General features: G+C 67.2%; 58 protein-coding genes and 1 tRNA gene (2 of these 59 cut by a window edge). 30 read left to right on the top strand and 29 right to left on the bottom strand.

What is annotated here, in order from left to right:
- On the top strand, positions 1-127 hold the 3' end of the coding sequence (locus NO360_RS01120) for a CBS domain-containing protein (RefSeq protein WP_256305540.1). It extends 1,019 nt beyond the left edge of the window; the window shows 127 of its 1,146 coding nt (coding positions 1,020-1,146); the start codon falls outside the window, past its left edge; it ends in the stop codon at positions 125-127.
- Positions 128-157: 30 nt separating this feature from the next.
- On the opposite strand, the gene radB is transcribed toward NO360_RS01120, so the two are convergent.
- Positions 158-853, bottom strand: coding sequence for a DNA repair and recombination protein RadB (gene radB / locus NO360_RS01115; RefSeq protein WP_256305539.1), 696 nt, complete (start codon positions 851-853; stop codon positions 158-160).
- Between the two features lie 135 nt (positions 854-988).
- Between radB and NO360_RS01110 the strand changes: the two genes are divergently transcribed.
- Together NO360_RS01110 and NO360_RS01105 are read left to right on the top strand one after the other, a co-directional pair.
- Positions 989-1,795 (top strand): hypothetical protein, encoded by an 807-nt coding sequence (locus tag NO360_RS01110; RefSeq protein ID WP_256305538.1) that lies wholly within the window; start codon positions 989-991, stop codon positions 1,793-1,795.
- Positions 1,796-1,930: 135 nt separating this feature from the next.
- Complete coding sequence (locus tag NO360_RS01105) at positions 1,931-2,089, top strand: hypothetical protein (protein WP_256305537.1); 159 nt, start codon at positions 1,931-1,933, stop codon at positions 2,087-2,089.
- A gap of 23 nt (positions 2,090-2,112) precedes the next feature.
- Here NO360_RS01105 and larC read toward each other — a convergent pair whose 3' ends face one another.
- Positions 2,113-3,522, bottom strand: coding sequence for a nickel pincer cofactor biosynthesis protein LarC (gene larC / locus NO360_RS01100; RefSeq protein ID WP_256305536.1), 1,410 nt, complete (start codon positions 3,520-3,522; stop codon positions 2,113-2,115).
- 191 nt (positions 3,523-3,713) lie between these two features.
- Here larC and NO360_RS01095 point away from each other — a divergent pair, with 191 nt between their 5' ends.
- Together NO360_RS01095 and NO360_RS01090 are read left to right on the top strand one after the other, a co-directional pair.
- Positions 3,714-5,939, top strand: a complete 2,226-nt coding sequence (locus NO360_RS01095) for a CDC48 family AAA ATPase (protein ID WP_256305535.1) — start codon at positions 3,714-3,716, stop codon at positions 5,937-5,939.
- 151 nt (positions 5,940-6,090) lie between these two features.
- Positions 6,091-6,747, top strand: a complete 657-nt coding sequence (locus NO360_RS01090; RefSeq protein ID WP_256305534.1) for a lactate utilization protein — start codon at positions 6,091-6,093, stop codon at positions 6,745-6,747.
- Between the two features lie 27 nt (positions 6,748-6,774).
- Here NO360_RS01090 and NO360_RS01085 read toward each other — a convergent pair whose 3' ends face one another.
- Both NO360_RS01085 and NO360_RS01080 read right to left on the bottom strand, forming a co-directional pair.
- On the bottom strand, positions 6,775-7,197 hold the full coding sequence (locus tag NO360_RS01085) for a universal stress protein (RefSeq protein ID WP_256305533.1): 423 nt from the start codon (positions 7,195-7,197) through the stop codon (positions 6,775-6,777).
- Positions 7,198-7,360: 163 nt separating this feature from the next.
- On the bottom strand, positions 7,361-9,346 hold the full coding sequence (locus NO360_RS01080) for an ATP-binding protein (protein ID WP_256305532.1): 1,986 nt from the start codon (positions 9,344-9,346) through the stop codon (positions 7,361-7,363).
- Positions 9,347-9,464: 118 nt separating this feature from the next.
- Between NO360_RS01080 and NO360_RS01075 the strand changes: the two genes are divergently transcribed.
- Complete coding sequence (locus tag NO360_RS01075) at positions 9,465-9,812, top strand: DUF7113 family protein (RefSeq protein ID WP_256305531.1); 348 nt, start codon at positions 9,465-9,467, stop codon at positions 9,810-9,812.
- Positions 9,813-9,843: 31 nt separating this feature from the next.
- Here NO360_RS01075 and NO360_RS01070 read toward each other — a convergent pair whose 3' ends face one another.
- Positions 9,844-11,133, bottom strand: coding sequence for a DNA double-strand break repair nuclease NurA (locus NO360_RS01070; RefSeq protein WP_256305530.1), 1,290 nt, complete (start codon positions 11,131-11,133; stop codon positions 9,844-9,846).
- A gap of 59 nt (positions 11,134-11,192) precedes the next feature.
- On the opposite strand from NO360_RS01070, the gene NO360_RS01065 reads away from it, so the two are divergent.
- On the top strand, positions 11,193-11,852 hold the full coding sequence (locus NO360_RS01065; protein WP_256305529.1) for an HAD family hydrolase: 660 nt from the start codon (positions 11,193-11,195) through the stop codon (positions 11,850-11,852).
- Positions 11,853-11,890: 38 nt separating this feature from the next.
- Here the strand turns inward: NO360_RS01065 and NO360_RS01060 are convergent, their stop codons facing one another.
- From NO360_RS01060 to NO360_RS01035, 6 genes are all read right to left on the bottom strand, one after another.
- Positions 11,891-12,271, bottom strand: coding sequence for a DUF7993 family protein (locus tag NO360_RS01060; protein ID WP_256305528.1), 381 nt, complete (start codon positions 12,269-12,271; stop codon positions 11,891-11,893).
- 44 nt (positions 12,272-12,315) lie between these two features.
- Positions 12,316-12,768 carry a DUF2240 family protein gene (locus tag NO360_RS01055; RefSeq protein ID WP_256305527.1) on the bottom strand — a complete coding sequence of 151 codons (453 nt, stop codon included), beginning with the start codon at positions 12,766-12,768 and terminating at the stop codon, positions 12,316-12,318.
- A 79-nt stretch (positions 12,769-12,847) separates the two neighbouring features.
- A complete protein-coding gene (locus NO360_RS01050) occupies positions 12,848-13,030 on the bottom strand; it encodes a DUF8015 family protein (protein WP_256305526.1) in 183 nt (60 codons plus the stop codon).
- Between the two features lie 75 nt (positions 13,031-13,105).
- Positions 13,106-13,312 (bottom strand): hypothetical protein, encoded by a 207-nt coding sequence (locus tag NO360_RS01045; RefSeq protein WP_256305525.1) that lies wholly within the window; start codon positions 13,310-13,312, stop codon positions 13,106-13,108.
- 149 nt (positions 13,313-13,461) lie between these two features.
- Positions 13,462-14,187, bottom strand: a complete 726-nt coding sequence (locus tag NO360_RS01040; protein WP_256305524.1) for an AMP-binding protein — start codon at positions 14,185-14,187, stop codon at positions 13,462-13,464.
- 53 nt (positions 14,188-14,240) lie between these two features.
- A complete protein-coding gene (locus NO360_RS01035) occupies positions 14,241-14,558 on the bottom strand; it encodes a cupin domain-containing protein (protein ID WP_256305523.1) in 318 nt (105 codons plus the stop codon).
- 121 nt (positions 14,559-14,679) lie between these two features.
- On the opposite strand from NO360_RS01035, the gene NO360_RS01030 reads away from it, so the two are divergent.
- Positions 14,680-15,087, top strand: a complete 408-nt coding sequence (locus NO360_RS01030; RefSeq protein ID WP_256305522.1) for a cupin domain-containing protein — start codon at positions 14,680-14,682, stop codon at positions 15,085-15,087.
- A 154-nt stretch (positions 15,088-15,241) separates the two neighbouring features.
- On the opposite strand, the gene NO360_RS01025 is transcribed toward NO360_RS01030, so the two are convergent.
- Positions 15,242-16,372, bottom strand: coding sequence for a hypothetical protein (locus NO360_RS01025; RefSeq protein WP_256305521.1), 1,131 nt, complete (start codon positions 16,370-16,372; stop codon positions 15,242-15,244).
- Between the two features lie 297 nt (positions 16,373-16,669).
- A complete protein-coding gene (dnaJ, locus tag NO360_RS01020) occupies positions 16,670-17,839 on the bottom strand; it encodes a molecular chaperone DnaJ (protein ID WP_256305520.1) in 1,170 nt (389 codons plus the stop codon).
- A 177-nt stretch (positions 17,840-18,016) separates the two neighbouring features.
- Here dnaJ and NO360_RS01015 point away from each other — a divergent pair, with 177 nt between their 5' ends.
- The 3 genes from NO360_RS01015 to NO360_RS01005 all read left to right on the top strand — a co-directional run bounded on the left by NO360_RS01015 (position 18,017) and on the right by NO360_RS01005 (position 19,828).
- The gene (locus NO360_RS01015; RefSeq protein WP_256305519.1) at positions 18,017-19,075 is read left to right on the top strand and encodes a zinc-binding dehydrogenase; all 1,059 of its coding nucleotides are present in this window, start codon (positions 18,017-18,019) and stop codon (positions 19,073-19,075) included.
- Positions 19,065-19,364, top strand: a complete 300-nt coding sequence (locus tag NO360_RS01010) for a DUF7977 family protein (RefSeq protein WP_256305518.1) — start codon at positions 19,065-19,067, stop codon at positions 19,362-19,364. The genes NO360_RS01015 and NO360_RS01010 overlap by 11 nt, the downstream gene beginning before the upstream one ends.
- Positions 19,365-19,477: 113 nt before the next feature.
- Positions 19,478-19,828: a DUF5802 family protein gene (locus NO360_RS01005; RefSeq protein WP_256305517.1), complete on the top strand. Its 351-nt coding sequence runs from the start codon at positions 19,478-19,480 to the stop codon at positions 19,826-19,828.
- A 27-nt stretch (positions 19,829-19,855) separates the two neighbouring features.
- On the opposite strand, the gene ahbB is transcribed toward NO360_RS01005, so the two are convergent.
- Complete coding sequence (gene ahbB, locus NO360_RS01000; RefSeq protein WP_256305516.1) at positions 19,856-20,926, bottom strand: siroheme decarboxylase subunit beta; 1,071 nt, start codon at positions 20,924-20,926, stop codon at positions 19,856-19,858.
- Between the two features lie 153 nt (positions 20,927-21,079).
- Between ahbB and NO360_RS00995 the strand changes: the two genes are divergently transcribed.
- From NO360_RS00995 to NO360_RS00975, 5 genes are all read left to right on the top strand, one after another.
- Complete coding sequence (locus NO360_RS00995) at positions 21,080-22,153, top strand: anthranilate phosphoribosyltransferase (RefSeq protein WP_256305515.1); 1,074 nt, start codon at positions 21,080-21,082, stop codon at positions 22,151-22,153.
- A 114-nt stretch (positions 22,154-22,267) separates the two neighbouring features.
- Positions 22,268-22,675 (top strand): nuclear transport factor 2 family protein, encoded by a 408-nt coding sequence (locus NO360_RS00990; RefSeq protein WP_256305514.1) that lies wholly within the window; start codon positions 22,268-22,270, stop codon positions 22,673-22,675.
- Positions 22,676-22,741: 66 nt separating this feature from the next.
- A complete protein-coding gene (locus NO360_RS00985) occupies positions 22,742-23,284 on the top strand; it encodes a peptidylprolyl isomerase (protein WP_256305513.1) in 543 nt (180 codons plus the stop codon).
- A 112-nt stretch (positions 23,285-23,396) separates the two neighbouring features.
- Complete coding sequence (locus NO360_RS00980) at positions 23,397-25,808, top strand: DNA topoisomerase VI subunit B (RefSeq protein WP_256305512.1); 2,412 nt, start codon at positions 23,397-23,399, stop codon at positions 25,806-25,808.
- A gap of 4 nt (positions 25,809-25,812) precedes the next feature.
- The gene (locus tag NO360_RS00975) at positions 25,813-26,907 is read left to right on the top strand and encodes a DNA topoisomerase IV subunit A (RefSeq protein ID WP_256305511.1); all 1,095 of its coding nucleotides are present in this window, start codon (positions 25,813-25,815) and stop codon (positions 26,905-26,907) included.
- Between the two features lie 49 nt (positions 26,908-26,956).
- On the opposite strand, the gene ligA is transcribed toward NO360_RS00975, so the two are convergent.
- Entirely contained in the window at positions 26,957-28,732 is a 1,776-nt protein-coding gene (ligA, locus tag NO360_RS00970) for an ATP-dependent DNA ligase LigA (protein ID WP_256305510.1), read from the bottom strand.
- 275 nt (positions 28,733-29,007) lie between these two features.
- On the opposite strand from ligA, the gene NO360_RS00965 reads away from it, so the two are divergent.
- The gene (locus NO360_RS00965; RefSeq protein WP_256305509.1) at positions 29,008-30,540 is read left to right on the top strand and encodes a glutamate-cysteine ligase family protein; all 1,533 of its coding nucleotides are present in this window, start codon (positions 29,008-29,010) and stop codon (positions 30,538-30,540) included.
- A gap of 81 nt (positions 30,541-30,621) precedes the next feature.
- Here NO360_RS00965 and psmB read toward each other — a convergent pair whose 3' ends face one another.
- A complete protein-coding gene (gene psmB / locus NO360_RS00960) occupies positions 30,622-31,353 on the bottom strand; it encodes an archaeal proteasome endopeptidase complex subunit beta (RefSeq protein ID WP_256305508.1) in 732 nt (243 codons plus the stop codon).
- A 167-nt stretch (positions 31,354-31,520) separates the two neighbouring features.
- Positions 31,521-31,706: a hypothetical protein gene (locus NO360_RS00955; protein ID WP_256305507.1), complete on the bottom strand. Its 186-nt coding sequence runs from the start codon at positions 31,704-31,706 to the stop codon at positions 31,521-31,523.
- 297 nt (positions 31,707-32,003) lie between these two features.
- On the opposite strand from NO360_RS00955, the gene NO360_RS00950 reads away from it, so the two are divergent.
- Both NO360_RS00950 and NO360_RS00945 read left to right on the top strand, forming a co-directional pair.
- Complete coding sequence (locus NO360_RS00950; RefSeq protein WP_256305506.1) at positions 32,004-32,381, top strand: DUF555 domain-containing protein; 378 nt, start codon at positions 32,004-32,006, stop codon at positions 32,379-32,381.
- 62 nt (positions 32,382-32,443) lie between these two features.
- Positions 32,444-32,986, top strand: coding sequence for a CBS domain-containing protein (locus tag NO360_RS00945; protein ID WP_256305505.1), 543 nt, complete (start codon positions 32,444-32,446; stop codon positions 32,984-32,986).
- Positions 32,987-33,009: 23 nt separating this feature from the next.
- On the opposite strand, the gene NO360_RS00940 is transcribed toward NO360_RS00945, so the two are convergent.
- Both NO360_RS00940 and purM read right to left on the bottom strand, forming a co-directional pair.
- A complete protein-coding gene (locus NO360_RS00940) occupies positions 33,010-34,359 on the bottom strand; it encodes a cytochrome P450 (RefSeq protein ID WP_256305504.1) in 1,350 nt (449 codons plus the stop codon).
- Positions 34,360-34,368: 9 nt separating this feature from the next.
- Positions 34,369-35,382 carry a phosphoribosylformylglycinamidine cyclo-ligase gene (gene purM / locus NO360_RS00935; RefSeq protein ID WP_256305503.1) on the bottom strand — a complete coding sequence of 338 codons (1,014 nt, stop codon included), beginning with the start codon at positions 35,380-35,382 and terminating at the stop codon, positions 34,369-34,371.
- 213 nt (positions 35,383-35,595) lie between these two features.
- Here purM and NO360_RS19160 point away from each other — a divergent pair, with 213 nt between their 5' ends.
- Entirely contained in the window at positions 35,596-35,901 is a 306-nt protein-coding gene (locus NO360_RS19160) for a DUF8028 family protein (protein WP_465260949.1), read from the top strand.
- A gap of 48 nt (positions 35,902-35,949) precedes the next feature.
- Here the strand turns inward: NO360_RS19160 and NO360_RS00925 are convergent, their stop codons facing one another.
- Together NO360_RS00925 and NO360_RS00920 are read right to left on the bottom strand one after the other, a co-directional pair.
- On the bottom strand, positions 35,950-36,585 hold the full coding sequence (locus tag NO360_RS00925; RefSeq protein WP_256305501.1) for a zinc metalloprotease: 636 nt from the start codon (positions 36,583-36,585) through the stop codon (positions 35,950-35,952).
- On the bottom strand, positions 36,582-38,246 hold the full coding sequence (locus tag NO360_RS00920) for a TraB/GumN family protein (RefSeq protein WP_256305500.1): 1,665 nt from the start codon (positions 38,244-38,246) through the stop codon (positions 36,582-36,584). The genes NO360_RS00925 and NO360_RS00920 overlap by 4 nt, the downstream gene beginning before the upstream one ends.
- A 152-nt stretch (positions 38,247-38,398) precedes the next feature.
- Between NO360_RS00920 and NO360_RS00915 the strand changes: the two genes are divergently transcribed.
- Positions 38,399-39,214, top strand: coding sequence for a hypothetical protein (locus NO360_RS00915; protein WP_256305499.1), 816 nt, complete (start codon positions 38,399-38,401; stop codon positions 39,212-39,214).
- Positions 39,215-39,438: 224 nt separating this feature from the next.
- Here NO360_RS00915 and NO360_RS00910 read toward each other — a convergent pair.
- Together NO360_RS00910 and NO360_RS00905 are read right to left on the bottom strand one after the other, a co-directional pair.
- Positions 39,439-39,523, bottom strand: a tRNA-Leu gene (locus NO360_RS00910).
- 57 nt (positions 39,524-39,580) lie between these two features.
- Positions 39,581-39,931, bottom strand: a complete 351-nt coding sequence (locus NO360_RS00905) for a ferredoxin (protein ID WP_256305498.1) — start codon at positions 39,929-39,931, stop codon at positions 39,581-39,583.
- Positions 39,932-40,137: 206 nt separating this feature from the next.
- On the opposite strand from NO360_RS00905, the gene gyrB reads away from it, so the two are divergent.
- Both gyrB and gyrA read left to right on the top strand, forming a co-directional pair.
- Positions 40,138-42,108, top strand: coding sequence for a DNA topoisomerase (ATP-hydrolyzing) subunit B (gene gyrB, locus NO360_RS00900; RefSeq protein WP_256305497.1), 1,971 nt, complete (start codon positions 40,138-40,140; stop codon positions 42,106-42,108).
- Positions 42,109-44,703, top strand: a complete 2,595-nt coding sequence (gene gyrA / locus NO360_RS00895; protein WP_256305496.1) for a DNA gyrase subunit A — start codon at positions 42,109-42,111, stop codon at positions 44,701-44,703.
- 123 nt (positions 44,704-44,826) lie between these two features.
- On the opposite strand, the gene rocF is transcribed toward gyrA, so the two are convergent.
- Positions 44,827-45,738, bottom strand: coding sequence for an arginase (rocF, locus tag NO360_RS00890; RefSeq protein ID WP_256305495.1), 912 nt, complete (start codon positions 45,736-45,738; stop codon positions 44,827-44,829).
- A gap of 3 nt (positions 45,739-45,741) precedes the next feature.
- Positions 45,742-46,659, bottom strand: coding sequence for an NAD-dependent epimerase/dehydratase family protein (locus NO360_RS00885; protein WP_256305494.1), 918 nt, complete (start codon positions 46,657-46,659; stop codon positions 45,742-45,744).
- 373 nt (positions 46,660-47,032) lie between these two features.
- Between NO360_RS00885 and NO360_RS00880 the strand changes: the two genes are divergently transcribed.
- On the top strand, positions 47,033-47,566 hold the full coding sequence (locus NO360_RS00880) for an Rrf2 family transcriptional regulator (protein WP_256305493.1): 534 nt from the start codon (positions 47,033-47,035) through the stop codon (positions 47,564-47,566).
- Positions 47,567-47,715: 149 nt separating this feature from the next.
- Here NO360_RS00880 and NO360_RS00875 read toward each other — a convergent pair whose 3' ends face one another.
- The 3 genes from NO360_RS00875 to cdd form a co-directional block, all read right to left on the bottom strand.
- Entirely contained in the window at positions 47,716-48,900 is a 1,185-nt protein-coding gene (locus NO360_RS00875) for an NAD(P)/FAD-dependent oxidoreductase (RefSeq protein WP_256305492.1), read from the bottom strand.
- 97 nt (positions 48,901-48,997) lie between these two features.
- On the bottom strand, positions 48,998-49,816 hold the full coding sequence (locus NO360_RS00870) for a nucleoside phosphorylase (RefSeq protein ID WP_256305491.1): 819 nt from the start codon (positions 49,814-49,816) through the stop codon (positions 48,998-49,000).
- A 57-nt stretch (positions 49,817-49,873) separates the two neighbouring features.
- The gene (gene cdd, locus NO360_RS00865; RefSeq protein ID WP_256305490.1) at positions 49,874-50,374 is read right to left on the bottom strand and encodes a cytidine deaminase; all 501 of its coding nucleotides are present in this window, start codon (positions 50,372-50,374) and stop codon (positions 49,874-49,876) included.
- A 119-nt stretch (positions 50,375-50,493) separates the two neighbouring features.
- Between cdd and NO360_RS00860 the strand changes: the two genes are divergently transcribed.
- Complete coding sequence (locus NO360_RS00860; RefSeq protein ID WP_256305489.1) at positions 50,494-50,790, top strand: DUF7520 family protein; 297 nt, start codon at positions 50,494-50,496, stop codon at positions 50,788-50,790.
- An 83-nt stretch (positions 50,791-50,873) separates the two neighbouring features.
- A complete protein-coding gene (locus NO360_RS00855) occupies positions 50,874-51,155 on the top strand; it encodes a DUF8142 family protein (RefSeq protein ID WP_256305488.1) in 282 nt (93 codons plus the stop codon).
- 61 nt (positions 51,156-51,216) lie between these two features.
- Here the strand turns inward: NO360_RS00855 and NO360_RS00850 are convergent, their stop codons facing one another.
- A complete protein-coding gene (locus tag NO360_RS00850) occupies positions 51,217-51,804 on the bottom strand; it encodes a GNAT family N-acetyltransferase (RefSeq protein ID WP_256305487.1) in 588 nt (195 codons plus the stop codon).
- Positions 51,805-51,981: 177 nt separating this feature from the next.
- Here NO360_RS00850 and NO360_RS00845 point away from each other — a divergent pair, with 177 nt between their 5' ends.
- The 4 genes from NO360_RS00845 to ileS form a co-directional block, all read left to right on the top strand.
- A complete protein-coding gene (locus tag NO360_RS00845) occupies positions 51,982-52,602 on the top strand; it encodes an ArsR/SmtB family transcription factor (RefSeq protein ID WP_256305486.1) in 621 nt (206 codons plus the stop codon).
- Between the two features lie 232 nt (positions 52,603-52,834).
- Entirely contained in the window at positions 52,835-53,350 is a 516-nt protein-coding gene (locus NO360_RS00840) for a bifunctional nuclease family protein (RefSeq protein ID WP_256305485.1), read from the top strand.
- A gap of 69 nt (positions 53,351-53,419) precedes the next feature.
- Complete coding sequence (locus NO360_RS00835; RefSeq protein ID WP_256305484.1) at positions 53,420-53,878, top strand: DUF7992 family protein; 459 nt, start codon at positions 53,420-53,422, stop codon at positions 53,876-53,878.
- Between the two features lie 291 nt (positions 53,879-54,169).
- On the top strand, positions 54,170-55,528 hold the 5' portion of the coding sequence (ileS, locus tag NO360_RS00830; RefSeq protein ID WP_256305483.1) for an isoleucine--tRNA ligase. Its footprint extends 1,773 nt past the window's final position; only the first 1,359 of its 3,132 coding nucleotides appear in the window; its start codon is at positions 54,170-54,172; its stop codon lies off the right edge, out of view.

The following is a 55,528-nucleotide window of genomic DNA, read 5'->3' as shown; positions in this document are numbered from 1 at the left end:
ATACGGCGCGGAACACGCCTTCCACGTCGCGCTCGACAAGCTCGAACGCAACGTCCTCGAACTGAAGGGTCTCAACGCCGACGAGAAGTACCGCGGGCAGCTGATTCGGAAGCTCGGCGAACTCTAAACCCGGTCGGTTTCTCCCGCTTTTTGCGGTTCAGCGCTCGACGCCCGAGAGCCCCCCGGCCGTGATTTCGAACGCCGACGACTCCCCCGCGGGTTTCGCCCGGTGTTTCTCCAGCGTCGCGCGACGGTTGCCGCCGCGGAACCGTTCGAGCCTGAGCACCGCGCCCGTCCAGTGTTCGAGCGTGTGGCCGCCGAGCGCTCGCGTTCGATCGCTGTCGGGATCGGTGAACACCTGGTTCGTGATGACCACCGCGAGGTCGTGCTTCCGCGCCAGGGAGAGCAGGTGCGTCACCTGGCTGGCCACGCGACGGAGCGAGTCGCCGGCGTCGGCGTCGCCGGTTCGTTCGAGCCGGTAGAAGCCGGTCGCGCTGTCGAGGACGATCAGCTCCGCGCGCTCGGCGAACTCGGCGGCGTCGCGGACGGCCTCCTCCTGCTCCTCGAAGTCGTGCGCCTCGGAGACGATGAGCCGCGAGGTGACGTCCTCGACGGACTGCCCCTCGCCCGTGGCGGCCTCCGCCAGCTGGCGGAACCGGTCGATCGAGAGCCCCTCGGTGTCGATGTAGACGGCCGTTTCGCCCGCGGCGGCGACCTGGACGGCCGACGAGAGCGCGACGTTCGTCTTCCCGGCCGCGGGCGGGCCGTAGAGCTGCGTGACGGTGCCGCGCTCGAAGCCACCGCCGAGCAGGTCGTCGAGGGCCCGACACCCCGTGGTGAGTGCGTCTGACACGCGGGTGTCTCGGTCGGCTTCGGCGAAAAACCCCCCGGTCCGAGCCCTCGAACGCGACGGGGCTGTCGAAGTCGAGGGACGAACGCGGCCGACTCGCACGACACCTTATATACTGAGCCGCCGAAGGACCGGAGCGTGATCGTCGTCGCGACCGACGACTTCGAGCTGTACCACGACGTCGTCGACGAACTGCGGGATCGCGGGGTGGCGTTCACCACCCAACAGCCCGGCGCGGAACTGCCCGACGGGACGCGGGTAGTGATCCGCTCGCCCGAGGACGGAGCGGTCGCTGACCGTGGACCGTCGGCAGCGACCGGCGGAGACACGTCGGGAGCCGCCGAGATCGACGTGGTCGTCGCGACGGCCGCGGAGGCCCGCCGCGCGGTCGAAGAGGCGGTCTCGATCCTCCGGGGCGGCGGCGGGCGGACGGTCGTCGGCGTCGACCCTGGCACGCGACCCGGGATCGCCGTCCTCACCGGCGACACCGTCGTCGCCGCGTTCCAGGTCCCGCTGGCTGACGCCGTCGAGACGATCCGGCGGGAGACCGCCGACGCCCCGAACCCGCTGGTCCGCATCGGCGACGGCTCGCGGCTCCAGGGCTCCCAACTGGTCAACGACCTCGACGACGTCACGGTCGAACTCGTCGACGAGACGGGGACGACGCCGTACCTCGGGACGGGGGCGCGCGGGATGGGCGACGTCCTCGCAGCGGTCAACATCGCGCGGCTCTCCGGCGAGGCGACGGACTCGCGGGAGATCGACCCGACCGCCGGCGAACTCCAACGCATCAAGGACCGCTCGCGGCAGGAATCGAGTGACGGCCGCACGATCGACGAGGGGCTCGCCCGGCGGGTCGCGGCCGGCGAACTGACGGTCGAGGAGGCCCTCGAAACGCACCGGGCCCGCGACGGCACGGACGACGCGGATCCCGCGGTCGACTGACGTGAGAGGCGACCACGGTGGGGAACACGAGTAGCAAGCGGAGGCCGAGTAGCAAGTGGCGGTCGAGTAGCAAGCGGGGTTGAGGCGGGATACCGGCCGTACCTTTAGGTCCGTGGGCGGCGTACCCAGACGCGTATGAGCGACAAAACCTCCGAAGCCGTAGAACGTGTCCGACAGGCGTTCGAAGACGCGGCGGACGACGCCGAAGAGATGAGCGAGAAGGCGCGACAGGAGGTCCAAGACGCGATTGACGACCTCGAAGCGCGCATCGATACGCTTCGAGACCGCGAGTAGCGATCCTCCACCGTCCGTCCCGCTCACTCCCCGTCGCGAACGGCCGATTCGGCCCGCCGCATCACTTCGCGAGCGGGTAGCCCGGTCGTTTCGGCGATCGCCGCCGCGGCGTCGTACTCGGCGCTGTAGTCGTAGACGGTTCCGTCGGCGTCGCTGGCGACTTTGACCGGGACCTCATAGCGCTCGCCGTCGATTTCGAGTACGGCGGTCCGGAACTCCCGCTCGGCCACCCAGCGATGCCCAGCGCCGTGCTCGCGGATCCCGAGCGTCCCGGTTTCGAACGCGAGCCGACGAGCCACGCGTTCGGCGTCCTCGGGCTTGACGACGACCTTCACGAGGTGGCCCGGCCGCGACTTCTTCATCGTGGCCGGGAGAACGCTCACGTCGAGCGCGCCGACGGCTTGGAGGGTCGACTGGAGGTTCCCGAGCACCTCGGGCGTCGCGTCGTCGAGGTTCGTCTCCAGGACGGTGATCGCCTCGCGGTCCAGGCGGTCTCCGCCGTCGCCGACGATGGCTCGCAGGACGTTCGGTCGGTCCGGGAAGTCGTAACCGCCCGCGCCGTAGCCCGCGGCGTCGACCGTCAGCGCGGGCAGCGCGTCGACGCCCTCGGCGACGTGCGCGAGGATCGCCGCGCCCGTGGGCGTGAGCAGTTCCGCGTCGACCGGGCCGCCCCGCAGCGACCACTCGGCGTCGGTCGCGATCTCGACGACCGCCGGGGCCGGGATCGGGTAGTCGCCGTGGGCCATTCCCTGCGTGCCGCCGCCCGTCGCGAGCGGCGTCGTGACGACCCGCTCGACGCCGAGGTCATCGAGGAGAAGCGCAACGCCGACGACGTCCGCGATAGCGTCGTCCGCGCCGACCTCGTGGAAGTGCGTCGCGTCGAGATCGGTGTCGTGAACCGTCGATTCGGCCTCGCCGAGGCGGCGGAAGATGGCCGTCGCGTCCGACTCGACCCGGTCGGGGAGTCCCATCGACTCGACGATTTCGACGACCTCGGCGTACGTCCGGTGCGGCCCGTGGCCCTCTGCGGGCGTCGCGCCCGAGTCGTGGTCGCCGTGAGAGTGATCGGGATCGGCGTGGGTGTGGCTGTGAGCGTGATCAGCGTGGGTATGGTTGTGAGACTGATCGTGGTCGTGGCTATGCCCGAGGTGGTATTTGTGCCCGGGTTCAGCGTCCGACTCGTCTCCTCGATCGTCGCTGTCGGGGTCCGCGTCGTCGGTCGCAGAGCGCCGCGATCCGTCCGCGTCGTCGATCAGCACCCGGACGCTCGTGGCCGCAATTCCGTTCTTGTCGACGGTCTCCACGTCGTATCGGACGTCGAGCGCGTCCTCCACGGGGGAGAGCGCGTCGCGGTCCGCGCCGGCCGAGAGGAGCGCGCCCAACAGCATATCGCCGCTGGCACCCATCCGGCCGTCGAAGGCGAGTGTGCGCATACGCGAGTACTCGCGGCGACGGGGCAAAGGTCCACGCATCGATGCCGGTGTCGGTAAGGATTTGTATCCCCGCGGACAACATTGGTATAGCGTGTCACAGTAGGGGGCAGGGATCCGCGTCGGGGACGGCGCAGGAAAGGACTTAACCCCGGTCGTGACCGACTGGCGGGACGTATCCCCGCGACCCAATCATGAACGAAGTTCAACTCGAAGTGGCGAAGGCGTACCCGAACGACTCGGGCCGCGGTATCGCCCGTCTCGACCCGGACACGTTGCTCCATCTGAAGCTCTCGCCGGGCGACATCATCGAAATCGAGGGCGCCGAGACCACCGCGGCGAAGGTGTGGCGCGCGGACCGGCAGGACTGGAACACCGACACGGTCCGCATCGACGGCTTCACGCGACAGAACGCCGACGTCAGCATCGGCGAGCGCGTGACGATCCGAAAAGCCGAGGAAACGAAGGCGGAGAAACTCGTTCTCGCGCCGCCGGAGGAGGCGAGCGTGCAGTTCGGCTCCGACGCCGCCGGGATGGTCAAACGGCAGATCCTCAAGCGGCCGGTCGTCGAGCGCGACATCGTCCCGGTGATGTCGTCGACGAACCACCCGTTTATGCGGTCGCCCGGGCAGGCGATTCCGCTCATCGCGGTCGAGACCGAACCCGACGGCGTCTGTCTCGTCACCGAGGACACCGAGGTCGAACTCCGCGAGGAGCCTATCTCGGGCTTCGAGAAGACCGGCGGCGGGATCACCTACGAGGACATCGGCGGCCTCCAGAACGAGATCCAGCGCGTCCGCGAGATGGTCGAACTCCCGATGAAGCACCCGCAGATCTTCAAGAAACTCGGGATCGAGCCGCCGCAGGGCGTGCTGCTCCACGGGCCGCCCGGGACCGGGAAGACGCTGCTCGCGAAGGCCGTCGCCAACGAGACCTCCGCGAGTTTCTTCTCGATCGCCGGCCCGGAGATCATCTCGAAGTACTACGGCGAGTCCGAACAGCAGTTGCGCGAGATCTTCGAGGACGCCACCGAGGAGTCGCCGTCGATCATCTTCATCGACGAACTCGACTCGATCGCGCCGAAGCGCGACGACGTGACCGGCGAGGTCGAGCGCCGCGTCGTCGCCCAACTGCTGACGATGATGGATGGCTTAGAGACGCGCGGGGAGGTCATCGTCATCGCGGCGACGAACCGCGTCGACAGCGTCGATCCGGCGCTGCGCCGGCCCGGCCGCTTCGACCGCGAGATCGAGATCGGCGTCCCCGACGAGGTGGGTCGCAAGGAGATCCTCCAGATCCACACCCGCGGGATGCCGCTGTCGGACGACGTCTCGCTCGATCACCTCGCCGACGAGACCCACGGCTTCGTCGGCGCTGACATCGAGTCGCTGACGAAGGAGGCGGCGATGAAGGCGCTCCGCCGATACCTCCCGGAGATCGACCTCGACGAGGAGGACATCCCGCCGAGCCTCATCGACCGGATGATCGTCAAGCGCCAGGACTTCCAGGGCGCGCTCGCGGACGTCGAACCCTCGGCGATGCGGGAGGTGCTCGTCGAACTCCCGAAGGTGTCGTGGGACGACGTCGGCGGCCTCGAAGACCCCAAACAGACGGTCAAAGAGAGCGTCGAGTGGCCGTTGACCTCCCAGGACCGGTTCGACCGGATGGGTATCGACCCGCCGAAGGGCGTGCTGCTCTACGGGCCCCCAGGGACAGGAAAGACCCTCATCGCGAAGGCCGTCGCCAACGAGACGAACGCGAACTTCATCTCGGTCCGGGGGCCGCAACTGCTCTCGAAGTGGGTCGGCGAGTCCGAGAAGGCGATTCGCCAGACGTTCCGGAAGGCCCGACAGGTCAGCCCGACGATCATCTTCTTCGACGAGCTCGACAGCCTCGCGCCGAGTCGGGGCGGCGAGACCGGCAACAACGTCTCCGAGCGTGTCGTCAACCAACTCCTGACGGAACTGGACGGGTTGGAGGAGAACGGCGACGTGATGGTGATCGCCGCGACCAACCGACCGGACATGATCGACCCCGCCCTGATCCGCTCGGGGCGGTTCGATCGGCTGGTGCTCATCGGTCAACCCGAGGAGGAGGGCCGCGAGCAGATCCTGAAGATACACACCCGCAACTCGCCGCTCGCGCCCGACGTGAGCCTGCGCGAAATCGCGGAGATCACCGACGGCTACGTCGGCTCGGACCTCCAGACCATCGCTCGCGAGGCCGCTATCGAGGCGCTTCGCGAGGACGACGACGCCGAGGAGATCGAGATGCGGCACTTCCGGCAGGCGATGGAGTCCGTGCGGCCGACGATCACGGACGACCTGCTCGACTACTACGAGCAGATGCAGGACCAGTTCAAGGGTGGCACCCGCGAGGGCATCGGCGAGCGCCGCGACGGCCGGATCGGGTTCCAGTAACGGTTTCGGGCTCGTCCCGATCGAATCTGAGGATTTTTCGACTATCTGATATTACGATAACGTCGGCGTAACCACCTGATACCGGTGTCCGCGAGAGATTAAGTGATTCACGAGCGTAGCGTTCGGTGTCGAAACCGACACACTCTCGCAGATGTCTCAACAGAAATCCGACTACGTAGACGACACCGAAATCGACGCAACGCTCGACGAACTCGCCGACGACGAGACCGTCGAAGAGACCGTGGCGAATCTCGAAGCCAACGGGTTCGAGGTCGTCGTCGTCGACTCGGCCGACGACGCGCTCGAAGCGGTGAAATCCCAGATTCCCGCGGGCGCGTCCGTGATGAACGGCCACTCGACGACCCTCGAAGAGATCGGGTTCGACGACTATCTCTCGGAGGGCGACCACGAGTGGGAGAGCCTCCCGGACCAGATCTGGAGCATCGACGACGACGCCGAACGGCAGGCCGCCCGTCGCGAGTCCCAGACCGCGGACTACTTCCTCGGCGGCATCAACGCCATCTCGGAGACCGGCGAACTCGTCGCTGCGGACCTCTCGGGCAGCCGAATCGGCGCGTACCCCTTCGCCGCGAGCAACGTGGTCATCGTCAGCGGGGTGAACAAGATCGTGCCGACGCTCGACGACGCCCTGGATCGACTCGAATCCGTGGCGTACCCGCTCGAAAACGAGCGCGCCCAGGAAGCCTACGGCGTCGAGTCCGCGATCGCGAAACAGCTCATCTTCCGACAGGAAGTCGAGGAGGGCCGCACGACGATCGTGCTCGTCCGCGACCAACTGGGCTACTGATCGACGCCGCTTCCCCCCGCCGACGGTTCACCTGACGATCGTCACCGGGATCGGCGACCGCCGAGCAACGTGTTCGGCGACGCTCCCGAGCACCAGCCGCGAGACGCCGCGGCGGCCGTGGCTCCCGACGACGACGTGGTCGACGCCGCGTTCGCGCGCCTCCTCGACGATGGTCGCCGCCGGCCGCCCGACCTCGATCGCCGTTTCGACGTCGCCGTCGACCTCTAACTGGGCTCGGGCTTCGTCGAGTATCTCCTCGGCCTCGGATTTCGCCTCCCGGAACCACTCCTCGGACCCGCTCGGGAGGACGCCGGCCCGGTAGCCCGCCTGCACCGGATTGATGACGTGAAGCAGGGTCACGTCGACGTCGTCCCACTCGGCGGAGACGAATCCGATCGCCTGCAGCGACTGCGGGGAGCCGTCGACGGGGACGAGCACGTGCCTCGGCATAGGTTCGGATACAGCGGCGGGGTACAAAAAACGGGCCCCGACGGGAACGCTCGGTCCCTGTGGACGCCACCGCGGTCTCGCTGCAGATCCCGATGTGACTCTCTACGGAGCGACGCTCCGCGGAACCCAATACGTTTCGCTGCGGACCGCCTCGCGCTCCCGCTCACTCCCCGTGGCGGGTGAGACAGACCGGGAGCCCCACGAGTTCGACCGGTTCGGAGTTGTCGGGTGAGTAGACGACGAGTTGGCCCTTCTCCATATACGGGACCTTGTCCTCCAGTTCGGGCGGGATGTTGACGCTCTTGATGGCGTCCTCGTCGCCGAGGTTGAGCACCAGCCGGGTGTTGATCTGCTTGAAGACCGACTCGGCGACGTCCTGGGGGTCCTGCGTGACCAGAAAGAGCCCCAGCCGCTCCTTGCGACCCTGCTTGGCCGCCTCGGTGAACTTCGAGATGACCTTCCGCGCCTGGACGTTGTCCGCGTCCGCGAGGAAGTTGTGCGCTTCGTCCATCCCCAGGAGCAGCGGCGTCTCCTTGATCCGCTCGGAGTCGGGCGCGTTCGAGAGCTTGTCGTCGATCAGCAGACTGGAGACCGCGAGGACGAACAGCTCCTTCGCGCGGCTCGTCGAGAGGTGGTACGTCGGGATCACCGTCAGCCCGCCGGGGCGGACGAGCTCGTGATCCAGTTCCGTGATCGGCCGCGCCGACTGGTCGAAGACACCCTCCGGGACGCCGTGGACGCGGCGCTTGACCGCATCGAACGTCGCCTCGTGGACGCGTCCCGACTCGTCGAGTTCCTCTCGCAGCGCGGGGTCGTCGAGGAAGGTCAGGAACTCCGCGTACGTCCCGCCGTTCCCGTACTCGCGGAAGAATCGGTTCAACAGGTGGGTCAGCGCGGGATACTGGTTCTCGTTGAGGCTGCTGCCCGCGACGAGCCACGGTCGGTCCCGCGCCATCGAGAACGGGATCGTGAACTCCAACTGCTCGGCACGGTGGCCGTCGCCGCCGTACGGGACGCCGTCCTCTTTGGGCACCAGCGCGATGGTGTCGTCGTGGCCGCCGTGGACGATCCCCTCGCGCTCGTAGCGCCGCGCGGTCGACTCGTCCATCGAGGGGTTGTCGTCGTGCATCTGGGCGTACTCGTCCTGCGGGTCGAACTGGACGACCGCGAGGCGCGCCGAGCGGCCGTCGTCCATCTCGTACGTTCGATCCTCCGCTAAGAGTTGTCGCAGGACGTTCTTCGTCGCGTGCGTCTTCCCCGACCCCGTGCCGCCGGCGACGAGAGTGTGCCGGAACACGAGCGGGTCGCCGTCGTCGTAGTCGTCTCTGAGTCGGTAGTCGATCGTCGGCGGCCGGGCCGCCGTACGGACCTTCTCGCCGCCGACCGAGAGGTGGCCCAGGAAGATGCCCTCGGCGGGAATCGCCAGCCCGGTCTTGATCTGCGCGGGATCGGTCGCCTCGGCGACCACCGCGCCGGGCTTTGGGACGCGGTCGACCATCCGACGTTTCAGTTCCTCGTCGGGGTCAGTAGTGTCCGTTCCGACGGCAGTACCGCCGTCCCCGACGTCGTCGGCGGCGGCCGCGTTCCGGTCCTCGAATAGTACCGCAAGCGGCGCGAGCGACGCCACGAACTTGTAGTCGCGCTCCTCGAAGTCGTCGCGGCGCATCGCGCGCCGGGCGTGGATCTCGGTCGCGTCGTCGGTCTGGAACTCCTGGGCATACTCCAGGGCGGTGATCCGCGAGAACAGCAGTTCGTCGTCCGGATAGGGAACGAGCAGGTACTTTCCGAGGCGGACGCTCTCGCGGTTGTCAGTGGTGACGTACGCCCTGAGCGTGGTGTCGTCGCCGTCCTCGGCGACCCGGAGGCCCTGTGAGACGGCGATCGCACCCAGTCCCCGATCCTCGCCCGCCGGCGAGACGTCGTAGCTCTCGAACGCGTCGCCGCCCTGGGTTTTCCCGTCGACGTCACCGCCGCCGTCGCCAGCGGTCGTCCGTCCGCCGCTGTCGTTGCCGACGGTCTCTCCGTCGTCGCTCCCCCGGCTCGTTCCGTCTGTCGCGGGCGAGGCGTCGCCTGCGGTCCGTCGGTCGTCGTCGTCGGCCCGCCCCGACGAGCGGTCCTCGCCGCCGGGCTCGAAGTCCCCGAGATCCATCTCGTCTCGGAACAGCGGCGGCAGCGACTAAAACGCCTCGCCCAGCGGCGCGGGTCGGTCGCCCCGTCAGCCGCCCGTCTGCCGCGTCGCTTTTACCGGCCGGGATCCAACCGTACGTATGCTTCTTATCCGCGGTCACGCAGGGGGGACCACGCTCACTGGAACGATCTTCGAGCGTGGGGAGCGCGCGCCCTCGTACAAGGGAGCGCCCGACGAAGACGCCCCCTACGTCTGGGTCTGCGACGAGTTCTACGAGGTCGAGAGCGGCGGCTCGGAGACGACTATCGACGGCGAGACGGTCAACGTCGCCTTCGAGTCGCCGATGCCCCGCGGCTTCGAGACGCGCGAGCGAGCGATCGAGGCGGCCAAAGCACACGTCCGAACGCAGTTCGCCCGCGTCGGCGTCCCCGAGTCGGCGGTCCGGATCGAGGTGATCAAAGAGGAACCGGGCGCGGAGCACTCCTGATCGGGGCGGACTTTCTCGGGCGAACACGCCGCTACCCGTCCACGTCGCCCCACCGAACGTCGTCGTATCGCTTGACCTCGTCGGTGTCGAGCGTCTCGGCGAACTTCTCCCGGAGCGAGGACTTCTCCCGGGCGCTGATCCTCGCCAGTTCGTCCGCCTTCGCGACGGCCTCGGGCGGCCCGCGGTTGGCCGCGACGTCGCCGAGCAACTGGCGGGTGATGGCCTCTCGAACGCCCTCGTCGCGCGCGAACGCGTAGGGTGTCTCCACGCGGTAGAGGACGTCCGTCTGCGGTTCGTACACGGCGAAGAAGCACTTCTCGTACAGCGTCGGATCCAGTTCCCGCTCGATGCCGTAGGCGTCGCCGTCGGCGGCGACAGTGGCGTCGACGCCGCCGCGAGAGACGAACCAGTTCGTGAACGTCAGTTCGTCCGTCCGCCGGCCCTCGACGCCCCGCGTCGGTCCGCCCTCGGTCGCCGTCCCGCGTCGCTCTCGCCGTTCGAGCAGACTGGCGAGGAACGCGGCGTCGTCGGTCCAGGGCACGTCGAACTCGGCCTCGCCCTCCCGGATCGTGCCCACGATCCGCTTCGAGGCGGGGTTCTTGACGAATCCGCAGAGGGGAACCTCGCGCTCGACGAACGACTCGACGAGGCGGATGTAGTTCTCGACGATCGAACGGGGTTTCAACTCCTCGGTGAGCGCTCTGAGTTCGGCGTCCCGTTCGCGCCAGTTGAGCAGTTCGACGGGGTACAGCGGCCCGTCGAGCACGAGCAGGTCCGAGACCTCGTCGGCGTGTTCGAGCGCGTGCGAGCTCTCGGCGAGGTAGAGCGCGAGCGCGTGGACGATCCCCTCGGCGTAGCGGTTGACTCGCGGGATCTGTAGCACGCGCCACCGACAGTACCCCTCGTCGACCTTCCGCCAGGGTTCGTCGATCGGGACCGTCTCGTCGGTGACGTGGGTCGCGGCCACGATGCTCCTGTGTCGGTGCAGGTCGAGGTCCGAGGGAACGGCCGCCATCGCGGCCTGCGCGAGGTCGAGGACCAGGCCGTTCTTGAACGTCGTGGGGTTGATCGTCCCCGAGTCGAGGCCGTGGACCGTCTCGAACGGCGGCGACGCCAGCGCGACGTCCTCGGCGTCGACCGCGCGCAATCGCTGCTCGTCGACCGGTTCCAAGACGGCCCGCCCGTCGGGCCCGTACAGCGGGTCCAGGAACTCCTCCCAGATCCGCGAGGCGACGTCGACGTGGTCGGTGTCGTCCACGTGTCTCGCGAGGTACGCCGCGAGGTCCGCGATGCTGTCGACGTGGACGGGATCCAGTGTCACGTTCCCCACCTCACGACGAGACGAGAAAAGTCATACGTCCTGGGGCCCTGCTCTCGGACGTGACTATAACCGCGGTGGGGTTCGACCTCGACGAGACGCTCGCCGTCCCGACGCGGGAGCGCACGGCGATCCTCGCCGACGCCACCGCCGACGCGGACGCGCCGCCGCTGTCGCGGGAGGCGTACCTCGACGTGCACAGTCGACACCTCACGAGCGACAGTCGGACCCCGATCTTCGAGGAACTGCTGTCGGAGTACGACACCGAGGCCGATCCGGAATCGCTCGCGAACGCCTATCGTCGGGAGATCGCCGACGCGCTCGTTCCGGTCCCGGGTGCCGAGCCGTTTCTCCAGGGGTTGCGGACGAAGTACCGGGTCGGGCTCCTCACCAACGGACCGCGGACCGCCCAGCGCGACAAACTGACCACCCTGGGCTGGACGGACGCCTTCGATGTGGCGCTCGTCACAGGCGACCTCGACGCCGGCAAGCCCGACCCGGTCGCGTTCGCGTCGCTGCTCGACGAACTCGGCAGCGCCCCGGGGGAGACCGCCTACGTCGGCGACGACGTCGACGCCGACATCGCGGGGGCCGACAACGCCGGCCTCGTGCCGATCCAGGTGCTCTACGAAGGCGGGCCGGAGCCCTCGCCGCGCGCCGCAGCGCACGTCTCACGGGCGGAGCTGATCGACCGGCTCCCCGAACTGCTGGAAGAACTGTGAGCGCTCTCAGTCGCTAGACTGTTCTCGACCGGCGAGGGTCACCCACCGGATCCCGCCGCGACCGCCCTGAGCGCCGGGAGCAGCCACTTCACCTGCGCGCCGTCCTCGACGAACACCAGCGTCCGCGGCGGCTCCACGGCTTTCGGCCTGACGCGGAGCCCCTCCCTCCCCGCGGCCTCGGCGACGGCGTCGACGGCCCGTTCGAACTCGATCCGTATCCGGTCGGGCTGGACGTACACGCTCGCGACGCGCTCGCCGTCGCGGTCGATCGCGTACGCGAACGTTCCGTCGGGCGTCGGTTCGACGTCCGGGTCGGCATCGGTCACCGCGAGCGCGTCGAGGTCGTCGCCGTGGCCGGTGACCTCGCTCGCGAGAACCTGCGCGATTCGACGCCCGTCCGTGAGTCGCTCCTCCACCATACTGTCCGATTCTCCGCGAGGCCAAAAGAGCGCACCGTTCCGGTTCAGTCCTCGTCGCCGAGAGTGGCTTTCGCACCCCGAGCCGCGTCGCCGACGTCGACGCCCTGCTGGCGGGCGTACAGCGCGGCGGCCGCTTCGACGGAGACGCCGAGCCGTCGCTGTTTCTCGTTCACGGCCGCGACCGCGTCGCGCTTGTCGTGTCCGGCGGCGACGAGCGCGTCGAGAATTCGCTCGAAGGTGGACTGCTCGCGGAGGATCGACTCGTCGGGTTCGTACTCGTCCGGCACGTCGACGGCCGGCGGGTCGAACTGCGCGACGACCTCGCCGTCCTCGCGCGCGAGCAACCCACGCCCGGCGGCGATGTCGATGAGCCGCTTGGCCTGGTCCGGGGAGAACCAGTCCCGATCCAGCGAGAGCGCGACCACGAACTCTCCCTCACCGAGCCGCGTCGTTCCCTGCTGTTTGAACGGGACGGCGACGGCGACGTCGAGGCTCATACCGAGTACGGGAACGCCGACCCTCAAGGACCCCCCGATTTCTGCTCGGTCGAAGCCTCCGCTTCGCCAGCCGAAGAACTCAGTACTGGTCGATCGTGCCCACGAACAGGACGGCGGCGGCGACGACGGAGGCCGCCCCGCCGGCGAGCGCGAGCGGAACCGTGGAAGCGACACCGACGACGCCGCCACAGGCCAGGCTGACGCCCATCCCGCTCAGTACGTAGTCGAAGCGCGTGGGTTCCTGGCTGGGACCGACGACCATCGTAATTAGATATAATTAGATTGGGGAGGAGTATCTTGTGGTCTCGGCCACCTCGACTCTTGTCGGCGCTCCGGTTCAGGACCCCAACCGGTCGTCGGCCGAACGCCCGGACGCGATCGCCCACAGGACGAGGAAGAGCCCCTCGATCCGGGCGGCGGTGTAGACCCACGGACGGAGTTCCGCGTCGTCGACCGTCGCGAGCCCCATCCAGAAATCGACGAGGGGGCGGGGCGCGATCAGTTCGACGATTCCGAGCGCGAATGCTGCGGTTCTGAGGACCATACGAGACAGTTGTCTCCGATCGATGGTAGCCCTTCGTCCGATTCTCGGGCAATGAGAGCGTCGAACCGATCGATCGCTCGGCAGACAGATTCCCGGGGCAGCCTGACGGGCGGATTCACGGGCACGCTCGACTGGCGGATTCACGAGTGTCACTCGACGAGCGTGATCGTCGCCCCCGCCGCGATCGGTTCGACGAGTCCCTCGACGACGACGTCCGGGTCGGTGAACGAGCCGGAGACGACGACCTGTTCGCCCGGAGTCGGCCGCTCGTCGTCCCTTCCGTTGGACACTCCGGACAGCGCTTCGGCGTGGGAGACCGTCCGGTCCCCCACGGCGAGGAGGGAGTCGTCCGGGGCGACGTCGGTTGGATGGACCGCCGGATTTTCGCTCCAGACCTCCGTCTCCCAGTGCGTCGTGGTCGATTCCGCGGGGGAACCGCCGTAGACGACGAGGTGCTGACCGGGGGCCAGGTCGAACGCCCCCTCGCGGTCTGCGGGCGCGACCACGACTCGCGGGGAAGTCGACGGGTCGGTGTCGGAAAACCGTGTAACTGCACCGAGTTGGGCCGCGCCGTAGAAGGCGAGAACCGGTTCCGGCATCGGATCGGGGACCACGAGGACCTCCTCGCCCCGCCGGACGCCGAGGTGTCGCAGGACGTTGCCGGCCTTGTACGTGGTCGTGACGAAGTTGCGATAGCTGTACGTCCGGTCCGGCCCCTCCGCGCGAAGTGCCGTCCCGGCGGTCCGGCGGTCGCGAGCGAGGAGGGCACCGACCGTCTGGGGGTCGGCAAGCGGCGAGGGGTAGTCGCCCGTGTCGGCGGATCCCTCGCCGGCCCGGGGGTCGGGCCGTTCGGACGAGTCGCGGTCCCGGTTCATACCCCCAGTCGGTGGGCGGGGCGCAAAACGGCGTCGGCCGCGACCGGCGTCGGTCAGGGAGCGCCGGCGACGACGAACGTGCTCGCTTCGTCGGCAGTCAGCTGTCGGCTCGCGTCGGCCGCGACGCGGAGGACGTCGCCGGCCGCCATCGTCACCTCGTCGCCGTCGACGTCCATCGTCGCCGCGCCCTCGACCAGGAAGTACACCTCTTCCTGGCCGCCTTCGTCGTGGTCGTGTTCCATCCCGGTCCACCCGGACTCGGCTTCGATGACGGTGAACCCGAGGTTCTCGCAGTCGAGTTCCTCTCGGAGGAAGTACATTCCCGGGGCCTTCTCGTCGCCGTCGGTGTAGTTCGCTTTCGTGTACGACATCGACCGGACGTTCGGGCGAGAATCACGTGAAAGTACGGGTCCTGGTGGGTCCGCCAGCGCAGCGAAACCCAAACGTATCTTTCTCCGGGAGCAGTACGGGTCGACACGGAGGGCTCCGTCGATGTCCGATGACTTCAGCGTCGTCCGACCGGACGACGTCCCGACTGAACAGTTCAACACCTGCGAGACGTCGGTGAGAAAACTGACCGATCGGCTCGGGGCGACCGAGCTTCGGGTGAATCAGGTCCTCGTCGGACCAGGCGAGGTGACGACGCCGCACACTCACGAGGGCTCCGGTGACGAGGGCGGCCAGGAAGAAGTCTTCGTCGCGATGACCGACGGACAGATCGCGATCGAGGGGAGGGTCCACGAGGTCCCCGAGGGCGGGGTCGTCCGGGTCCGGCCGGACGTCGAGCGGAACCTGCTCAACGAGACCGACGACGGAACGCACGTGTGGCTGGCGTTCGGCGCGCCGCCGGTCGGAACCGTCGACGACTTCGGCTCCTACGTCGTGAGCAGCGGAGAGTAGCAGCATCGCACACCCTGTGTGAGGAACGGTGACCGTTGCGTCTCTGAGGCCAATACTCTTCAAGTGTCGACCCCCAGCACCTTTTCACCCAGCTACGTCCGACGCAAGGGTGTAGAATGTGGGGGACGTATCCGCAGTTGACAGAGGCTCTCGTTCAAATACTGGCAACGAATACTTGAACTGCCTTGGGAAGGACGATGCTGAGGAGCAGTTGCGACCAGATGCTGAAGGTCGCCGGGTACTCTCTAGTCCCGCTCACGATCTCCATACGCTGTTGGACCTCCTCGATGATGTCTTGGTTGTCCTGTGAGACAGCGTACCTCGCGATGTCCCACGGGTTATCTGAGTGCTGTTGCCTGACCTCTTCCAACCGCTTGAGTTCACGCCGCTTCTCGCGATGCATGAACCGATGAAGGACGAAGACCCCAAACGCGATTGTCGCGATCGTCCCGACCCACGCCAGTGTGAAAAGCAGGTTCGTCGCCGCCGTTACCTCGACCGTCGGATCCGAAAGCACCGGCTCATAAACGATGAGTGCGACGGCGATCAGACCAGCAACCAGGTAATAATACGCGTGTTTGATCAGTTCGCCGAGCGGTCGAAGCCCGCCCAATCGCTCCGGATCGAGAAAGTGGATCCCGACGTCGGATTTCCAGAGACGCCACGGCGCGAGCAGCACGACGGAGAGATACACGGCGAGAAACTGAGCGGCGATACTCAACCAGATGGGATTGGCGACAGTGAAACCGAGAAACCCCGAGAGGCCGTAATCCTGATACACGGCGAGCGGTCCGCCGAGCGAGAGGACCCGAACATAAGTCACGCCGACAGTCGCGACAAACATCCCCCAGGGAAGCCAGTTCGGCACGATATGAATCAGCCGTTCGGGGTCCGTGGCCCTCTCTGAGATGTTCATCTCCCACATCACTTTGTGATAGCGCTTGCGCAGTGCTCGTGAACCGTATACGGCATACAGCAACCCGATCGGTTGGAGAATAAAGAACGGATTCTCAAGGACGTGGGCAGATCCGGTGAGTAAATACGATCTTCCTTGCAGAGATATTTCGACAGCGAGAATCAGTACGACGGCATACACGTACGAGGGCGGAATCTCACCCGGCAACTGTTCAGAAATCCAGCCAAACCCGATTTTCCGGGCGAGCCTGTCTAGCCACAAGTCTTCGGTGAAGGTCACAGCGGGTTCCGTCTCGCCAACCGCCTCGGCCACAGGGCCCTTTCCACCGTCGCCTAGGGTGTCAGACGAGAAATTTTCGCCGTCATTCATAAATCCGAATATATCAACAAAATATAAAAACCCCGCTCCCGCTTCGCACCGATCCCCGCGAATTAGCGGACTCGATCGGGGACGCAGCGGGTCTCGATCGGTGGGTATGCTCGCTTCTCGCGAACGGGAATATCTCGTCTAAATTGCTCCGAATGTGAGCTTGCTACCCGACCTCGCATTCGATCAAATGATCTCCGAGTCGTCCCGCGAGGCTCGCGTCTGCGAGCCTCGCGGCCTTTTTCCCTCTAGGTTTTTGCGCGGAGGGGGCCCGTGGCCCCCTCCGTGGAAAAAGGTAGATTAGAACGAGTTCTTGATCTTCTCGAAGAAGCCCTCGTTGATCTCGACGCTCTCGCCGCCGGCCTCGGCGAACGCTTCGAGCGCCTCCTTCTGCTCGGCGTTGAGGCTGTCGGGCGTCACCACCTGCACCTGCACGTAGAGGTCGCCGTGACCCCGTCCGCGGAGGTGCGGCATCCCCTCGCCGCGGATGCGGAACTCCTCGCCGCTCTGGGTTCCGGCCGGAATTTCCAGTTCGGTCGTCCCGTCGACGGTCGGAACTTCGACGCTCGCGCCGAAGACGGCCTTCGGGAACGAGATGGGGTGCCGGTGGTAGAGGTCGTCGCCGTCGCGCTCGAAGTCGTCGTGGTCGCGCACGGAGACGTCGATGAGGAGGTCACCCTTCGGGCCGCCGTTCTCGCCGGGCGCGCCCTCCCGTTCCATCCGGAGGGTCTGGCCGTCGCGGATCCCGGCGGGGATGTCGACCGAGAGCGTCGCCTCCTCGCGGGTGACGCCGTCGCCGCCGCAGACCGAACACGTCTCGCTGTAGGTCTCGCCGGTCCCCTCGCAGCGGCGACACGTCTGCGTCTGCTGGACGCGCCCCAGCGGCGTGTCGCGGACGGTCGTGGTCTGTCCCTGCCCGTTACACTCGGGACAGGTGTTGACGTCGGCGTCGGCGGGGTGGCCGCGGCCGCTGCACTCCGAACACGTCTCCGGACGGGTGATCGTGAACTGCTTTTCGACGCCCTCGTAGACCTCTTCGAGGTCGAGCGTGACCTGCGTGCGGAGGTTCTGGCCCTGACGCGGGCGGTTGCGCCCGCCGCCGCCCCCGCCGCGGCCGCCGCCGAAGAACTGGTTGAAGATGTCCTCGAAGGGGCTCCCCTGGCCGCCGCCGCCCATCCCGCCGAAGGGGTTGCCCTGGCCGCGGCCGCCGGCACCGCCCCCGCCACCGACGCCACCGCGCTTCTCGGCCTGTTCGAAGCGCTCGTGACCCAGTTGGTCGTACATCTGGCGCTTCTCGTCGTCGGTGAGGACCTCCTTGGCCTTCTTGATCTTCTTGAACTTCTCCTCGGCGTCGGCCTCCTCGGAGACGTCCGGGTGATACTCCGCGGCCTTCTTCCGGTAGGCCTGCTTGATCTCGTCCTCGGTCGCGTCGCGCGAGACGCCGAGCACGTCGTAGAAGTCCTCGCTCATTCGTTGTGAGAGTCGTAAACGGTTGAGCTACTTCAACGGAACGGGTCGGAGACGGTTCCGGAACGGGCCGTAGACAGTCCAGGAACGGGCCGAAAACGGGCGGAAAACAGTTCGCGAACCGGTCCGCCGTCGGGCGTTCGCCCTCGCGCTTTTGTACTCGCCGGCGGAGTAGCCAGTATGCAAGCCGTTCAGTTCACCGCCCACGGCGGCCGCGACGTCATCGAGTACGGCGAGTTCCCCGACCCCGAGATCGACCGCGACGAGGCCCTCGTCGACGTGAAAGCCGGTGCCTTGAATCACCTCGACGTCTGGACTCGACGCGGGCTCCCCGGCCTCGACCTGCCGTTTCCGCACGTCCCCGGCAGCGATATGGCCGGCGTCGTGCGGGAGGTCGGCGACGACGTGACGCGGGTCTCGCCCGGGGATCGCGTCGCGCTTCTCGCCGGCGTCGCCGGCGGAGACGACGAATCCGACGGGGCGGCCGCGTTCCCGCGCCGTGACGACCCGACGCTCTCGCCGGGCTTCCACATCATCGGCGAGGACACGCGCGGGGTCCACTCCGAGTACGCCGCCGTTCCCGCGTCGAACCTCGTTCCCGTCCCCGACCACGTCCCGTGGGAGGTCGCCGGCTCCGTCTCGCTGGTCTTCCAGACCGCCTGGCGGATGCTGATTCACCGCGCCGACCTGCGGGCCGGCGAGCGCGTCCTGGTACACGGCGCGTCCGGCGGCGTCGGCCACGCGGCGGTACAGATCGCCGACTACGCCGGCTGTGAGGTGTACGCCACGGCGTCCTCCGAAGCGAAACTCGAACACGCGGCCGACTGCGGCGCCGACCACGGCATCAACTACGAAACGGACGATTTCGCCAGGTCGATCTACGAACTGACCGACGGTCGCGGCGTCGATGTCGTCGTCGATCACGTCGGCGAAGCCACCTACGAGGGCTCCCTGAAGTGCCTCCGGAAGGGGGGTCGGTTCGTCACCTGCGGTGCGACGACCGGGCCGAACCCCGACGCCGCGCTGAACCGCATCTTCGTCCATCAGCTGGAGATCATCGGGTCGACGATGGCGACGCCGGAACAGGCCGAGGAGGTGCTGGAACTCGTCTGGGACGGCGTCTTCGAGCCGCGGATCCGGGAAACGCTGCCGATGAGCGAGACCGCGCGGGCTCACGAGCTGATCGAGAACCGGGAGGGCTTTGGCAAGGTAGTCGTAATACCAGACAGTGAGCTCTGACGAGGGCGGATACGTTCATCGACCGGCCGAATCCGAGGCGGCCGTCGAGAGCCAGGAGTCGGACCCGGATGCGAACAGGGACGGCTTCGGGGCGCGCGGGTGGGTTCTCGTCGCCGCCCTCGTCGTCTGTCTGCTGATCGTCCCCGGCGTCATCTACGTCCGGCCGGGCATCCTCTCGGCCGTCGGCATCCCATACATCGCCTCGCTGCTCGTGCTGCCGCTGCTTCCCGCGGTGGTCCTGGGTCTCACGGCCGTGTGGGCGATGACCGCGGCGACTGGAAACGAGTGAGGTCGGACGTCGCCGTCGAGCGCGTGGCGCGATTCGACCCCGCTGATTGCGCTTCGACTTGTAGTTTTCCGGAAAGACTTATTACCGAATATGTGTGACAATCTCTCGCACAGATGTTCGAAACGTTCTCCACGGGCTACTACCTGGGTCGGCTGTACGTCGAACCGGCCGACAGAGACGTCCCCGCGATCCAGCGGGCGGATCACGAACGGGTGAACGAGCACCTCTACGGCGACGAGGGGCTCTTCCGCACCGACGCGCCGCTCGTGATGAAACTGGACAACGGGCACATTCCGGTGCTCGGCGACGACGACGTTCCGTCGGGAACGCTCGTCGTTCCCGAATCCACCACCGGCGACGACCTCCCCGCCGAGCGCGACGTGTTGTTGGCGAAGTCAGACCGCGCCGCGGAACTGCTCAGGTATTCGGGCTATCGGTTCGGTGACGACAACGCCGTCGCGTGAGTCGGCGCGACGGTCACTCGCCGTGGGTCACTTTTCTCCGGTACTCACCAGTTCGTCGTAGCGCGCGCCCGTCTGTTTCAGTGTCGCCGTCGAGTAGAGCCGTTCGTGCTCGACCGGGAGGTACTCCGCGGCGAGTTCGTCGATCTTGGCGTCGACGGCGTCGCCCTCGCGGCCGTGAATCATCGTGAAGAGGTTGTACGGCCAGTCCTGGTCGGGGCGGCGCGGGCGGTGGTAACACAGGGTGACGTACGGGAGTTCGCCGACCGCCTCCCCGCGGGCGTCGAGTTCGTCGTCGGGAACGTTCCAGACCACCATACAGTTGGCGTCGAAGCCGGTGACGACGTGGTTGACGACGCAACCGATCCGCTTGATGCATCCGTCGTCGAGCAGTCGCTCGACGGCGTCGATGACGTCGGCGACGGCGACGCCACCGTCGGCGTCGCGTCCCGCGTCGATCTCCGCCGCGATGTCGCGGTACGGCGTCGCCGACAACGGAAAGCCGTCCTGGATCGCGACGAGGAGGTCGGCCTCCAGTTCGGTCAGGCCCCCGGTCGCCTCCTCGGAGATCCGCGTCGCCGAGGCGTCCGTCGCGGCGAGGCTCTCGCGGGCGAACGAGTCGTCGTTGACGACTGGAAACTCCAGATCGATGTAGTAATCCGTGAGCATCGGGAGGTTGAGAACTTCGCATCCCGTTCGCTCCTCGATCTCCGCGAGGATCGCGTCGCGTTTCTCCCGAGAGGCCGCGGTGACGACGAACCATATGTTCCACTCGTGGTCCCGGCGGTAGTTGTGGTTCACCTGCCGGTAGCCGTTGATCACGTCGGCGACCTCCTCGAACCGCTCCTCGGGGGCCGACACCGCGGCGAGCGTCGAACTCCCGATGACGGGCGGGTTCAGCACCGCGCCGAACCGACGGAAGATCCCTCGCTCCCGCAGCCGTCGCACGCGTTCGAGCGCCTCGTGTTCCCCGATTCCGAGGTCGTCGCCGACGACCCGGAACGGCCGCTCGACGACGGGAAACCCGCTCTGGTACTCGTCGACGAGCGCGGCGTCGACCGCGTCGAGATCGGCGCGCCAGTCGTCTTCCAGTGCACTCATCACTCTCACCTTGGACCGAACGAACCTACCTATTTCGGCCTCGGGTCGCGCGGGAGTCGCGTCCGCGACATCGTTCCGGAACGGTCGCGTCGCTCCGAGCGACTGACAATCGAACCGATCACTTTTGACCGTCGGACACCAATCTCGGGGTATATGGCGCAAGCGCCGGAGACCGCCGAATTCGGGGAGTGGCCGCTGAAACGACTGATGACCGAGGTCGTCGGGACGGGCGTCAAATCCGCCGAGGATATGACGCGCGAGCAGGCGACGGAAGCGATGGAGCGCATCCTCGCGGGCGAACCCGATCACACGACGCTCGGAGCGTTCTGGCTGGCGAACCGCTGGAAGCACAACGTCGCCGAGGAACTGGCCGCCTACGCCGACGTGATCGCCGAGGACGTCGTCTACGCCGAGCCCGATGCCGACCCCGTCGACTGCGGCGCGAACTACGACGGCAAGGGCGAGACGGCCATTCTGGGCGCCGCGGCGGGCATCGTCGCCGCCGGCGCGGGCACGCCCGTCGTCGTCCACTCGGGCGACCGCGTCCCGACGCAGAAGCAGGACGCCTACAAACACGTCCTCGACGAACTGGACGTCCGAACGGAACTCGTCCCGGACGAGAGCGCGGAGATGGTCGACGAGACCGGCTTCGGCTTCTACTACCAGCCCGAGTTCGCCCCGCGGGTCCACGCGCTGTGGGACCGCCGCGATCAGATGGGCGTGCGCACGTTCGTCAACACCGTCGAGACCATCGCGAACCCCGCGCGGGCCGACGTCCACCTCGGCTCGTTCTACCACCTCGCGTTCGCGAAGAAGATCACCGACACGTTCGCCGAGATGGAGAGCCAGAGCCCCCACCGCGTCGTGATGTTCCAGGGAATGGAGGGCTACGACGACATCCGGCCGGGCTACACGAAGGTCGGCGAGTGGACCGACGGTGAGTTCACCGACTACGAGATCGAGACGCCCGAGTACGGGATGGACTTCGAGTACGAGGACCTGGGGGTCGACCCCGACGACGTGGCGGGCGATTCGGCCCGTCTGACCGAGGAGATCGTCGCCGGCGAGCGCGAGGACCACTTCGCGGACGCGGTGGCGCTCAACGCCGCCTTCCGGATCTACGCCCGCGAGGACGCCGATTCCCTCGACGAGGGTCTGGAGATGGCCCGCGAGAGCATCGAGTCGGGCGCGGCGGCGGCCGTCCTCGACGACCTGCGCGCGTTCTGATTGCACACGCGACCGAGCACGCTCTCGGTTCGTCGCCGACCGTCGCACTCGCGTCGGCGACCGTCGCACACTCGTCGCCGACAAGTGTTTTTCCGCCGGACCGCTACCCGTGATATGGTCGACAGCGATCGAACCGCCGCAGACCGCGTCCGCGACTACTACGAGGCCCTCCGAATCGGCGAACCGCTGTCCCCGTTTTTCGCCGAGCGCCCGGACGTGGTCAAGTTCGGCATCACCGAGAAACTCACCGGCTACGAGGAGATCGCGTCCGGCCTGCGCGAGCAGACGGCGACGACCGAGGACTGGACGGTCGACAGCCGCGACCTCCGGGTCGTCGAACGCGACGACCACGCCTGGTTCTCCGACGAGGTCGGAATGGCCTGGCACGACGTCGACGCGGGCCGCGAATATTCGTTCGACAGCCGATGGAGCGGAACGCTGGAGCGTCGCACGGGCGACGAAAGCGGGGGGAGCGCGGAGTGGTTCTTCGTCGGGATGCACGTGAGCGCCGTCCCCGAGTGAGCGGTCGCGGTCGTCCGACGTAGCCCAAGTGGACACCGTTTTGTATCTGACCGCCCTCCTCGTCCTATGGTCGACGATTCCGAACTCGAAAACCCCGAGAACCCCGTCGTGACGCTGCAAACCACCGAAGGCGACATCACGCTCGAACTGTTCGAGCAGCGCGCGCCGCGCACCGTCGAGAACTTCCTCGGCCTCGCGACCGGCGAGAAGGAGTGGAGCGACCCCGAAACGGGCGAGACCCGAACCGACTCCCTCTACGAGGGGACGATCTTCCACCGGATCATCGACGACTTCATGATCCAGGGCGGGGATCCGGAAGGAACCGGTCGGGGCGGCCCCGGCTACACCTTCGACGACGAGTTCCACGAGGACCTGAACCACGACGGCGCGGGGGTCCTCTCGATGGCCAACCGCGGCCCCAACACGAACGGCTCGCAGTTCTTCATCACGCTCGGCGCGCAGCCTCACCTCGACGGCCGCCACGCGGTCTTCGGGCACGTCGTCGACGGGATGGACGTCGTCGAGAAAATCGGCGACGTGCCGACCGACAGCGACGACAAGCCGCTGAACGACATCGAGATCGAGTCGATCGACGTCGACGCCGAGTAACTGCAGTCTCACCCGCTCCGGATCCGATGCGGTCCGGCTGTCGGTGTCGTTTTCACTTTCACCCTACTCCCGAACCCTTCTTAACCGTTCGTCGGGTAGGAGCGCGCACAGAATGACCTCGATTCAGTCGACGCTCGGCGAGGAAGAGGGAGGGGGGATCGCCGAGGAGCTGGCGGAGGGCCAGCGCGCGATCTCCATCGCCGAGTTCTTCGAGAAGAACAAACACATGCTCGGCTTCGACTCCGGTGCCAGAGGGCTCGTCACCGCCGTCAAGGAGGCTGTCGACAACGCCCTCGACGCGACGGAGGAAGCCGGCATCAAACCCGACATCTCCATCGAGATCAGGGAGTCCGGGGACTACTACACCCTGATCGTCGAGGACAACGGGCCGGGCATCACCCGCGAACAGATCCCGAAGGTCTTCGGGAAACTGCTGTACGGCTCGCGGTTCCACTCCAGAGAGCAGTCCCGTGGCCAGCAGGGAATCGGCATCTCAGCGGCTGTGCTCTACTCGCAATTGACGTCCGGGAAACCGGCGAAGATCACCTCCCGCACCCAGCGCTCCGAGCGCGCGCAGTACTTCGAGCTCATCATCGACACCGACACCAACGAGCCGGAGATCCAAGTCGAAGAGGAGCGCGCACCGGGCGAGTCCGATCTCTCGCCGACCCACGGGACCCGAATCGAGATGGAGATGGAGGCGAATATGCGGGCGCGTCAGCAACTCCACGACTACGTCAAGCACACCGCGGTCGTCAACCCTCACGCGCGCCTCGTCCTCTCGGAGCCCGGTCTCGACGAACCTCGTCACTACGAGCGCGTCGAGGGCGCGGACCTGCCCGCCGAGACCGAGGAGATCCGTCCGCACCCCCACGGCGTCGAACTCGGGACGCTCATCAAGATGCTCGGCGCGACCGAATCCTACTCCGTCTCCGGCTTCCTCCAGGAGGAGTTCACCCGCGTCGGCGCGAAGACGGCCGAGAAGGTCCTGAACAACTTCCGGGACCGACACTTCGGCCGCGAGATGGGCTGGGCCGTCCCGCGCGACCCGGAGACGCCGCCGGCGGCGGCGATCGCGGACGCCGTCGTCAACAAGGGAGCCGAGGCGACCGAAGCGTTCGCCGAACGGGTCGCGGACGCGCTCTCCTCGCGCGAGCGGACAGCACACTCGGAACTGGAAGATATCGTCGATACCGTCGCCGACGACGTCGAGGCGGAGTTCGACGCGAACTTCGGCGACACCGTCCGGGAGAACGCCGTCGAGGCGGCCTGGTCGGTGCTGACGAGCGACCGCGCGGCGGATATGTACTCGCTCGTCGACGACGCGACGAGCACCCGGAAGGACGACGCGACCGTCTCGGGGCTGGCGGACCGACTGGCGGACAAGTTCGCCGAGGGCGACGGACGGAACCGGGCGACTCACGCCACGCTTCGCGAGTACGTCGACCGCTCGGCGGACCGGATCGTCTCCGAGGACGTCTCCTTCGGTGACACCGCCCGCGAGAACGTCGTCGAGGCGCTCTGGGAGACGATGCGGACCGTCCCCGACGACGTGCCGAGAGTCACGGCGATCGCCGACGACCGCGACGTCGCCTCCGAACTGCTGGAGGCGATGCGCGAGACCGACATCCTCGCGCCGCCGACGAACTGCCTCTCGCCCATCACGGCCGAACTCGTCGAGGCGGGACTGAAAAAGGAGTTCGACGCCGACTTCTACGCCGCGGCGACCCGCGACGCGGAGGTCCACGGCGGCGATCCGTTCGTCGTCGAGGCCGGGATCGCCTACGGCGGCGAGATCGAAGACGGAACGGTCGACCTGCTCCGGTTCGCCAACCGCGTCCCCCTGGTCTACCAGCGGGGGGCGTGCGCGACGACGGACGTCGTCAAGAGCATCGGCTGGCGAAATTACGGGCTCGATCAGCCCGGCGGCTCGGGGATGCCCAACGGGCCGGCGGTGATTATGATCCACGTCGCCTCGACGAACGTGCCGTTCACGAGCGAGTCGAAGGACGCGCTCGCGAACATCCCCGAGATCGAAGACGAGATCGAACTCGCCATCCGCGAGGCCGCCCGCGAACTCAAATCGTACCTGAACAAGCGGCGCTCGATGCAGAAGCGACGGAAGAAACAGGACGTCCTCGGTCGGATCCTCCCGGAGATGGCCGACAAGCTCTCGGAGGTGACCGGCCGTCCCCGACCCAACATCGACGGCGCACTCGCACGCATTATGAACAACGTGAGCGTCGACCGCGAGGTCGACGGCGACACCGTCACGCTGACCGTCGAGAATCACTCCGATCGAAGCGAGAGTCCGGAGATCACTGACATCGTCTCGACGGAACCGTCCGACCTTCCCGACGACGCGAGCGTCGTCGACCTCGACGGCGAGTGGTTCGTCTCCTGGGAGCCGTCGGTCCCGGCCGGCGAATCGGCCGAACTGACCTACACGATCGCCGAGGACGCCACCTTCGACGTCGACGTCGACGGCGTCGAAGCCGAGAAACTGACCATCGACGCAGACTAACACAATGAGCACGAAACAGGACGACGAACTCGCGAAAGAGCGCCTCGTCGATCTCGCGGTGGAGTTCTACGACCAGTTCGCGGCGGGCGAGGTGCCGCAGATGAACATCCCCACGCGGACGAAGTCGAACATCGTCTTCGACGAGGACTCGAAGGTCTGGGTGTACGGCGACCGGACCTCGACCCGGTCGGCCAACAGCGTCCGCGGCGCGCGGAAACTGCTGAAGGCCTCCTACGCCATCGAGTTCCTCGTGAACCAACTGGAGGAGGACCGCTCCTCGACGCTGCGTGAACTGTACTACCTCTCCGAGTCGTGGGACAACGAGGAGGCCCAGTTCCAGAGCCAGGACGAGTCGAACCAGCTCATCGAGGACCTCGAAATCGTCTCGAAAGTCACCCGCGAGGACTTCCATATGCGCCCCGAGGAGTCGGGGGCGACCCTGATGGGGCCGCTCGAACTCCGCGAGCAGACGCGTCGCGGCGAGCGGGAGATCCACTGCCAGAAGGACGTCGGCGAGGGCGGCTACCAGATCCCGAACAACCCGGACACGATCGACTTCCTGGATCACGACATCGACTTCGTCCTCTGCGTCGAGACCGGCGGGATGCGCGACCGACTCGTCGAGAACGGCTTCGACGACGAGTACAACTGTCTGGTCGTCCACCTGAAGGGTCAGCCGGCGCGGGCGACGCGGCGGATCACGAAGCGCCTGCACGACGAACTCGACCTCCCGGTCGTGGTCTTCACTGACGGCGACCCGTGGTCCTACCGGATCTACGGCTCCGTCGCCTACGGATCGATCAAGTCCGCGCACCTCTCGGAGTATCTGGCGACGCCGGAGGCGCGTTTCGTCGGCATCCAGCCCGAAGACATCGTCGAGTACGACCTCCCGACGGATCCGCTGGCGGACTCGGACATCAACGCCCTGGAGTCGGAACTGGAGGATCCCCGTTTCGAGACCGACTACTGGACCGAACAGATCGAACTGCAGTTGGACCTCGAAAAGAAGGCCGAGCAGCAGGCGCTGGCCGCTCGCGGCCTCGACTTCGTCACCGAGACGTATCTTCCGGAGCGGCTCTCTGTGATGGGCGTGCTGTAGCGCGTCGAACCGACGCTGTCTCGGCGGCGTTCGCCGCCCGGAAACGCCGTTACTGCTCGTCGGCCAACCGTTCGACTCGGGCGAGGCCGTCGGCGTCGGCCGGCGACTTGTCCTCGCGGACAGTGACGTACCTGGGGAACCGCAGCGCGTAGCCCGACTCGTACGTCGGCGACGCCTGGATCTCCTCGTAGCCGACCTCGAAGACGACCTCAGGGGCGATCGAGACAATCTGACCGTCCTCGCGTTCGACGTGCGGTTCGAGCCGCTCTGTCAGGGATTCAAGTTCCTCGTCGGTGATCCCCGTGGCGACCTTGCCGATGGTGGCGTAGGCGTCGCTGTCGGCGACCGCGTCGCGACCGGCGGATTCGCCGTCGACGCGCGCCGAAAGTAGAAACGTCCCGAGGAGGTTCGCCCGCCGGCCTTCGCCCCACTCCGCGCCGGTGACGACGAGGTCCAGCGTCTCGACGTCCGGCTTGCGTTTCAGCCAGTTCCGGCCGCGCTTGCCCGGCGCGTAGGTCGACTCGGGATCCTTCAGCATAATCCCCTCGTGACCGGTTTCGAGCGCCCGCGCGTCGACGGCCGCGATCTCGTCGGGCTCCTCGGTGACGACTGGCTCCGAGACCGCGTCGGTGTCGCCGAGCAGCGCTCGGAGCCGGTCGTGACGCTCGCTCAACGGGGCGTCGAGGAGGTCGTCGCCGTCGGCGTGGAGGCAGTCGAAGGCGCGGAGTTCGACCCGGACCTCCTCGCGCATCCGCTCGACGTCGTACTTCCGACGGAACCGCCGGAGCACCTCCTGGAACGGCAGCGGCGACCCGTCGTCGGCGACGGCGACGACCTCGCCGTCCAGGACGACCGGCACGTCGACCGCGCTCTCGACGAACTCGACGACCTCCGGGAGCGGGTCCGTGACGTCGTCCATATTCCGTGAGAAGAGCGCGGTCTCCTCGCCGTCGAAGTGGACCTGCACGCGGGCGCCGTCGAACTTGGTCTCGACGACCGCTTCGCCCCAGTCCTCGATCGCCTCGGTGGCGCTGCCGGCCTGGGCGAGCATCGCCTGTACCGGCCGGCCGACCTCGAGGCCGACGGCGTCGAGTCCTTCGCTGCCCTCGTCGCGGGCGACGCGCGCCACCATCCCGTAGTCGTTCGAGACCTGGAGGGCGCGCTCGACGGCGTCGACCGCGTCCGCGTCGGCGGCATCGACCGGTCCCTCGTCGTACTCAGGCTCCGCGTCCGCGACGCGCTCGCGGAGGAAGGCCGCGGCGATCGCGTCCCTGACGGTCCCCTCCCCGACGCCGATTCGCATCTCCCCGAGGACGAGTCGCGCGAGGAATGTCGCCTCCGCGGGCGAGGCGCGATTGAACAGGCCGAAGAGGATGTCGAGCCGTCGTCCCTCGCTACCCTCGCCCATCGTCGCCGCGATTTCGCGAAGACGATCGTCGACCTCGGCGACGGTGAGGGCACCGCTCTCCCCGTCCGTTCCGCCGGACGCGCCGCCGCCGAACGCGCCGAGGCCGCGCTGGCCGCCGAACTCGTAGGTCGCGGCGACGGCACCGATCTCGCCGATCTCGGCGAGTTTCGATTCGACGTCGTCGCTGTCGACGTTCGGCCCCGCGGCGCGAGCGATCGCCTCGTGGAGGAGCGCGGGCCCGACGTCGAGCGTCGTCGCGTCCCACGCCGGGTAGACGCGACCCTGGAGGAACCTGACGACGATCGGGAGGGCGTCGGACGCGTCGCAGAGCAAGTCGCGGACGCGATCGGTCGTCGCCAGGTCGCCGGACTCATCGGCGATCTCTTCGGCGCGCGAAGCGAACTCGGCGAACTCCATTTGCCGGGAGTATCAGGCGGTTCGATAAGAGTCCGCCGACTCAAGTCCGGGAACGGAGCGGCGTTCGATGTGACTGGCAGTCGGCAATCGCGAGCGCCGTCGACGTCGCTCGCCGTGCCCGCGTCGGGGTGCCGAACGACCGCTGCCCGACGCGGGGTGGCTCTCAGGTCACGGGGACGCTGGCCGCCCGATGACTTATAAATATTCGGCCCGAGCCCGCCTCGCCGGCGATCCGAGCCACGGGATTGAAGCCGCCCGATGTCCCAAAGAGGGCTATGACCGAGGAACTGGCGGCCTCTGTTCGCGACGCGCTCGCCGTCGACGTCGAGGAGTTCGAGGCCCAGGCGCGGCGGGACGCCGAGGTGGTGAAGTCCGAGCTCCGGGAGGGCACCTTCGACAACCACCAGTCGATCGTCGGGCTGGAGTACGAGTTCTACGCCGTCGCCGACGGGCGGTGGGCCGCCTCCGACGACGCCGACGTCTACGCCCTGATGCGCGTCCCGCGCCGACTCCTCGAACTGATCGGCTTCGAGAAGGAACTCGGTTTGCACAACGCGGAGATGACCACCAGTCCGCAGCCGCTGAACCCCGACGGCCTCCGGGCGCAGGAGTCCGAGGTCCGCGCGCGCCTCGGGGCCGCCCTCGACTGCACCGGTGCCGAGGGCATCCGCCTCGTCAGCGACGGGATGTGGACGATCCCGCCGGCGGGCGAGACGGCTCGGGAGTACCTCACAGACAGCGTGGAGGCCGAGGGCATCCGAATCGCGACCAACATGAGCGGCTCGGAGCGGTATCACGCGATGGCGAACGGCCCGACCGCCCCCGACGAGATGACGGTCGACGCGCCGAACGTCAGCCTCTCGGCCGACACGGTGATGCCCGAGTCGCTCATCACGTCGATCCAGCCGCACTACCAGGTCGCCCACGCGGGCGACCTCCCGACCTGTTTCAACTACGCGCTCCGGATCGCCGGGCCGCTGCTCGCGCTCGGCGTCAACTCGCCGTTCTTCCCGCCCGACCTCTACGACGACGTCGGCGCGGCGAAGATCCTCGAGGACGGCTACGCCGAGCACCGAATCGGCGTCTTCGAGTCCGTCCTCAACTCCGGAGCGACGGAGAAAGTCAGATTCCCGCGGGACCTCGACGACATCGAGCAGGCGGTCGACCGCGTCGCGGACGACGCGACGATGGTCCCGATGCCCGTGCCGGAGGGCAACCGCTTCGACGACGAGTTCGCCACGCTCAGACGGAAACACGGTACCTACTGGCGATGGGTCCGCCCGGTCTTCGACGGGGCGTCGCGCTCGTCGGCGAACGCTCGGATCGAGTTCCGACCGATCGCCGCGCAGCCGACCGTCCGCGATTCGGTCGCCTTCCAGGCGACGTTCGCGGGGCTGATGGAGAGCCTCCCGCGCCGACAGCACCCGGCGACGGCCCAGCCGTGGTCGACCGCCCGGGAGAACTTCTACGCCGCGATGCGCGACGGGCTCGACAGCGGTCAGCGATGGATCTGTAACGACGGCGCGGAGACCATCGACACCGAGACCGTCTACGACGACGTCTTCGCGCACGCGGTCGACGGCCTCACGGCCGCCGGCTGTTCCGACGCGGAGGCGGAAAAGTACGTGCGACCGCTCCGGGCCCGCGTCGACCACGGGACGACGCCGGCCGACTGGAAGGTCGACCGGGTGCGAGAGTACCTCGCCGACGGCGACGCCTTCGCTGACGCCGTGATGGAGATGCAGCGCGACTACGTGCGGAAGCAACGCGAGACGCTGCTGGACGGCTCGTTCGCGGACTGGCTGTAGCGGTTCCGCGACCGGACACGGTCCGACTCTGCGCGAAAACGAAACGGGCGCGACCGCGTTTCGGACGACCCCAGAGCCGACTTACAGGAGGTCGTCGAACTCCTTGTGCTTCGTGATCTCGACGCCGTCCTCGGTGACGACGCAGACGTTGATGCCGTTGCCCGACGCGAGGTCGCGCTCGACGGCGCTCTTGATCGAGCGGGCGGCGACTTTCTTCGCCTCCTCGATCGTCAGGTCCTCGTCGTACTCCTGTTCGAGGACACCGAGGGCGTACTGGCTGCCCGAACCGGTGACGGTGTACTCCTCTTCGAGGATCGACCCCGCGGGGTCGATGCTGTAGATGTGGGGGCCCTCCTCGTCGACGCCACCGAGGATGGGCTGGACGATGAAGAACGCGCCCGAGCGCAGGAAGTTGCCGAGGAGCGTCGAGAGCGCCTGCATACTCATATCCTCGCCGCGGCGGGCCTCGTAGAGGCGGACCTCCGCGCGGATCGAACTGATGAGCGACTGGGCTGCCGAGACGGACCCGGCGATCGTCAGCGCACCGGTCGGGTGGATCTCTTCGACCTTCTGGACGTTCTTCGAGGAGACCATCCGGCCGAGACTGGCCCGCATGTCCGTCGCGAGGACGACTCCCTCGCTCGTCTTCAGCCCGACGGTCGTCGTTCCGGTCTTGGTCTCTTTGTCGCCCATCTGTTCGGCGCGCTGTTCAGCGTTCGAGAACTCGCCGAGTTCAGGGGAGAACACGCCGGAGTGCTCGCCGTTCAGTGGGTCGAGACGCCCCGCGGCGTCGTCGCTCGTAGGAGTACGCATTACCCGCAGTTGTCGCCCGTCGCTGATAAATGCCACCCTTCCCACCGCTGTTGCCCGTATCGCGGTTCGCGTCCGTCCGAGACGCGAGGGCGGTCGCGGCCGACGCCCTGGCGTTGCGACTCGGGAGTGTAACTTCGCGTATTCTTGAAGCGTTCCGTCCCTGCCGCTTAGCGGTGACCGCGGTGTCCCTCGGCGCGCTCGTAGGTCCGCTCTGCGGATTCGATGAGCGATCGAACCGGAAGCGTCAGTCCCAATCGCCGCGCGAACAGCGCCACTGGCATCGCCAGGATCCCGAAGAGCAGCGTCACCTGATACAGCAGGAAGGCCGCGCTCCGGTGCAGGTCTTCTATCATCGCCTTGAACTGCTGGGGGCGACGGTAGTATATAAATCTTCTCTGTCGGGTGTGCGGTACACGTCGACGCAGTGTTGCGGTTCAATGTGACCTGTAGTCTCTTCAAACTGAGTTGATTCGATCCGTACTCACCCCGTACGAACGTCGTCATCAGCCCCGTTCGTCGGCATAAGTTATGCGCAGTATTGACGTCGCGTACGCGGTCGGAGGACTGCGCCGAGGGTGGTGCGCTGTCAACTGTTCACACGAGCGCGGGCGAACCACAAGACACGAAACCCCGCGGAACGTGCTCGTCGTATGAGCAACTATCTCGTCGCGATGGAGGCCGCGTGGCTGGTCCGCGACGTCGACGACATCGACGACGCCATCGGCGTCGCCGTCAGCGAGGCCGGCAAGCGACTCAACGATCAGGACAAGGAGTACGTCGAGGTCGAAGTCGGCGCGACGCCGTGTCCGGCCTGCGGCGAGCCGTTCGACTCCGCGTTCATCGCCGCGAACACCGCACTCGTCGGGCTCCTTCTGGAAATCGACGTCTTCAACGCCGACAGCGAAGAGCACGCCTCCCGGATCGCCAAGAGCGAGGTCGGCGGCGCGCTCCGCGACGTGCCGCTGTCGGTGATCGAAGTCCTCGAAACCGAAGAGGACGCCCACGAACGCGACGACCGCGACGAATAGCCGGTCGGACGCCTCCGGGACCGCCCCGAAACACTTTCGTATAACTTCAGGTAATTAGGGGTATGGAACTCCCGACCCCGCAAGATCTGCGACAGCGTCGCACGGAGTTGGATCTCACCCAGAGCACGCTCGCCGAGATGGCCGGCGTCTCTCAGCCGCTCATCGCCCGCATCGAGGGCGGCGACGTGGACCCACGGCTGTCGACCCTCCGACGGATCGTCAACGCGCTCGAAGAGGCAGAGGGCGGCGTCGTGCGCGCCGCCGACCTGATGAACGAAACCGTCGTGAGCGTCGCCCCCGACGACTCGGTCCGGTTCGCCCGCGACGTGATGCTCGACGAGGGATTCTCGCAGTTGCCCGTGATCCGCGACGGTCGCCCGGTCGGCATCATCTCGAACAGCGACATCCGGCACGCCCAGGAACAGGACGACGTGGGCACGCTCCCCGTCGCCGACGTGATGCGAGAGTCGGTCACGACGGTCGAGCCGTCGGCGACGCTCGAGGAAATCGACGCCGCGCTGGATCACCACTCGGCCGTCCTCGTCGTCGAGAGCGGCGAGACGACCGGCATCGTGACCGAGGCAGACGTCGCCGCGCACCTGTAAGCGGAGTCGGTGAAACGGTCCACTCACCGACGACGGACCGTCATCGGCACGTCGCCCGCGGGTTGGTTGGTCATCTCGGGAGAGAGCGACAGTTCGCCCTCGCCGGCGTACTCGAAGCGGTACCGCCGCAGTAGTTCAGCCAACGCGACGCGCGCTTCCACGGTCGCGAACGTCGCCCCGATACACCGCCGCGGGCCCGCGCCGAACGGAAGGTAGGCGTCGGCCGACCGATCACGCTCGGTCCATCGCGTCGGGTCGAACGCCTCCGGGTGCTCCCAGAACCGCTCGTCGCGGTGCATCGCGTAGACCGAGACCAGCAGTTCCGCACCCGAAGGCACCACGTCGCCGTCGAACTCCACGGCTCGCGTGGCTTCCCGCGGCAGTGCGTGGACCGGCGGATACAGGCGGAGGCTCTCGTCGACGACGCGTTGGAGCGTCGTCAACTCGTCGAGGTGTTCCCACCTGATCGGCTCCCCGCCGAGCACGTCGTCGACTTCGGCTTCGACGCGGTCGTACGTCTCCGGGTGTTCCGCCAGACAGTAGAGCGTGAACGTCAGTGCGAGCGCGGTCGTCTCGTGCCCGGCGAACACCAGGCCGATCAGCTGATCGATCGCGGCATCGACGTCGCGAGGGTAGTCCTCGCCGTCGGCGTCGCCGTTACGGCTTCCACCCTTGCCGTCGCGACGATCGTCACCACGCGCGGCAGCCGCGAGCGCGGCCACGAGGCTGTCGTCATCGGGTCCCGCGGCCTCTTCGAGCAGCGATCGGAGTCGGTCCCGGAGCGTCGCCTTCGCGTCGTCGAACCGGCGACCGCTCGGGGTCGGTACCCAGTCCGGAAGCGCCCACGTCACGGGGTCGAAGTAACCGTTCAGGTCGTCCGCGGCGCGCCTGAGGTCGGCGCGGTCCGAGTCGGGGTCGAATCCGAGAAGCGTCGTCGCCAGGATCTCGAACGTCAGCGCCTTCATCTCCGACAGCGTGGAAATCCGCTCGCCGTCCGCCCAGGACTCGGCGCGGTCGACGACCTGCTCGCGCATCGTCGGCACAAACGTCCGGATCCGCGGGGCGAAGAAGAACGGGTCGAGGAACGCCCGCTGTTCGCGCCAGTCCTCGCCGTCGACGGCGACGACGCTGTTGCCGAACGCGAGCGCGAAGTCGTCGGTCTTCTCGAAGGCGTCGCGCTCGGACACGAGGACGCGTTCGGCGTGTCTCGGGTGGGCGAGGACGTACCGGTCGCCGACGGGGAGGTCGATCCGGAACACGTCGCCCACGCTATCGACGGCGTCGGTGGTGAACGTCAGCGGATCGCGGCCGAACCCGACCGCGTTGCCGAGCAGGGGGAGTCCGTCGGGGGCCGGCGGGCGTGCGTCCTCCATCCGTCGCCCTCAGAGTTCGAGTCCCCGAACGGCGACGCCGTCGCCCGACTCGACGCGGCCGATCACGCGGCCGTCGGCCGCGGCTGCGAGCGCCTCGGCGTCCTCGGGGGCGAGCGCGCAGACGAATCCCGTTCCCATATTGAACGTCCGGTGCATCTCCTCGTCGGCGACGTTCCCCTCTGCCTGGACGAACTCGAAGACGGGCTGGGGATCGAACGCGTCCTCGACGACGTAGCGGTTGTCGCCCAGTCGTTCGAGGTTCGTCCAACCGCCGCCAGTCACGTGTGCGGCCGCGCGAACGCCGTGCTCGCGCATCGGATCGAGCAGGTGCGTGTACAGGCGCGTCGGTTCGAGCAGCGCGTCGCCGAGCGTGTCGTAGTCGCCGAACGGGCACGGGTCGGTGTACTCGTGGTCGCGAGTGACCGCGGTCCGGGCGAGCGTCAGGCCGTTCGAGTGGATGCCCGAGGAGCGGAATCCGACGAGGGCGTCGCCCGGTTCCGCCTCGCCGGGGAAGATGCCGTCCTTCGCGGCGAGTCCGGCGCAGGTGCCCGCGAGGTCGAGGCCGCGGATCACTTCGGGCATCACCGCGGTCTCTCCGCCGACCAGTTCCAGGTCCGCCTCGTCGGCTCCGGCTCTGAGCCCCTCGCCGACCTGCTCGGCGAAGGTCTCGTCGGGTTCGTCCACCGCGAGGTAGTCGACGAAGGCGACCGGCCGGACGCCGGCGGCGACGAGGTCGTTCGCGTTCATCGCGATGCAGTCGATGCCGACCGTCGAGTAGTCCGCGAGCGCCTCGGCGACGAGGAGCTTCGTCCCGACGCCGTCGGTCGCGAGCGCCAAGTAGCGGTCGCCGATGTCGAGCAGTCCCGCGTAGTCGCCCTCGCTCTCGCCCACCGCGCCGATCAGCGCCGCGGTCGCCGCCTCGCTCGCGTCGATGTCGACGCCGGCCTCGGCGTAGGTCAGCTCGTCGGCCCCGCCGTCACCCTCTCGGTTCGATCGGTCGTCCGCGTCCGCGTCCTCGGTCATACGCGAATGCCCGGTTCGGGGGGAGAAAATACGTCCGGTCTCGGATGCGGCCGCTCGAACCCGGCATCCGGAGATATTGTCCGGATCGTAGCGAAACATCCTCAGATCCGTGTATGAACTTTCTAACTCTCTCTAAACGATTCATAAAACGTCGGTGAAACGTCTTCGACCCCCGTAAACCGTCGCGAAACGACTGAACGCTCGTCGCGTTATATGGGGGTGGGTCCCCTATGGGTGAGTGAGGCGAAACAGATGTCAAGTGTCCCCCACACCCCCGAATTCCCTCTCGAGCGCGACTCCCTTCGTCGCGGACTCGGCGTTGTAAGCGCCGCTGCCCGCGCTGCCCTCCGAAATATGAAGGCAGTGACGTTCTGGGCCGCGATCGTCCTCCCGTTCAGCTACCTCCCGCTCCTTGCCGGCGGCCTGACCGGCGGAGAACCCCTCCTCTTCGCCACGCTGGTCGCGGTCAACGCGCTCGCGTTCGTCGCGGGCCACGGGTACGAACCCGCAGAAGCGTAAGTTTTCGACGGTCTAGTCGGAGTCGGAGTCTGCTAACGACGAGAGAGCTCAGAATCCGAGACCGATGACGAACGCGCCGAGCGTCAGGAGCAGCGCCGGGACGAAGAACGCCGCGAAGACGGTCTTGCTCCATCCGAGAACCGTCTTGCCGTCCAACGGGCCGAACGGGAGCATATTGAACGCGGCCAGAAACAGGTTGATCATCAGGCCGCGCGACCCCGCGAGCGCGACGAAGTCTGAGCCGACGAGCGTGCCGACGACGAGCACCGGGAGGAACACGACCGCGAGCGCCACGTTCGTCGCGGGGCCGGCGAGCGCGATGAGGCCGTGCTCGCGTCGAGTCAGTCGCCCGCGGTGGTAGACCGCCCCCGGCGCGGCGAAGATGAACCCGGCGAGCGAACTCACGACCGCCAGAAAGAGCATTCCGTAGTCCGCGCGGAACTCCGCGACCTGCCCGTATCGAACCGCGACCACCTTGTGCGCCACCTCGTGGAGGAGGAACCCGACGCCCGCGGTCAGCAGGCTGAGCAGGACGGGCCCGAAGAGGCCACCCTGCAGGATCCCGACGACGGCGCGCTGGCCGCCGCCGGCGAAGAAGATGGCGAACGCCACGCCGAGCGCCACCCACGCGACGGCGAGGTCCTGCAGCTCCTTCGAGCTGAACGAGAGCCGGGAGACGCTCATCCGGCGATCGCCCCCCAGAGGATCTCCCAGCCGTTCTGTGCGCCCTCGAAGAGCAACCGCGTCACGCCCGCCGCGCCGCCGAGATCGAGCGCGAAGAGCGGGAGCAAGTACGCCACGAACAGCGCCGACGCGATCACGCTCCCGATGTTCGTCGCCGCGACGACGACGATGAGTCGGAACAGCGGCACCGCGAACATCTCGTTGACCAGGTCACCGATCGGCTTCTCCTCGTCGGCCAGCAGTTCGTTGAGCGTGCCGATGTCGGAGACGTTCACCGGGTCGTACTGCAGTTCGACGTAGCCGGTGAACCACCCCGGCGCGAGGAACGGGTTGATCGAGGTCATCCAGGCGACCGCGCCGCCGACGAGCGACGAGGTCCACCGCGCGCCGGCGGCCTTCGCGAGCCCCGCCGCGAACAGGCCGTTGACGAGGAACCACGCGCCGAACAGTCGGAGGAGCGTGTCGTCGCCGGCCGACGACAGCGCCAGGAGGACGAAGAAACCGATCACCACGAGCGAGATCCCCGTGCCGACGATCTTCGCCCAGGGGAGCCCGCCACCCTGGGTCCCCGTCAGCGACTCCATCGGCGGGAGTTCCTCGGGGTGGTCGAGGTAGCGCTCGATCCCCTCGCGGTGCCCCGCGCCGACGACGGCGACCACGTCCGCGCCGGTCGACCGGAGCGCGAGGAGCTTGTGCGCGATGAACGCGTCGCGCTCGTCGATGAGCGCCGCGGCACCGCCGGGAGAGAACTGCCGGAACTCCTCCATCATCGCGCTCACGACGTCGGTGTCGGTCATCTGCGACATATCGAACTCCTCGACGTCCTCGACCTCGCCGTAGCCGAACATCGATCCGAACTGGCCGAGCACGCCGCCGACGAGTACGCCACCGACGATGCCGACCGTCATACTCCCGATCACGCGAACCGTGAAACCGCCGAGTCGGTCGACGACCGGCGCGGCGAGCCCGAAGCCGACGCCGGCGACGCCGCCGACGGCGATGCCGGCCGCGGCCGCCGCGATCAGGCGATCCTCCGTCGAGAGGACGGACGCGCCGAAGATCCAGATCGCGGCCGCGACGCCCACCGCGAGGAGGACACCGCCCGTGATCCGTCCGAGAACGGGAAGTCCCAGTCCGACGGTGCCGCCGAAGATCGCCACCAGCGGCCCGAGGAGCAACCCGAGCACCGCACCGGCCGCGAGGCCCACGCCTCGGCTGTCGGCGACGCCGAACGCGAGACCGCCGACCATCCGGAACTTCTCGACGATTCCCATCTGCGACCAGAACCGGCGCATCGTCTCGTTGATGTCGCGGTCGACGAGCGCGACGTCGATGCCGTGCCCTTCGGCGGTCTCGACGGCCGCGAGCATGTCCGCGCCGGGCGTCACGTCGAACCGTTCGCCCAGTCGCGCCTGGACGTACGAGAGCATCCAGTAGGCGATGAACTGGAACACCGTGTTGCCCGAGAGCAGATCGCTCGGCTCGATGTCGTCCGGTTCACCGCCTTTCAACTGCCGGTATCGCCCCTCGTCGAGTTCGACGGCGACGACGTCGGGGCGCTCGTCCTCGATGGTCGCTTCGACCTCCCGGACGCTCTCCTCGGAGACGTGCGCCGTGCCGACGACCCGGACGCGACCCGCTTCGGCCGCTTCCTGACTCATTGTCTTCCATATCGCACGGTGGTTTTTACCCCTGTCGGAGAATCTGCAACCCGAACCGATCCGTTGTCGGGGGGATCGAGGTCGATTAGCGCCGAACCTGGGATAAATTTACGATCGCTGAAATTATTATCTCTTCGATGTGTCTCTCCCGTATGGGAGGCAGCGCGGGACGGACAGACGGGGGCACGAACGTCCTCTACGGACGGGCGGTCAGAACGCCGCTCCCGGATCGGCGGGCCGAGCGGTTGTTCCACGAGAATATGACGGCCGTCGCGGACGGGCGCGAGCGGAAGGCGGAGCTACTGGCCGATCCGTCGGTGTCGGTGGCGAAGGCCTACGAGACGGAGTTCGAGCGCGTCGCCGAAACGTTCGAGCGACGGTTGCGTCGCATCGCCGGCGACGACTACGAGGCTGTCGCGAGAGCGTACCTCCGCGGTGAACGCGAGGACCGGGAAGGAGCGCTCGCGGCGTACTACATCGAGGGACTCTGGCGGATCCAACAGCGCTCGACGGTGTCCGAGATGTTGTTTTTCCCGCTCATCCTGCGGTACCCCGACAGCTTCACCGTGAACCTCCGGTTCGCCGGCGAGCACACCACGCCGGAGTCGCTCCCGTTCGAGTCGCCGCAACACGCCGACGTCGACTCCGACGGTCCGCACACCCAGCAGTACTTCGACGAGAGTTCCTACGAGCAGGAACGGGCCGCCGAGTACCTCCGAGAGACCGCCGGGATCATCCGCGAGCAGTTCCCGCATCCCGACGATGTCCCCTTCTCGGAGCGAAAGCACGGGGGCGTCGTCTCCGCGGGCGGCCGCTACGAGTCGGTGTTCACGGAGATGCTGGCTCCCGTCGCCCCCGACCCGGATCGGTTCTCCGAACCAGTCTCGGAGTCGACGCTGGTCCCGGCCGGTTCGGAGGCGGAACGAACCAGACGGAAATACCTCCCCTCGGCGAAAGTGCTGATTTGAGCGGGTCGGGGTCGGTCTTCAGACCCGTCGCTGTCGACGGTTTGGTATATGCGACTGATCGGATTGCAGTCATACCGGAGAAACCGAACTGCTCGCTTCGCTCGCAGATTCGAGTGCGGGGGATGGGATTTGAACCACGGTCGCGCTGCTCACTCCGTTCGCGACGCTCTCTGATTCAAATCCCAGCGTGTCTATCGAGTCCTCGCTGGCGCTCGGACATCGAGTGCGGGGGATGGGATTTGAACCCACGAACCCCTACGGGAGCGGATCTTAAGTCCGCCGCCTTTGGCCTGGCTCAGCCACCCCCGCGCAGAACACAGTTCCGCGGACGCCCGGTTAGTGGTTTCGCTTTCGTGAACGACCGTGCTACCAGTCGACGCTCAACGTGCCGTCGCCGTGTGGGTCGGGCGCGATCTCCTCGTCCGTCCGCCGATCGACGACGTGAATCACGCCGCTGTCCTTCTTCGCGGGGCACAGTTCCGCGGCTCGGATATTCTCGTCGAGTTCGTCCTCCCCGATGAAGTACGACTTCGGCCGGGCGAGCCCCGAGGTGATGTCCATCTCCCAGTTGTCTGCGACCTCCGCGCATCGACCCGCGCCGATGCACTTGTTGCCCTCGAAGATGATCTTGTAGGGCTTCTCCGCGACGGGCGGGGCGTTCGCCTCGTCGCCGACGTCGCTCGGCTGTAGGGTCTCGGCGTCTTCGGCGTCGCTCATACGCGATCGTAACGCTGGCAGCGTCTTTGTGCTGTCGGTTTGCCCGAACCTCGACGCGTCGGAGGCAGCCTCGCATCGCGGGGGTGCGAGGCGACGCCGTCGGTCGAAACGCGGAGCTGGAGTCGTCCAGGGCGGCTTCATACGTACTATCGCGCCCGCGCGTGCGAGGGTTTAAGAACCGACGTGGCTTAACGGAGGTACGATCAATGTCACGCGATACTGAGTACGGGGCCGGGCAGATTCAGGTCCTCGAAGGCCTGGAGGCCGTTCGGAAGCGCCCGGCGATGTACATCGGATCGACGGACTCGCGAGGGTTACACCACCTCGTCTACGAAGTCGTCGACAACGCGATCGACGAGGCGCTCGCCGGCTACTGCGACCGCATCGAAGTCACGATCCACGACGACGGATCGGTGTCGGTCTCGGACAACGGCCGCGGGATCCCGGTCGACACCCACGAACAGTACGACCGGCCCGCCGTCGAGGTCATCATGACCGTCCTCCACGCCGGCGGGAAGTTCGACAACAAGTCCTACCAGGTCTCCGGCGGCCTCCACGGCGTGGGCGTCTCCGTCGTCAACGCGCTCTCAGAGCGCCTCGACGTGGAGATCAAGCGCGACGGGGCGCTGTGGCGCGACAGCTTCGACCACGGCGAGCCCCAAGAGGGAGCCTTCGAGCGCGTCCGCGACCTCGAAGCCGACGAGGAGACCGGGACGACGGTCCGCTTCTGGCCCGACGGCGACATCTTCGAGACGGTCGAGTTCGAGTTCTCGACGCTCGAGAACCGCCTTCGGGAACTCGCCTTTCTCAACTCCGGCGTCGAGATCCAACTCGTCGACGAGGGGAGCGAAGCGGTCGGCGTCGACGCCGAGGCGGCCGACGAGGACAGCGCCGCCGACGCGGCCCGCCGCGAGCGCACGTTCTACTACGAGGGCGGCATCCGCGAGTTCGTCCGCTACCTCGACGAGACGAAGACCGTCCTGCACGAGGACGTCATCTACTACAGCGACAGCGAGGAGGACATCGAAATCGAGGTGGCGATGCAGGCCACGGAGGAACTCCAGGGGTCGATCCACGCCTTCGCGAACAACATCAACACCCGCGAGGGCGGCACGCACCTCACGGGGTTCAAGACCGCGCTCACCCGCGTCGTCAACGACTACGCCCGCGAGCACAGCCTCCTCGACGACCTCGACTCGCTGAAGGGCGAGGACGTCAGAGAGGGGCTGACCGCGGTGATCTCGATCAAACACCCCGATCCGCAGTTCGAGGGGCAGACGAAGACGAAACTCGGCAACAGCGAAGTTCGGGGCATCGTCGAATCGATCACCCACGAGAAGCTCGGGACCTACCTCGAAGAGAACCCGGACATCGCCGAGGCCATCGTCGGTAAGGCCGTCGAGGCCGCGAAGGCCCGGAAGGCGGCGAAGCAGGCCGAGGAACTCACGCGCCGGAAGTCGGCGCTCGAATCGACGTCGCTGCCGGGCAAACTCGCCGACTGTCAGAGCCGCGATCCGAGCGAGTCGGAGCTGTTCGTGGTGGAGGGCGACTCCGCCGGTGGCAGCGCCAAACAGGGCCGCGACCGACGGTTTCAGGCGATCCTGCCGCTCAAGGGAAAGATCCTGAACGTCGAGAAACACCGACTCGACCGGATCCTCCAGAACGACGAGGTTCGCGCGCTCATCACCGCCATCGGGGCGGGTATCGGCGAGGAGTTCGACATCGACGACGTCCGCTACGAGCGGATCATCATTCTCTCGGACGCCGACGTCGACGGCGCGCACATCCGAACGCTGCTTCTGACGCTCCTGTACCGCCATATGCGTCCGCTCGTCGAAGCGGGGTACGTCTACGCGGCGAAACCGCCGCTGTATCGGATCAGGTACCGCGGCGAGACTTACGACGCGATGACCGAGGCCGAGCGGGACCGGATCATCGAGGAGAAGTGCGACGGTAACCCCACGCAGGTCCAGCGGTTCAAGGGCCTGGGTGAGATGAACCCCGATCAACTCTGGGAGACGACGATGAATCCGGAGAACAGAATCCTCAAGCAGATCACCGTCGAGGACGCCGCCGCCGCGGACAAGATGTTTTCAGTGCTTATGGGCGACGCCGTCGAACCGCGCAAGCAGTTCATCAAGGAGCGAGCGACCGACGCCGAATGGGTGGACATATAAATGAGCTCTGACGCACCAGACGTCTTCGACCCCGCGGCAGGCATCGCCGCGGAGGTCGAGACCGCACGGATCGAACAGGAGATGGAGCAGTCCTACATCGACTACGCGATGTCCGTCATCGCGGGTCGGGCGCTGCCGGACGTCCGCGACGGCCTCAAACCCGTCCACCGGCGCATCCTCTATGCGATGCACGAGGCGGGCGTCACCGCCCGCTCCTCCCACCGGAAGTCCTCCTCGATCGTCGGCGAGACGATGGGTGATTACCACCCGCACGGGGACTCTGCCATCTACGACACGCTCGCGCGGATGGCCCAGGACTTCTCGATGCGGTACCCGCTCGTCGACGGCCAGGGTAACTTCGGTTCCGTCGACGGCGACCCGCCAGCCGCGATGCGCTACACGGAGGCGCGGATGGCTCCCATCGCCGAGGAACTGCTCGAAGACATCGAGATGGACACCGTCGATTTCCAGTCCAACTACGACGACCGTCTCGAAGAGCCCGAGGTGTTGCCGTCGGCGTTCCCGAACCTCCTGGTCAACGGCTCCTCGGGCATCGCCGTCGGGATGTCGACGAACATCCCGCCGCACAATTTAGGGGAGGTGATCGACGCGACGGTCCACCTCATCGAGCACCCCGACGCGACGGTCGAGGACCTGATGGAGCACGTGAAAGGGCCGGACTTCCCGACGGGCGCGAACATCGTCGGCCGCAACGCGATCCACAAGGCGTACAAGACGGGTCGCGGGCGGATCCGCGTCCGCGCGGAGTTCGAGGTCGAGGACGACGACCGGATCGTCATCACCGAACTCCCCTTCCAGGAGAACAAGGCGCGACTCGTCGAGCGCATCGCCGACGACGTCAACGAGGGGAAGATCGAGGGCATCCGCGATCTGCGCGACGAGTCCGACCGCGACGGCATCCGCGTCGTCGTCGAACTCAAGCGCGGCGCGAACGCCGAGGTGGTGAAGAACCAACTCCTCGAACACCACCTCGAATCGACGTTCGGCGTCATCAACCTCGCCTTGGTCGACGGGCAACCGCGGGTGCTCACGCTGAAGGAGACGCTCGTCGAGTACCTCGAACACCGCCGCGAGGTCGTCCGGCGGCGCTCCCAGTCCGAACTCGAGGAGAAAGAGGATCGAGCCCACATCCTCGAAGGGCGACTAACGGCCTTAGAGCACGTCGACGACGTCGTCGAGGTCATTCGAAATTCGGCGAGCCGGGACGACGCGAAGGCCGCGCTGCGCGGCGAGCACGTCGTCGAGGTCGACGGCCAGCCGCTGCCGTCGTTCGACTTCTCGGAGGCGCAGGCCGACCACATCGTCGCGATGCAGCTCGGCTCGCTCACCGCGATGGAGGCCGACGAGATCAAATCCGAGTACGAGGACGTGCAGGCGCGGATCGAGCGTCTGGAGGCGATTCTGGGCGATTCCGACGAACTCGACGCGGTCGTCAGAGACGAACTCTTAGAGATCAAAGACGAGTACGACGACGACCGCCGGACCTCGATCATCGAGGACACCGGGACGGTCACTCACGAGGACCTCATCGCCGAAGAGGACGTCGTCGTCGTCGTCACCGAGGATGATTATATAAAGCGGATGCCGCTGGACACCTTCCGCGCCCAGCACCGGGGCGGGAAGGGGATCATCGGAACGGAGTTGAAGGAGGGCGACCGCGTCTCCTCGGTCTACGTCGCGAGCACGCACGACTACCTGCTGTACTTCACCAACCACGGGCAGGTCTATCAGCTGAAGACCTACCAGGTGCCGGAGATGTCTCGCACCGCCCGCGGGAAGTCGGCCGTCAATCTGCTCGATCTCGACGACGGCGAGGAGATCACCGCCGTGGTCAACACCGCGGAGATGGAATCGGAGGAGGAGAAGTTCCTCACGATGACGACCCGGAACGGGTACATCAAGCGCACGAGCGTCGAGAAGTTCCAGAACATCCGTTCGACCGGGATCATCGCGACGAAACTCGACGAGGACGACGCGCTCGCCGACGTCGAGGTCACCGACGGCGAACGGGATCTGATCCTCGCGAGTCGCGGCGGGATGGCGATCCGCTTCGCGGAGGACGAGGTCCGCGCGATGGGTCGCTCGGCCCGGGGCGTCCGCGGAATCGACCTCGAAGACGGCGACGAAGTGGCCGCCTTGGCGGCCGTCGATCCCGACAGACACCAGTGGGTGCTCACCGTCACGGAGAACGGGTACGGCAAGCGGACCGACATCGAGCAGTACCGACGCCAGTCACGGAACGGCAAGGGCCTGATCGACATCAAGACGAACGACCGCAACGGCCGCGTCTGCGAGTTGGAGACCGTCGGTCCCGGCGATCACCTGTTCGTGATGAGCGGCGAGGGCCAGATCCTCCGAACGCCGGTCGAGGACCTCTCGACGGTGGGCCGCAACACGATGGGCGTCATCGTGATGGAACTGGACGCGGGCGACAGCGTCGCCAGCGTCGACGTTCACTTCCCCGCCGAAGAGAGCGAGGAAGCGATCGCAGAGTCCGAAGCGGGCGAAGACGCGGGTGCAGACGGCGGGGACGCGACCCTAGACGGCGAGGACGAAACCGCCGACACAGAGTAATCAGTATGAGGGCGTCTGATCGAACCGGCGCATTTCACCGGAAACGTGGTGTGCGGCGTCCTCGCACGCGACCCCTGTTCGTCGTCTGACGGACTGCTGTTGGCTCGACGACGCCAGCGATAGCTACAGGATCTGCTTTCCGAGCGCGCTCGCGGCGAGTTCCGTCGCGAGCGCCGCGGTCTCGTTTCGGTCGTCGAGGATCGGGTTGACCTCGACGAGATCGAGCGAACGGAGGCAGTCGCACTCGGCGACAGTCTCCATCGCCGTGTGGGCCTCCCGGTACGTGGCTCCGCCGCGGACCGGCGTCCCGACGCCGGGCGCCTCGCGGGGGTCGAGCCAGTCGAGGTCGAGACTCACGTGGACCCCGTCGGTGCCGGCGGCGGCCACGTCGAGGGCGTCGTCGGCGACGCTCGCGATCCCGCGCTCGTCGATGTCGGACATCGTGAAGGTCGTCGCGTCGCTGTCCGCGATGGCGAACCGTTCGCTCTCGTCGACCGATCGGAGCCCGACGATCGCGACGTTCGACGCGTCGAGTCCCGTCGCGTTCGCCCACTCGACGTCCGCGAACTCGCCGACGCCCAGAACGGCCGCCAGCGGCATCCCGTGGACGTTGCCCGACGGCGACGTTTCGGGGGTGTTGAAGTCGCCGTGGGCGTCGAACCAGACCGCGCCGATCTCGGCGTCGCGGGCCGAGCCGGTGACCGACCCGATGGCGACCGAGTGGTCGCCACCGAGGACGAGCGGGAGTTCGTCGGCGGCGAGCGCGCCAGCGACGCGGTCGGCGAGCCGCGTCGCGACCTCCCGCGTCTCCCGGATGAACTTGGCCCGCCCGGACGCGGGGCGTTCGGCCTCGGGATCGCGCTCCTCCGCGCGGGGGGCGCGCACGTCGCCGTCGTCGACGACTGCCCGGCCCGCCCGCTCCAGTTCCGCGGCCAGTCCGGCGTAGCGGATGGCGGAGGGCCCCATATCGACGCCCCGTCGGTTCGCCCCGTAGTCGGTCGGCGCACCGACGACGCGAACGGATCCGGCCGTCATCTCTCACACCTCGTACGGCGCACAGACGCGTTCGACGCCCTCCTCGAAGGATATCTCGGGCTCCCAGCCGGTCGCCTCGCGCATCTTGGTGCTGTCGGCCATCGTGTCGTGGACGTACACGTCGAGGGGGTTCTCGACGTACTCGGGGTCGACGTCGGTGCCCAACTCGTCGTTGATCATCCCGATCATCTCGTTGAACGTGTAGCTCTCGCCGGTGCCGAGGTTGTAGATGCCCTGAAGTCGGTGGTCGGCGGCGAGTTCGATCCCGCGGACGATGTCGTCGACGTGGGTGAAATCCCGGGTCTGAGAGCCGTCGCCGAACACCTTCGGTCGCTCGCCGTTGGCGATCTTGTGGGTGAACTGCGCGATGGTGTTGGCGTACTCCCCCTTGTGTTCCTCCGCGCCCCCGTAGCCCTGATACACCGAGAAGAAGCGGAGTCCGGCGAGCGTCATCTCGTAGTGGTGGTGGAAGTACTCGCCGTACTGCTCTCGGGCGAGTTTCGAGGCCTCGTAGCACGTCCGCGCCTCCACCGGGAGGTCCTCCGGCGAGGGTTCGGTTCGCGACCCGTAGATGGAGGAGGTCGACGCGTAGACGACCGTGTCACAGCCGTCCTCGCGGGCCTGTTCGACCGCGTTGACGAACCCCTCGACGTTCACGCGCGTGGCCTCGCGCTTGTGCTCCTCGGCCATCGTGTAGGAGGAGTACGCCGCGAGGTGAAACAGCGCGTCGACGTCCTCGGTCGGGAGGTCGTCGTCGAGGACGCTCGCGTCGACGAACTCGACCTCCTCGTCGAGGTTCTCGGGCGTCCCGAGGTGGAGGTCGTCGACGGCGACGACGTCGTTGTCCGCCGCGAGGTGGTTCGCGAGGTTCGAGCCGATGAATCCCGCACCGCCGGTGACGAGGACTCGTTGATTCTCCATACCAATCACACGCACGAGGGCTCACAAAGCGGTACCGGATACAGCCGACGGTCCTCGGCAACGGTCGATCGCCGGGGTGTCGCCCCTCTTCTCCGGTGGTGCAGACCGAACGTCGGCGGCGACACGGCCCTTGCCGCGGCGGGAGTCGTGAGTTCGAGTCGGTGACTGAAACTGTCATCCGCGAGGCGCGAGACAGTCCGACACTCCGCGGTTCCGGGAACGCGCACGTACCTGCGGCCGGAGCTACGAGAGCGACACCGCCGCCGTCGAAAAAGAAACGAATGCCGCCGAATCTCGCGAAAATTGGGACACTCATTCACAGACTGTGTGGCCATCCACCGGATTTAAGACCGTCTGCGGCGAACGATCCGCTATGTCATCCATCGAGCTGACGTCCAGTCAGAAAACCATCCTGACCGCGCTGATAAACCTCCACCGCGAGAGCGAAGACGCCGTAAAAGGTGAGGACATCGCGGCAGAGGTCGACCGGAACCCCGGAACGATTCGGAACCAGATGCAGAGTCTGAAAGCTCTCCAGCTCGTCGAAGGCGTTCCCGGCCCGAAGGGCGGGTACAAGCCGACAGCGAACGCGTACGAGGCCCTCGACGTAAACCAGATGGACGAACCGGCGTTCGTCCCGCTGTTCCACGACGGCGAAGAGGTCGAGAACGTCAACGTCGACGAGATCGACCTCTCCTCGGTCCATCACCCGGAACTGTGCCGCGCGGAGATCCACATTCAGGGCTCCGTCCGCGACTTCCACGAGGGCGACGACGTCACGGTCGGTCCGACGCCGCTCTCGAAACTCGTCATCGAGGGCACCGTCGACGGCAAAGACGACACGGGCAACATTCTCATCCTCCGAATCAAGGATATGCGCGCGCCGGTCGGCGAATCCTCCCACTGAGGGCGCGGCCCGCTACTGCTTCGGTTTCTTCTCTCGCTCGGCCGTCGGTGAGTCCACCGACCGTCCGGTCGGACGCTCGACAGATCGAGGCGCTCGCGACGCCCGCGATCGGTCGAAGGCCGTCCGCCTCAGAATGAGTTATCGGCCGCTCAGAGGCTCTCCCACGCGCCGAGGGCGTTCTTCGGCGAGGAGACGTCGGCGATCCAGCGGGCGGCGATTGCCTTCTTCAGGTTTCGCGCGGCCGGGCCGCCGAAGACGTTCATCGGGAAGGAACCGAAGACGGGCAGTTTGACGTCGTGGGCGACGGCGTCGTCGCCGACGGAGACGACCGTCCCCTTGTCGTCGTGGCGCCACGTCTTCAGGGGCTTGCCCGCCGCGGCGCGGGCCACGTTCTCGCCCGCGACGTCGGCGGCCTGCCAGGCAGCCTGCGCCGTCGGCGGCGCGACCGAATCGGGACCCTGCTCGACGAGGGCCGTGTCGCCGAGTGCGAACACCCGCTCGTCGGACGTCTGGAAGTCGGCGTCGGCGAAGACGCGGTGCGAACGGTCGTCCTGATCGAGTTCCATCCCGTGGACCTCCTCGTGACCGGTGATGCCGCCGGTCCAGACGAGCGTGTCGTAGGCGAGTTCGGCGTCGTCCTCGTCGTCGCCGAGGTACACCGTCTCCTCGTCGACCTTCGAGATGAAGTCGCCGGTGAGGATCTCGATGTCGAGCGCTTCCAGTCGCCGTCGGAGCGCGCCCTGCAGTTCGGGATCGTTGTTCGGGAAGACCTCGTCGAGGCCCTCGACGAGGGTCACGTCGATCGGGGCGCGGTGTTCGTCGCGATACTCCGCGATCTCGCCGGCCGTCTGGATACCCGAGAGCCCCGCGCCGCCGATGATGATCTGGGCGGGGTCGTCGCGGGAGGCCGCCTCGGCGGCCTCCTTGACCTCGGCGTGGATCGTCCGAGCGTCGTCGAGGCTCTTCAGTTCGTGGGCGTACTCGCGGAGGCCGTCGATGCCGAAGAAGGCCGTGCCGGAACCGATCGCCAGCAGGAGATAATCGTACTCGACCTCGCCGTCTTCGAGTTCGACGACCCGTTCGTCGGCGTCGACGTCGGTGACGTGGCCCTTGCGGAACTCGGTGGCGTCTGATTTGATGTCGTCGATCGGGATCGTGATCTTCGATTCGACGCTCGGATCGCGGATACAGCGGTGGACTTCGTGGAGGACGAGGTGGTAGTCGGTCTCCGAGATCCAGGTGAGTTCCATCCCCGCGTCGAGTTCCTCTTCGAGCCGTTTGACGGCACCGGCACCCGCATAGCCGGAGCCGACGACGACGATCTGCGTGCTCATACGTATGTCTGTCACCGCCTCGGATAAAGGGACTGCGAAACGTCACTGGCGCGTCGCGTCCGACGGATCGGACGGGTCGGGACCGACGAAGCCGCCCTCACTCGATCGAGAGGCCCGGATGCCAGTGATCGACCCCGGCCGCCCGCTTCGCCTCGTCCATCTTCGCGAGCAGGTGCACCGCGAGACTCGCCGTCTCGGCGGCGCGCGATTCCCCCTCGGTGCGGAACTCGCCGGTGATCCGGTTCGCGTAGACCGAGCAGACCGCCCCCGCGCGGAGCCCGTACACGTTGGCGACGGTCAGGAGCGCGGCGGCCTCCATCTCGATGTTCTTCACGTTGGCCGCCCGTAACTCCTCGACCAGCGATTCCGACCCGGCGGCGCGGAACTCCTCGAAGCCGGGGCGACCCTGACCGGCGTAAAACGAGTCGGCGCTCATCGTCAGCCCCACGTGGTAGTCGTAGCCGAGTCGCTCCGCCGCGGCGACGAGCGCGGCGACGACCTCGTGGTCCGCGACGGCCGGGTAGTCCTCGCGGACGTACTCCTTCGAGGTCCCCTCCTGGCGGACGGCTCCGGACGTGATCACCAGATCGCCAACGTCCATCTCGGGCTGGATCGCGCCGCAGGAGCCGACGCGGACGAACGTCCCGGCGTCCACGCGCGCCAGTTCCTCGACCGCGATGGCGGCCGACGGGCTCCCGATCCCGGTCGAGGTGACCGAGATCGGCGTCTCCTCGTACGTTCCGGTCGCCGTCCGGTACTCGCGGTGGTAGGCCTTCTCGTCGTACTCGTCCCACAGCGCGGTGATCTTGTCCACGCGCTCGGGGTTCCCCGGCAGGAGGACGCTGTCCGCGACGTCGTCGGGACCGACGGCGATGTGGTACTGCACGTCGTCGTTGGGGTCTTCGCTGTCGCTCATACTACCACTCCCGGCCGCAGCGGAAATACACTGTCGACCGGCTGGACCGGTCTCGGGCTACCGACCCGAAGCCGACGCGTCGGCGTCGTCGCTGTCCGATGCGCCCTCGGATTTCCCCTCTTCTCCGGACTCGCGCTGCGCCTCGGCCGCAGACAGCGTCTCCAGGGAGATCGTGTTGGGCAGCAGTTCTCCGAGCGTGTACGCCGTCTTTTCTGTCCCGCCCTCGTCACAGACGACTTTCAGATCCGCGTTCGCGAACTCCGCGAGCGTCTGTCGACACATCCCGCAGGGCGTCACCCCGTCTCGCGCGCCGGAGGAGACCGCGATCCGGTCGAACTCGCGGTGGCCGTCCCGCACGGCCGAGGCGATGGCGACCTCCTCGGCGTGGAGGCTGTTCGAGTAGTTCGCGTTCTCGATGTTGCAACCGGTGTACACCGTCCCGTCTGCGGTTCTCAGGGCCGCGCCGACGCGGTACTCCGAATAGGGGACGTAGGCGTCTTCGAGCGCCTCGCGGGCGCGTTCGACGAGGTCCTCGTCTCGCCTGCGTTCGTCGGTCATCAGCCGCGGTTCGTCCGGCGGCGGTTTGTACCTGCCGTTGACGGCGGACCGTTCACATAATCAGCAGTACCGCCGGACCGAAGGGCAAGCGAAAAGCCGCTCGCTCACGTAGGGCAGGTGTGAACTCCGATGCCGAAACGGCCGCTCCGGGCCTCGGGCGAAAGATTATGCTGGGGCTCGGCGCGACGATCGTCGCTCTCTCGGGCGCGATCGGCTGGCTCGTCGGGAGCAACGGTTCGGTGGCGATCTCCGAAGCGGCGATTCTCGGCACCGACGTGACGATCCCCGTGACTCCCGCGGCGGTCGCGCTGTACGGGGTCGCCGTCTCGACGCTGCTTCTCGGCCTCCTCTTCGGTCTCGTGGAACTCGCCTCGCGGCTGGAAGGCGACGAGGGGGAGTCGGACGTCGGTCGCTGAACCCGGGTCCGGGTGGTTGCCCGGTACAGATCCGGAGCCGACGACAGCGCGGCGTTTTTATCGCTCCGCTCCGAACTCCGAGTATGGCCTCGTCCACGTCGGCCGGCGACCGCGCCGATCCCGCCTCGACCGCCGACGAGTTCGATCCGAACGACCCGCTGGAGTCGGAGTCAAGCAATAGAAACCGCAAGCGGGCGGCGCTCGCCGTCGCGCCGTTCCTCGCGATCGGCCTCGGCAACGTCGTCTTACTGCTCGGGTGGGGCATCGAACCCCTGTGGGCGTTCGCGCTCCTCCCGCCGATCCTCTTCTGCAGCGTCCTCGCCTACATCGTGTTCAGCACAGACTTCCTCGACGACCGAACGTAGGTTCGACGCGCCGCCGAGAGCCACGCTCGGTCCCCGTGCAGTCTGCCGCCGCGATCCTCACTCAGTTCCCGGTGTCGTACTTGTAGGTCGCCTCCGAGGGGTCGATACCGAAGTCTTCCGGCGTCTCCTCGACGCCGTCGCCCTCCGGCTTGTCGGCGGGCGACGCCTGCTTGAACCGCTCGCGGAACGACTCGGGGACCTCGAAGTCGTCGGCGTGGACGCTCATCGCGATGACGTCGTCGCCGCGTTCGTCTCGGACCGCTTCGAGCCGCGCCTTCACGGGGTCGGGCAGGTCGCCTGTCTCGCGCGGGTCGAACCCGAACGGCGTGAAGTACGAGGGCTGTCGCGTGAACGTGAACACCGTCTCGTACCCCTCGTCGCTCGCCTCCGCGACGAGGCGCTCGATGACGTGCGCGCCGACGCCCTGCTGTCGCCAGGGGGGGAGCGTGTACACGAAGGCGAGTTCACAGAAGTTCCCAGCATCCGTCTTGTGAACCCGGATCCGCCCGAACCCGGCCTTTCTCGACGTCTCCTCGTCGAGCGCGATCACGTAGTCACGAGACCGGAACGCGGGGTCGTCGATGTCCGCCTCCTCGATCCTGTCGAGTAACCAGACCTCGTCGCGGTTTTTGGCGTCCCGGACGTACATACCGGGACGTACGAAACCGGGAGGCAAGTGTATTGCGGAGCCGTCGGCCGAGCCGCGAGTGTCGCCCGACGGGTCCGTTCGGGTCGCGAGTGTCACGTAGAGCGTTTCGCCGACTCCCCTCGACGAACGGCGGTCCGAACAACAGGTTTGTATCGGTCTGTCTCCTACCGGCGAACGATGGCTCGCCTCTTGCCCTCCCAATCAGAGCCCGACGTCGACGCCTCGCCGCGCGTCGTCGGCCTCGAAGACGACGACGCCGACGACCTGCTGTCGGCGCTCTCGTCGGCGACCGCCCGCCGCGTCCTCGCAACGCTTCACGACGAACCGGCGAACCCGGCCGCTCTCGCGGACTCCGTCGATACCTCCCTGCAGAACGTCCAGTACCACCTCGAACGCCTGGAGTCCGCCGGCGCGGTCGAGGTCGTCGACACGGTCTACTCCGAGAAGGGCCGCGAGATGAAGGTGTACGCGCCCGCGGACCGCCCGCTGGTCGTCGTCGCCGCCGACGACGAGGAGACCACGGGACTCTCGGACGTGCTCAAGCGACTCCTCGCCGGCGTCGGCGTCGTCGGCCTCGTGAGCCTACTGGCGCAGGTCGCCATCGAGGGGGTCCCGTTCGTCGGACGGACGGGCGGGGCCGACGGCGGCTACGAGACGCAGACGGAGTCAGTACAGGTCGCTGCCGACACGGCCGCGACGACCGCCGCGTCGGGGCCCCCGCCGGGACTGCTGGTGTTTCTCGGCGGCCTAACCGTACTTCTCCTGTGGTTCGGCGTCTGGTTCGTCCGGCAGCGCTGACCGGGCGTCCCTCCCCCACCGGGTCCGAACGTCGGCCGCGACTCTCGCGCCGGCGTTTATACCCTATCGAGCGCCCACAGTCTCCGTGTTGGAGGGGGCCCGCGCTCGGTCCGACGTCAGGTTCGCCGCGTCCGGTCCGACGCCGGTTCGTTGCGTTCCTCCGGCGTCCGGTTCGTCGCGTCCGGTCCACCCGTCCCGTAAGTATTCGTACCCGGGCGGAGTACGTGGTGGTATGAATCACCCGGGCGAGGTCCAGGGCATCGCCGTCGGTATCGACGCGGACGGCGAGAACATCCCCGCGGTCGTGGTCGCGGCGCGGTCGGAACTGCTCCCTATCGTGGTCACTACCGACCAGGCCCGGGCGATCCAACTCGCGGTCACCGGCGAGGCGTTCGAGCGCCCGCTGACGCACGACCTCCTCGTCGAGATGCTCACCGAGTTCGGCGGCGCGATCGACAAGGTCCGCATCGACGACGTCGCCGACGGTACATTCTATGCAAAGATCGACGCCGAACGGTACGAGAACGGCGAGCCCCAGCGGTTCGTCTTCGACGCGCGGCCGAGTGACGCCATCGCCCTCGCGGTCCGCGTCGACTGCCCGATCGAAGTGTCGGACATCGTCCTCGACGCCGCGGGGCAACCGCCCGAACGCTTCGACTTCGGCGACGAATCCGACGCGGACGGGAGCGAGCGACGGGAGGATCTCGACGACCTCGACGACTTCGGCGACTTCGGCGACGAGGGGTAACTCGGCGTCCCCGACAGACGCCTCGCGGTCGCACATCGCTTATACCCACGGCACCCGAACGGCACAGGTATGAGTCTCTCCGTGGACACGCCGCCGGTCCCCGAACTGGAGGACGTGGTCGATCCCAACGAGTACGACGACGCCGAGGTGATCGGCGACACCGACTACCGGCGCGACCAACTCGAGGAACTCCTCCGCGACGGCGCGTGGGCGGACGCCTTCGAGCGATGGCGGGCGACGACGGACGTGACGGCCGAGGAGTGGCAGATCGTCCTCGATCTCGACCTCCTCGCCCAGTTCGACTTCTTTTGGGACGACTTCGCGGACCGCGTCGGCTACCACGCGCCCGGGATCCCCGAGGACTGGAAGGAGCGAGCGCTTCACCCCGAGATCGACTCCTGGAAGACGGTGTCGAGCATCAACGCCGGCCTGACCGAACTCGGACAGACCGCCTGTGAGGTCCTCAAAGACGACTACATCACCTGGGAGTCCGAGTACGAGGCCCCGGACGACCTCCCGGACTTCTGATCCACCTTTTTTACGCCTCGGGCGCGCGAAGCGCACCACTCTCCACGGGCGACTCGCGAGTCGCCCGTGGGGAAGCGAGACGGCATAGCCGTCTCGCCCTCGGCGCAAAAAATCTGGACCAAAAAAGAGCCGCTCGCTCGGCCTTCGGCCTCGCTCGCGGTTCAGTGCGACGACCGCACTGCCTCCGCGACTGCACTGCCTCTGTGACCGCTGCGCATCGTCCCGCTACTACCGTAGAGTGCACGCCGCGCTTCCACGGATTTCATATACGTCCGCTGGTACTCCACGGGTATGGACGAAGTCGACGACCAGTACACGCCCGCGGACGTCGAGTCCGCGGTCGAGACGTACTGGGACGACGCAGACGCCTACGAGGCGACGAAGGAGGCCCACGCCGACGACCCCGCCTTCTTCTTCGTCGACGGGCCGCCGTACACCTCCGGGCAGATGCACCTCGGGACGGCGTGGAACAAGACGCTGAAGGACGCCGTCATCCGGTACAAGCGGATGTCGGGCCACCGGGTCACCGACCGCCCGGGCTACGATATGCACGGCCTCCCGATCGAGGTGAAAGTCGAGGAGGAACTCGGCTTCGACTCGAAGCGCGATATCGAGGAGTACGGGATGGAGGCGTTCATCGACGAGTGCAAGGCGTTCGCCGAACGCAACCGCGAGGCGATGGACGAGGACTTCCAGTCGATCGGTGTCTGGATGGACTGGGACGATCCGTACGAGACGATTTCGCCGGAGTATATGGAGGCCGCGTGGTGGGCGTTCCAGCAGGTCGACGAGCGCGGCCTCGTCGAACAGGGCAAACGGTCGGTCAACTACTGCCCGCGGTGTCAGACCGCCATCGCCGCCAACGAGGTCGAGTACGACGAGATCACGTCGCCCTCGATCTACGTGAAGTTCCCGTTGCAGGATCGAGAAGGCAGCCTCGTCATCTGGACGACGACGCCGTGGACCATCCCGGCGAACACCTTCGTCGCCGTCGACGGCGAGATGACGTATCAGGCCGTCCGCGCGGAGAAGGGCGGCGAGTCCGAGACGCTCTACATCGCCGAACCGTGCGTCGAGGACGTCCTGAAGAAGGGCCGCTACGAGGACTACGAGGTCGTCGAGGAACTCACCGGTGAAGACCTCGTGGGCTGGACGTACGACCACCCGCTCGAATCGCACCTGAACGAGATCCCCGACTTCGAGGGCGCGGCCGAGGTCTACACCGCCGACTACGTCGAAGCCGACCGCACGGGGTTAGTGCACTCCGCGCCCGGGCACGGCCAGGAGGACTTCGCCCGCGGCGAGGAACTCGGCCTCGACGTGTACGTCCCGGTCGACGGCCGCGGCGAGTTCACTGAGGCCGCCGGCGACTACGCCGGCACCTTCGTCCGCGACGCCAACGACGACATCATCGACGACCTCGACGAGTCGGGCGCGCTGCTCGCCTCGGGAACCCACGAGCACCGGTACGGCCACTGTTGGCGCTGCGACACGGACATCATCTTCCTCGCCACCGACCAGTGGTTCATCACGGTCACCGACATCAAAGACGAGTTGCTGGACAACATCGACGAGACGGAGTGGTTCCCCCAGTGGGCGCGCGACAACCGCTTCCGCGACTTCGTCTCCGACGCGCCCGACTGGAACATC

Origin of the sequence: Halobellus litoreus, assembly GCF_024464595.1 — an archaeon.
GTDB classification, from domain to species: Archaea; Halobacteriota; Halobacteria; order Halobacteriales; family Haloferacaceae; genus Haloquadratum; species Haloquadratum litoreum.
The sequence above is the reverse complement of the archived record's forward strand: the minus strand, read 5'-3'. Positions and strand labels throughout refer to the sequence as shown.

Coding starts and splice junctions, on each gene's coding strand:
- NO360_RS00975 (WP_256305511.1), top strand. CDS start 25,813: ATGAGCACGAAACAGGACGACGAACTCGCGAAAGAGCGCCTCGTCGAT.
- NO360_RS01085 (WP_256305533.1), bottom strand. CDS start 7,197: ATGCCGAGGCACGTGCTCGTCCCCGTCGACGGCTCCCCGCAGTCGCTG.
- psmB (WP_256305508.1), bottom strand. CDS start 31,353: ATGCGTACTCCTACGAGCGACGACGCCGCGGGGCGTCTCGACCCACTG.
- NO360_RS00965 (WP_256305509.1), top strand. CDS start 29,008: ATGACCGAGGAACTGGCGGCCTCTGTTCGCGACGCGCTCGCCGTCGAC.
- NO360_RS01035 (WP_256305523.1), bottom strand. CDS start 14,558: ATGTCGTACACGAAAGCGAACTACACCGACGGCGACGAGAAGGCCCCG.
- NO360_RS01045 (WP_256305525.1), bottom strand. CDS start 13,312: ATGGTCCTCAGAACCGCAGCATTCGCGCTCGGAATCGTCGAACTGATC.
- NO360_RS01090 (WP_256305534.1), top strand. CDS start 6,091: ATGTCTCAACAGAAATCCGACTACGTAGACGACACCGAAATCGACGCA.
- NO360_RS00840 (WP_256305485.1), top strand. CDS start 52,835: ATGAATCACCCGGGCGAGGTCCAGGGCATCGCCGTCGGTATCGACGCG.
- purM (WP_256305503.1), bottom strand. CDS start 35,382: ATGACCGAGGACGCGGACGCGGACGACCGATCGAACCGAGAGGGTGAC.
- NO360_RS00905 (WP_256305498.1), bottom strand. CDS start 39,931: ATGAGCGACGCCGAAGACGCCGAGACCCTACAGCCGAGCGACGTCGGC.
- NO360_RS00955 (WP_256305507.1), bottom strand. CDS start 31,706: ATGATAGAAGACCTGCACCGGAGCGCGGCCTTCCTGCTGTATCAGGTG.
- NO360_RS00995 (WP_256305515.1), top strand. CDS start 21,080: ATGGCGCAAGCGCCGGAGACCGCCGAATTCGGGGAGTGGCCGCTGAAA.
- ligA (WP_256305510.1), bottom strand. CDS start 28,732: ATGGAGTTCGCCGAGTTCGCTTCGCGCGCCGAAGAGATCGCCGATGAG.
- NO360_RS00920 (WP_256305500.1), bottom strand. CDS start 38,246: ATGAGTCAGGAAGCGGCCGAAGCGGGTCGCGTCCGGGTCGTCGGCACG.
- NO360_RS01095 (WP_256305535.1), top strand. CDS start 3,714: ATGAACGAAGTTCAACTCGAAGTGGCGAAGGCGTACCCGAACGACTCG.
- NO360_RS01050 (WP_256305526.1), bottom strand. CDS start 13,030: ATGGTCGTCGGTCCCAGCCAGGAACCCACGCGCTTCGACTACGTACTG.
- NO360_RS01075 (WP_256305531.1), top strand. CDS start 9,465: ATGCTTCTTATCCGCGGTCACGCAGGGGGGACCACGCTCACTGGAACG.
- NO360_RS01005 (WP_256305517.1), top strand. CDS start 19,478: ATGTTCGAAACGTTCTCCACGGGCTACTACCTGGGTCGGCTGTACGTC.
- NO360_RS00990 (WP_256305514.1), top strand. CDS start 22,268: ATGGTCGACAGCGATCGAACCGCCGCAGACCGCGTCCGCGACTACTAC.
- NO360_RS01055 (WP_256305527.1), bottom strand. CDS start 12,768: ATGAGCCTCGACGTCGCCGTCGCCGTCCCGTTCAAACAGCAGGGAACG.
- ahbB (WP_256305516.1), bottom strand. CDS start 20,926: ATGAGTGCACTGGAAGACGACTGGCGCGCCGATCTCGACGCGGTCGAC.
- larC (WP_256305536.1), bottom strand. CDS start 3,522: ATGCGCACACTCGCCTTCGACGGCCGGATGGGTGCCAGCGGCGATATG.
- NO360_RS01105 (WP_256305537.1), top strand. CDS start 1,931: ATGAGCGACAAAACCTCCGAAGCCGTAGAACGTGTCCGACAGGCGTTC.
- cdd (WP_256305490.1), bottom strand. CDS start 50,374: ATGACCGACGAACGCAGGCGAGACGAGGACCTCGTCGAACGCGCCCGC.
- NO360_RS00980 (WP_256305512.1), top strand. CDS start 23,397: ATGACCTCGATTCAGTCGACGCTCGGCGAGGAAGAGGGAGGGGGGATC.
- NO360_RS00850 (WP_256305487.1), bottom strand. CDS start 51,804: ATGTACGTCCGGGACGCCAAAAACCGCGACGAGGTCTGGTTACTCGAC.
- rocF (WP_256305495.1), bottom strand. CDS start 45,738: ATGACGGCCGGATCCGTTCGCGTCGTCGGTGCGCCGACCGACTACGGG.
- NO360_RS19160 (WP_465260949.1), top strand. CDS start 35,596: ATGGGGGTGGGTCCCCTATGGGTGAGTGAGGCGAAACAGATGTCAAGT.
- NO360_RS00835 (WP_256305484.1), top strand. CDS start 53,420: ATGAGTCTCTCCGTGGACACGCCGCCGGTCCCCGAACTGGAGGACGTG.
- NO360_RS00950 (WP_256305506.1), top strand. CDS start 32,004: ATGAGCAACTATCTCGTCGCGATGGAGGCCGCGTGGCTGGTCCGCGAC.
- NO360_RS00925 (WP_256305501.1), bottom strand. CDS start 36,585: ATGAGCGTCTCCCGGCTCTCGTTCAGCTCGAAGGAGCTGCAGGACCTC.
- NO360_RS00915 (WP_256305499.1), top strand. CDS start 38,399: ATGGGAGGCAGCGCGGGACGGACAGACGGGGGCACGAACGTCCTCTAC.
- dnaJ (WP_256305520.1), bottom strand. CDS start 17,839: ATGAGCGAGGACTTCTACGACGTGCTCGGCGTCTCGCGCGACGCGACC.
- NO360_RS00880 (WP_256305493.1), top strand. CDS start 47,033: ATGTCATCCATCGAGCTGACGTCCAGTCAGAAAACCATCCTGACCGCG.
- NO360_RS01040 (WP_256305524.1), bottom strand. CDS start 14,187: ATGAACCGGGACCGCGACTCGTCCGAACGGCCCGACCCCCGGGCCGGC.
- gyrA (WP_256305496.1), top strand. CDS start 42,109: ATGAGCTCTGACGCACCAGACGTCTTCGACCCCGCGGCAGGCATCGCC.
- NO360_RS00945 (WP_256305505.1), top strand. CDS start 32,444: ATGGAACTCCCGACCCCGCAAGATCTGCGACAGCGTCGCACGGAGTTG.
- gyrB (WP_256305497.1), top strand. CDS start 40,138: ATGTCACGCGATACTGAGTACGGGGCCGGGCAGATTCAGGTCCTCGAA.
- NO360_RS00845 (WP_256305486.1), top strand. CDS start 51,982: ATGGCTCGCCTCTTGCCCTCCCAATCAGAGCCCGACGTCGACGCCTCG.
- NO360_RS00855 (WP_256305488.1), top strand. CDS start 50,874: ATGGCCTCGTCCACGTCGGCCGGCGACCGCGCCGATCCCGCCTCGACC.
- NO360_RS00885 (WP_256305494.1), bottom strand. CDS start 46,659: ATGGAGAATCAACGAGTCCTCGTCACCGGCGGTGCGGGATTCATCGGC.
- NO360_RS00875 (WP_256305492.1), bottom strand. CDS start 48,900: ATGAGCACGCAGATCGTCGTCGTCGGCTCCGGCTATGCGGGTGCCGGT.
- NO360_RS00985 (WP_256305513.1), top strand. CDS start 22,742: ATGGTCGACGATTCCGAACTCGAAAACCCCGAGAACCCCGTCGTGACG.
- NO360_RS01015 (WP_256305519.1), top strand. CDS start 18,017: ATGCAAGCCGTTCAGTTCACCGCCCACGGCGGCCGCGACGTCATCGAG.
- NO360_RS01025 (WP_256305521.1), bottom strand. CDS start 16,372: ATGAATGACGGCGAAAATTTCTCGTCTGACACCCTAGGCGACGGTGGA.
- NO360_RS01080 (WP_256305532.1), bottom strand. CDS start 9,346: ATGGATCTCGGGGACTTCGAGCCCGGCGGCGAGGACCGCTCGTCGGGG.
- NO360_RS01030 (WP_256305522.1), top strand. CDS start 14,680: ATGTCCGATGACTTCAGCGTCGTCCGACCGGACGACGTCCCGACTGAA.
- NO360_RS01060 (WP_256305528.1), bottom strand. CDS start 12,271: ATGGTGGAGGAGCGACTCACGGACGGGCGTCGAATCGCGCAGGTTCTC.
- NO360_RS00870 (WP_256305491.1), bottom strand. CDS start 49,816: ATGAGCGACAGCGAAGACCCCAACGACGACGTGCAGTACCACATCGCC.
- NO360_RS00940 (WP_256305504.1), bottom strand. CDS start 34,359: ATGGAGGACGCACGCCCGCCGGCCCCCGACGGACTCCCCCTGCTCGGC.